The sequence below is a fragment of the Clostridium lundense DSM 17049 genome, assembly GCF_000619945.1.
Classification (GTDB): Bacteria; Bacillota; Clostridia; order Clostridiales; family Clostridiaceae; genus Clostridium_AO; species Clostridium_AO lundense.
On record NZ_JHVC01000006.1, the window covers coordinates 1 to 57671 of the forward strand.

Genomic DNA, 57671 nt, shown 5'->3' on the forward strand with positions numbered 1-57671 from the left:
ATGTTACAAAAATTTCATTTACACTTCCTAGTTGTTCTGCAATTTTAAGTGAAGTTTCATATCTTGTAGCTCCATACAAACGTGTTATATTAGTTATATTTATACTTTTTAATTGCTTATCAACTTTTTCTGAAACTACCTTTGGTCCACCTATTATATATACATTCTTCACCTTTAATCTTTTAATTTCATTTACTGTATTATCACTTAATCCTGATTGTGAAGTAAGTATTATTGGTGCATTATGCTTTTTAGCTAAAGGTGCTGAACATAATGCATCTGCATAATTATAGCCTTGAGCTATTACAACAGTTTGTGAGCCATTTTTCCATCCTGCTCTACTTATTTCAATAGACGTTTCTATTCTATCTTTTCCATAAATTCTACTTTTAGCATTTTTAGCATATATCATTGACGAATTTGTAGCTAAAACTGACGTCATAGTAAATAATGATATAGCTATTTTACTCATTAACCTTTTATTCATATTGTCCTCCATTTTATAATCTGTTTTTTATAAATTTAATACTCATTTCTTTAATTTCTTTTATTATAGTACCTCCTTCCCCATTACAACTCAGAGATATATAATATATACGGACAAATAAAAAAGAACCCAAAAGGGTTCTTAAACAACCTAAACTTACATTTCTACTGAAAATACAATAAAAATACTCCTATAAGCCGTGTATATATCTCCCCCTCCGAAAGAATCCACAATTATTAGGCAGGTTTCCTGGCTTAGCTTCTATTTACTCCCTTACCTTCCCAGAATCAACATTCCAGTGGTATAATTTAAGGTTTCATCAGCATCACAGTAACGGTGGGCTGCAGTGGATTTTCACCACTTTCCCTTTTAACTACCGATTAAAGATAGCACCTGATAACACAAATATACAATTTTACTAATTACAATTATATTATATAATTTTTAACACTTCAACATTTTTTGTTCAAATTATGCAATTTTATATCTTTTACACGAATATATACCTTTTATTAATAACAATTAAATATATTTTACTTATTGATAAAAAACTATTGTTAATTCTTTATTTCACTGGTATTTCTATTACATTTGAAAGAGGATTCATATTATCTAATCCACTCCATATAAAAGATTTTACTGTATAACCACTTTCCTTTGGTAATTTCAAACTTACTCTTAAATTAACAGCTTTGCCTCCTTCTATGCTCTGTTCTGCTGCTGCATAGTTTACAAGCTTATCATCTTTATCAAATAATCCTACTATTAAAGCTGCATTTCTAGTTTCTTTAGTATTGTTTATAGCTTTTATAGTTATCTTGGCATCACTATCTAATTTAAATTCCTTATTTGTAGTTAAATTTTCAATTTTTATATCTTTTTTCTCGGGAGAATTGTTTTTTACTCTAACTTTTGAAAACATAGATTCTCCTTTATATAAATCTGCTATGGCCATAAATGCTTCACTATTTAAGATATCACTTCCAAAATTCCCACCCTTTTTATTTTGTAGTAAAGCATCTAACATGGTATTTTTATTTTTACACCATTCATCAGATAATGGATCTACTCCATTGGCAATTAAAGCTTGAATTACCTTAGATATAGTTCTAGGATCATTTTTAATTTTCTTATTTAAATCATATCCTCCCTGTGAATTTTGTTCATCTTTAATATATTTTAAGGATGTGTTTAATATATTTTTCACCTCTGGTAATTCTTTATAAGGAGCTAATGCAGTTATTACCATTGCAGTAGTATAAACATCTTTGTAAATTCCATTAGAACTCATATTGCATAAAGCTTTTATAGCTTCTTGTTTATCATATTTTGCCTCTGCCATATCTAATGCTAATATTACCCAAGCTTGTATTTGAGGCCAGTTTTCTTCACCTTCTACCATTACAAACTTTCCTCTATCTTTTCCTTCTTTTACTTGATATTTTAAAATTTCTTCTACATAGTTTATTGAATTATAATTTCTTGGATCTTCTCCAATAGAAATAATCTCTATTATATTTTCTGAATAATCATTAACATATTTGCATTTGCATTTTGGTATCAATTTAAATTTTTCTTTTATAATTTTTATATCTTCTGAAATATTATCACTAGAAAAATTAAAACTTAATGCTTCATTGTATTCAAATTCAGATTTCGTACTATAATAATCTTTTAAATCTTTTAAACTTTTTTCAATTTTTTCTTCAACTTTAGGTTCTTCGGGTTTTGTTGGATTTTCTTCTTCTGTTAAATTATGAAATTTAACTCCTTTTAAAACATAATCACCATATCCTTTTTCTTTAAGTATAGCTAAAGAGTATAAAACATTTTTAGGAGAAACACTATCTTTTTCTTCCTTATCTTTAGCAAAATACTTACCATTCCATAAATTAAATAATGCACTTATAATGTCCTTTTCTTTAACCCAACATTTATCTTTTAAATCTATTCCTGCTTCAACAAGTTGAGTAATTATTTCTGTATGAATTAATGTCATATAATTACGATTATATATACCACCATCATTATTTAAATTTCCTTGTAAATATTTCAATGCTTTATCTATAGCTTCCTGTACACCTTCAATATTTTTATGTCTTGATAATGCATTAATTGAATAAACTGTTCCTTTAATTGAATGTAATATACACCCTGTATCTTTTTTTTGCTTACTTACTAAAGTATCTACTAACTTTTTCTCATTATAATTAACTTTTTTATCTTTAAATTTTTCATTATATCTATCTACTGCAATCATTCCTTGAACTACAGATATACTCATACCTGATGTTTTACTTAATTCATCAGCTATATCTTGTACTAAATCAACATTATTATAATTCCTAGGATCTTTACCTAAATCCATTAGTACTCTGGTTTGTTCTGCTTTCTTGTCAATTTTATCACTATAATAATCTATTTTTTCAGTAATATCCCAACCTTTTTTGCTTAAATCTGCATTAGCTTTCACCATAGCAGCATATTCTAGTCCTGTTAACTTTCCTTCATTTTCTTTATATTCATATTCATTAAAATATTGTATTAATGCTTTTATTGCATTATTTACTGTTACAGAATCACTAGTACCTTCATCGGGTTTTTCTTCATCACCTGTCCTATTAATTATATTAACTATTTCTTCATAAGAAGGACCTTTTTCATCCATTCCATTCTTACTGTAATACCAAACAATTTTATCTCCATCTTTAACTTCAGTTTCATTTGCATAAGTACTTGGTACTTGTCCATTTAGTGAATACATCCATCCATTCATACCTTCATTTTTTATTCCAAAAATAGATGTAATCATAATGCCTCTTGCTTCATATTGATCTGTTGCTGCTTGCAATGCTCCAAACACTGTAATCCCTGACTGTTTTCTATTACTTATAGCAACTTCACTAGGTTTAAATTTTATATCATATTTTTTATCTGACTGTGGATAAACTATAGTTATATTGACTTTACAAGTTTTTTCAGGTTCATCTTTAATTATATTATCAAATTTTATACCTTTTAATTGATAATCTCCATAACCTGCTTCCTTAAGAGAAATTAATGCAAATAAAACTTTATCATAGGCTCTTTCATCCATTGAACCATCTTTTTTACAAATTTTTTTACCATCCCAATATTTAAATAATCCTTCGATAGGGGTTTTTCCATCTTTTATCCATTTAATATCAGTTAAATTTTCACCTGCTCCAATTAAACCTACTACACTCTCACACTGAAGATGAGTAAAGAAGTATTTTTTATATAATCCTCCATCTTCCTTTTGAACTTCATGTAAAAATTTAAGTTCATCTTCTATTATTTTGTTTACTCCATCTATATCTTTATGTTTTACTAAAAAGTTTAAGGCTGCTGCTGTATTTTGTGGTGTTCCATCAAAAGATCCATCACTCTTTTGATTTTTTTTAATTAATTCTACAATATTTTCTACTTTATAAATTACTTTCTTATTAACAAATTTCTTATTAAACTTATCAATTGCCATGGCTGCATTTACTTCGTTTATTGGATATCTAGTTTTAGCATCCATTGATTCAATTTGTTCTGCCATAGCCTTTATTAAGTCTAACGGTTCTTCTCCCATTTCTATAAGAATATTAGCTTGTCTTGCCTTAGTTCCAATTGCTTTATTATCTTCAACTTTTTTATCTTTTTTCCAGTTTCCTGTACTAAGATCTACTCCAGCTTTTTTTAATACCATATATGTATTAGCATCAACCGTTCCACCATACCTGGTATAATAAGTTTTTTCAAAATAATCTACTAAAATTTTTACAGTATCATTTATAGTTACATCTTGTTTAATATTTTCAGTACTAGCTATTTCTTCAGCATATACTTTATCATTTCCTAACAATATAAAATTAAAACTTGATAAAATCATAACAAATGTTATAAAAAAAGATACTATTCTTTTTCTTTTAATATTCATAAGTTAAATCCCCCTATAGTAAAAAACATAATTTAAAAAAGTATTATACCTGTGGTTCTTTCTTTGGTTTATCCATTGTTGTACCTCCTTTCATTGCAATTCAGAGATATACAATATATACGAACAAATAAAAAAAGAACCAAAAGAGGTTCTTAAAAGGACATAAACATACATTTCTGTTATAAGTATAACAAAATGCTTTTATCCACTGTGTATATATCTCCCCCTCCGAAAGAATCCACAATTATTAGGCAGGTTTCCTGGCTTAGCTTCTACTTACTCCCTTACCTTCCCAGAATCAACATTCCAGTGGTATAACTTAAGGTTTCATCAGCATCACAGTAACGGTGGGCTGCAGTGGATTTTCACCACTTTCCCTTTTAACTACCGATTAAAGATAGCACCTAATAACACAAATATACAATTTTACTAATTACAATTATATTATATAAATATTATTTATTCAACATATTTTACCCTCTTTTCTTAATATTTACTAATTTTCTATTCCTCTCCTTACTTTAACTCCTTTATAATAATAGTGTTTAATTTCCGCCATTTCTGTAACTAAATCTGCTCTATCTATTATTTCCTGTGGAGCATATCTTCCTGTTAATATTATTTCAGTACTTTCTGGCTTCTTATCCAATATATCTATAACTTCTTTTGATGTAAATAAATGATAAAATAAAGCTATATTTATTTCATCTAAAATCACTATATTATATTCTCCAGAAGTTATTACTTCTTCTACTCTTTTAAGTCCCCTTACAGCCCTATCTATATCATCTTGTGTAGGTTCATTATATATAAAACAATTTTTGCCAAACTGCTCTATTTTAAAATTTGGTAAATATTCTACTGCTTTTAACTCACTATATTTCATTCCTTTTACAAATTGTCCCATAAAAACTTTTTTACCTGCACATACAGCCCTCAAAGTTAGTCCTAAAGCTGCTGTAGTTTTTCCCTTACCATTTCCTGTATAAACTTGAATATAACCTTTGTTGCAATCCATGTTAAATTCCCCCTTCTTTATTTTTTTAAAATATAACTTTTTTAATGAAGCTTAAATAATTAATAATAAAAATTCAAGAATATATTTTCTTTATTTATTACTAAAAAAATTCTTCTCAATTTTCTATAAAGTAAAAACATCTATTTCAATAATAGTAATAGATGTTTTTAATAAAATTATAACTTATATTTTAAATAATTAGTTTTCAATACCTACTCTACAAGGTACTCCTTGAGTATAATAATGTTTTATTTCTTTCATTTCTGTAACTAAATCTGCTCTATCTATAATTTCTTGTTTTGCATATCTTCCAGTTAATATTAATTCTGTTTTTTCTGGTTTTTTATCAATAAGAGCTAAGATTTCTTCTACAGTAAACAACTCATAGAAAAGAGCAATATTCATTTCGTCAAATACAACTACATCATATTCTCCAGAAGTAAGTACCTCTTCTGCTCTTTTTAATCCCTTTTTAGCTTCTGCTATATCAGCCTTTGTTGGGTTTCCAAATATAAATGTATCTCTTCCAAACTGTTCCATAGTAAAGTTTGGAAGTAACTCTGCTGCTTTAAGTTCACTATACTTCATTCCCTTTGTAAATTGTCCAAAAAATACCTTTTTGCCTGCACATACAGCTCTAAGTGAAAGTCCTAAAGCTGCTGTAGTTTTTCCCTTACCGTTTCCTGTATAAACCTGCACGTATCCTTTATTTTCCATAATAATTCCCTTCTTTCAAAAAAATTTCAAGTTAGAACTACACTTATAATAATACCATATTTTATAATAGGTATCTATTATCATAAGACTTATTCTATTAGAATATTACAAATTAGCTACAGTATTATAAATAAATCTACAAATAATTACTATAGCTATTAATATAAATAAATTTTTTACATTTGATTAAATTTTCTGGATACCTACAGAATCAATTTTATCTAACAGCTATCTTCCTTACTCTGAAAGCAACAAACAAGGATAGCTACACCTTTAGATAAATAATTTAATTATTCTTCCATTAATGGATTGCCATCTATACAATCCTGTACATGTTGAATAAATATATCCTGTATTCCTTTATTTTCACCTATACCATGTAAATAAATATTTACTTTATAATCTTCTCCTTCTAAAATACTCTTCCAAGAATCTTCTTCATCTCCTGCCATATCATTAGTTGCATGATCACCTGCTACTAGCATAAACGGCATTAAAGTAATTTCCCTTATACCATTTTTCTTTAATCTAGGAAGTATTACATCTAATTCTGGAAAACCTTCTACGTTAGCTATATACACATTTTGTAATCCACTTTCATCTATAACATACTGAAATAACGCATAGGATGAATTAGCTGGATGAGTACTACCATGTCCCATAAATACTACAGCGTGTCCTTTCTCTCTTTCTGGTATTTGAGTCCTTAATGCTTCTACTGCTTTAAAATAATCCTTTGTTCTATAAAGAAGGGGCCTGCCTAAAACTAACTTTTTAAATACTTTTTTATGCTCAAATTTATGTACTGCAAATTTTACATCATCATATTCTTCACCAGGCATTATATGCAATGATTGAACATATACTTCTTCAAATCCTTCCTGCGCCATTCTTTCCAAAGCTTCTTCAGTATTATCTATGAATATGTTATCTCTTTTTTTAAGCTTATTTATTATCATTCCTGAAGTAAATGCTCTTCTAACTTCATAATCTTTAAAGTTTTCTTGTACTTTATTTTCAATAGCTTCAATTGTAAGTTTTCTTGTATCATGATAACTTGTTCCAAAACTAACTACTAATATTCCTTTTTTTGACATAAATTCTTCTTTCCTTTCTTTATATAAAATTATATCTTTTTATCATCCTATTCTAAATATATTGTTAATTTACTCATTTGGCAAGCAATCTTAATTATTTATAATAGGTATAAATATTTTTAAGGCCTTCTTAGAAGAAACTTCTATGGATAATTATTAAATCATCTCAATTTAGAAGAACCTTTTATGTACAACTGCTCGAACTTATGCCTTTTATAACACTGTCCACAGTTGTCCTAATTTTTTGCTTTTAAATTATATTATTTTTATTATTTCAAATATATTAAGTATATATACGATCTTCAATATTTCATACTTTTTTAGGTATGCTATATTAGAATTATTGAATATTCTCTTTATAATATTATTGCTTAGATTTTAGACTTGAATATTTAAAGATTTAATAAATATATTATGGATTCATAGGAGAAGTTTATTACGTTCTTATTAAAATTATCTTTGGAGGTTATTTCAGTGGAACCTAAACCTCTCCTATGTCAGATGCAAATAAAGAAGCCCTGCTTAACTTACTAAGTTAGACAAGGCTTTCATTCACATAAAACAAAAACACCTTCCCTATTCTCCGTAGAGTTAAGCGTACTAAAAATATAGGCAGGTCTTCTGACTTCAGTATCACAACTTTTTTTACCCTTCCGGACATTTCCGTGGCAATGTAAAAAAGCTCCTCTGTTACAGCGGCGGGACCGTGCAGGACTTACACCTGCTTCCCTTTTCACTAATCTAAAAATTAGCACCTATATCTAATTATTCAATTTTATACACTGCTTTAATTATAATTATGTGAATTTCATTTGTCAAGGTAATTTTCTAAATTTTGCTTAAATTGATAATATAATTTACTAGCTCATTTTTATTATAAAAAACTTTGTTGTAGTTAATTTTTTTTCTATCTATAACAAATACATATATTCCTTCATCTAAAGCTGCTTTTATCTTTTCCTCAGTTCCACCCTCTGGCCCACTATCCTTAAGTAAAATTCCTTTAGCATTGTATTCTTTTATAAAGGCTCTATTAAGTTCATAGCTAATAGGTCCTTTTATAGCTATTAAATCATCTAATTTAACTCCCAAAGCATAGCATTCTTCCATAACCTTAAGAGACGGTAGTACTCTATGGATTATTCTATTATTTAAACCTAGAGACAATATTCTATCTAAATTTCTACTACCTGTTGTATTTAGTATAGTTCCTTGAAGATTTTTTAATTTCTCATAAAGCTCCTCATAACTACTTACTTCTATAATTCTATCTTCATTTAAGAATTTATCTATTACACTTTCTCTTTCATATCTTATGTATTCTATATTAAGCTCTTCGCAAATTTTCATAGAATTTTTGCTTACCTCAACTGCATAAGGATGAGAAGCATCTATAAGTATATTTACATTATTATCTTTAAAAAGCTTTTTCATTTCTTGTACATCTAGTGGTTTATTATTTAATAATTTATACTTATAAGTTTTAAGTAACTCCCCACCGTATTCCGTAGCAGTAGAGACTAATATATTACCTGTATACTTATTTAACAGAGAAAGTATTTCTTTTCCTTCAGAAGTTCCACTAATTAAACCAATCATAAAAAATCCTCCAGACTTTTTCAGAGTACAGATAATAAATAAAAAATTATAAAGAATAAATATGGATAAAAATTATCCATATCTACTATTTATTCTTTATTATTTATAATTTAAGCTTTTATGTAGTGTTAGCGAAATAAAAGCCTCCATAACTATCAACTATAATCTATAATCTATTCTTTATCTCTAAAGTATCCTCTTGGTGTTATAAATTTACCATCTTTAATAAAGCTCTGACTGTTTCCTATTATTACTATAGAGAACATATCTACTACTTCTTCATTAAAATTATCTAGGGTAAATAAATTTACTTCCTGCCCTTCTCTTAACGCATTTTTCACTACACCTACAGGTGTATTTCCATCCCTATGTTTTTTAATTATATCTATACATTCTCTTAAATAATGAGGTCTCCCATTACTTCTAGGATTATATAATGAAATTATAAAATCAGCCTGTGCTGCAAATTCTACTCTTTTCTTTATTAATTCATAGGGTGTCATAAGATCACTTAAGCTTATATTGCAATTATCATGCATAAGTGGTGATCCTAAAACTGAAGCTGCTGATGATGAAGCAGTAACTCCTGGTACTATTTCTACCTCTTCATCTTCCTTCATTTCTAGTATAAGTCCTGCCATACCATATATTCCTGCATCGCCAGTACTTATTATTGAAACTATCTTATCTTTAGCTAGCTCTAATGCCTTAGCACATCTATCTCTTTCAGCTTTCATTCCAGTTGATACTAATTCTTTGCCTTCTATTAAAGGCTTTACAAATTCCATATATTTTGTATATCCCACTATAATATCACTTTCTTCAATAGCTTCTTTAGCTCTTAGTGTCATATGTTCAAGTCCACCTGGACCAATTCCTACTACATATAATTTTCCCAAAATAAATCCACCTCTCTAAATCAGAGCACAAATTACAGAGTACAGATCACAGATATAACTAAATTTTGCTGTGCAAAAATCATTTTAACATTTTATTCTTTTTAGTTCACAATTAAATCTATATCTGCAAATTCTCCTCTGTTCCCTTTACTCTATGCTCTATTATCTATAATCTGTCAATTGTACTCTGTTATCTGTACTCTATGCTCTGTCCTCTGTTATCTGTCCTAAGCACAGTGTCATTCCATTTAATTTCAACTTTCCAGTGATAAGCTTTGCTCCTTGTAGCTCCACACAGGGTTCACATACAGTTCTTACACCTATAGTTTTTTCCACAAAATCGCTGCCTTCAAATTTATATTGGATAGTTCTTATATCCTCTATACTAAATATATTAAGTTCACAGTTTAAAGCTTTACTTAAATCTATTATAGCCTTTTCATCTTTTTTAACCTCTACAGTCCCTATAGATTTAACAGCTCTGTAATCTATATTATATTCCTCTAGTACTTTTAGAACGGTTTCTTTCATGACCTGCCTAGAAAAATCTTTTCTACAACCTATTCCTAGGACTATGTTCCTTCTTATAAGCTTCAATCTTTTAAAATCTTCATCAGCACTATCATTATCCTTTAAAAATTTCAGCTTATTTGTTATATATACTCCTCCGAAAGAATTCTTCAAGTCTTTTGAGTATCCTTTAGGTAAAGATATAATTTCATCCTCATCATGAAAATACACCTTTTTTCTTTGTACTAAAAGCGAAGCAATATCCTTAGCATCCTTTAAGTCATCTATAATAAGGTTATTTTCTTTTGCTACCATATCTGGAGCTTCAACTCCTATATTATCTGTAGCTGTTGTGATCACTGGAGTAGCATTTATAATTTCACTTATTTTTAAAGTCAATTCATTTGCTCCTCCAAGATGTCCACTTAAAAGACTTATTACAAACTTTCCAGAATTATCTATAGTTATAACTGCTGGATCTTTATCCTTAGATTTTATATAGGGTGCGATACCTCTTACAGCTATTCCAGTAGAGGTAATAAATACTATGGCAGAGTAATTTTCCATAACAAATTTCACTGATTCTTTAAAGCTAAAATTTTTATCTAGCATTTTTGAAAAAACTTTAACATTAAAATGGCTTGAAAGAATATCTGCTATTTCGTCACCCCTATGAGTAACGGTTATGACACCTATCTCCATTTTATTATTCTTCTGCCTTTCTAAACATATGAGTGAAAGTTTTATCATATAAAAGACTCTTATTGTATTCTGTGTCTATAAAATCTCCTACTAATATTTGAGCACATTTAGTTATATTAGCTTCTTTAACCTTTTCTGCTATGTCATCTAAAGTTCCTATTATAACTCTTTCATCTTCCCAAGTAGCTCTTTCAACTATAGCTATAGGAACATTTTTACCATAACCTTTTCTTAGCTTTGCTACTACTTTTTCTATCATGCTTATAGATAAGAATATGGCCATTGAAGCTCCTGAACTAGCTAAAACCTCTAAATCCTCTCCTGCTGGTACTGGAGTTCTTCCTTCTACTCTTGTAAGTATTAAAGTTTGAGTTACTCCTGGTAAGGTAAATTCTCTTTTTATAGCTGCTGCTGCTGCAAAACAAGAACTTACTCCTGGCACAACTTCATATTCTATATTGAATTTATCTAATTCATCCATCTGTTCTTTTATAGCTCCGTACATAGATGGATCTCCAGTATGAAGTCTAACTACTGATTTACCAGCTGGTACATTATTTTTCATAACCTCAATAACCTGCTCTAAAGTCATAGAAGCTGAATTCTGTATTTCTACTCCTTCTTTACAGTAATCCATATGTTCTTTACTAACTAAAGAACCTGCATATATAACCACATCTGCTTGAGAAAGAATATCTCTTCCCTTTACAGTTATTAAATCCACATCTCCTGGACCTGCACCTATAAAATATACTTTTGGAGTTACTTTAACTTTACTCATATTAATCAATCCCTCTACTTTCTATGTGCAATTATTAATGACATATAATCTTTTTTAGCTATTATCTCTTCTCTATTTCTTAAAATTTCTTGTCCTTCTCTATACGCTCTTCTTACACAAATGTATTCAAAACCTCTTTCTTCTAAGAAATTAACCACTTTTTCTTCATTATTATAAAGTTTCATTATAACCACATATTTTTCATCCTTTATAGCATCCAATCTAGTGGAAGGTAATATAAGTAATGGCTCATCTCCAATTACTAACGCTTCTCCAGCAAGACTTGCTGATGCACAAAATGAAGTTATTCCTGGTACAGTTTCAGTCTCATATCCCTGCTCATTTATGTATTTTAAAAGATAAATATATGTACTATATACAAAAGGATCTCCTATAGTTAAAAAAACTATGTCCTTACCTTCATGAAGTTTTTCTTCTATTGATTTAAAAGCTTCATAGATTTTTCCTTCTTGTTCTGGTCCACCCATTGGAAAATGCTTAATTAAAACTTCTGCATCTTTATTTATAAAATTTGCAGCTGTATCTAATGCAATACTTTTTCCACCTTCCTTTGAAGATGGTGCAATAATTACTTGAGCTTTTTCTATAGTTCTAATAGCTTTTAATGTTAATAATTCTTCACATCCTGGTCCCACACCTATTCCATATAACTTAGCCATCCTACTTTTCTCCTTCTATTATGAATATTGGATTATATCCCATAAGCATAAAGGTTTCTCCCCTAGTCTTGCTTATAGTAACTTCAGTACATTTAACCTTATAACCTAATTCCTTTAGAGTACTCATAGCTTTATAAAGATTATTAAGTGTAATAAAGTTTAAAACTATTTTTCCCTTTTCATTAAGCTTCTCGCCATATAATTTAATTATATCCTCTATATTTCCACCACTTCCGCCTATGAAAATACTATCAAAACTTCCCTCTATTTTTGAAAGTGAAGCCAGCGCTTCTCCTTCTACTACCTTTAAATTATCTATGTTAAACTTTTCTATATTCTTATAAATTACTTCCAAGGCTTCTTCATCTTTTTCTATTCCTATAACTTCTCCTGAGGTGCAAATCTTAGCTACTTGTATACTTACAGATCCAGTTCCTGCTCCTATGTCTAGCACCCTTGAATCTTTTTTTAAGTTTAACTTAGCAGCACTTAAAATTCTTATTTCTTCCTTAGTCATAGGACAGTTTCCTCTTATAAATTCCTCATCTTTTATAAAATGAATGCCTTCTTCTATTTCATTATGTAAATTTTCTACCACCAAAACACAAAGTCCTGAAAAGCTTTTATGTTGAATTTCCTCTGCACAACCTTCAGTAATGATTTCTTCATCATAGGATAAATCTTCTCCTATATACATTTTAGGATTTAACCCTTTTAAAAGTAATTCCTTAGCAAGCTCACTAGGGCTATTCTTTTTATCTGTAAGCCATATAGATATTTCATTTTCCTTAACTTTATTTATAAAGCTATCTTCTCTTCCATGAAGGCTTCCTAAATATGCTCCCTGCCAACTCTTATTTAGTTTTCCCATAAGATATTGAAAAGAACTTATTCCTGAAATTATCTCTATTTCCCCAGCATAATTTTTCTTTATGTACTCAGTTATACCATAAAAAAGAGGATCTCCTGAAGCAACCACAGCTATATTTTTATCCTTATTTTTATTTAGTTCATCTATAACTTCACTTATTTTATGGACTTTTACCTTTGCTGTGTTAACAAAGTCCACAGATTCCATTGCACGACCAAAGCCTAATATTATATCCGCGCTCTCCATAATTTTTACAGCTTTAGGCATTATATAATCTCTATGTCCTGGCCCTATTCCTACTATATAAACCACCATTACACTCCTTTCTATCAATGAAGAATTAATAATTAAGGATGATATTTTTAACGCAGTTAAAAATATCTAAAAATAATTTAATCTTCGTTATTTCTTAACTTAGTTTAAGAAATAGCCTCCTTTACTCTTCACTATCTATTCTTCACTCTTTATTAGTTAAGTTTTCATCTATAAATAGATTTTTCTCCATAGAAAACATAACAAGTTTTGGTTCTATATCATCATAGGTATATATCTTTACTCTTTTTCTAATCTTCTCTGCTATCCTTCTGTAGAGTTCTTCATAATCGTCCCCTAGAAGTTTTACTGCACCTTCTGTGGTTTTTTCATTATAAACCTTTTCCACTAGTTCTCTGTCATATCCCATAAGTGCAAGTTCTAATGCTATAACTTCTAGTCTAACATCACATACTCTACTGTGAGTATTAAAACATCCCGCTGCTATTTTGCAAAGTTTTCCTATATGTCCTATTAAAGTTATATTCTTTATACCTTTTTCCTTACAGCAATCTAGTGCAAAGCCTACATAGTTAGATATAACCACCATTTTGTTTACATCTAATCCTAGCTCCTTACCTCTTTTTTCTCCTATATTTCCAAAAACTAATATTAAATCCTTATGTCCTTTAGCTACCTTTTGAGTTATTTCTATTTTTATAGATTCCTTTAAAGCATCTTCAGACATAGGCATTACAATACCTGAAGTACCAAGTATAGAAATTCCTCCAACAATATTTAATCTAGGATTAAAAGTTTTTGGTGCTATTTCTTCCCCTCTTGGAACAAAAATAGTAATTTCTACTCCCTTTTCTTTTGGCAATACCCCCATTACCTCATTTTGTATCATGGTTCTTGGTACAGGATTTATAGCTGGATCTCCTATAGGTACATAAAGACCTTCCCCTTTAACAACCCCTACTCCTTTGCCTCCTTTTAAGTTATAGCCTGAAGCTCTCTTTTCAGCTCTAGCCCATATTTCAAGACCATGAGTAGCATCTGGATCATCTCCACCATCTTTTATAACACAGCATTCTACAAAATCCTCACCAAAGTTTATTTTTTCAATACCTATGGTGAGTTTTATTCCTTTAGGCGTATCTATGCTTATTTCCTTTAGCTTTTTCTCATTATATAACATTATAGTTGCCGCTTTTGCCGCTGCTGTTGCACAGGAACCTGTAGTATATCCACATCTTAATCTTTTACCATCTACAGTTACATACATATCAAGCATTTATTATCACCTGCTTAGTCTCTTTCTACTATCATATACATTAAAGCATTTACAATTGCTGCTGCTACATTACTTCCGCCTTTTCTTCCTCTTACAGTTATCATTGGAACATCTAGCTGCTTTTCTGCTTCTGCTTTAGATTCAGCTGCTCCAACAAATCCTACTGGTGATCCAACTATAAACTTAGGATTTGCTTTTCCTTCCTTAGTAAGTTCCATAAGTTTAAATAATGCAGTTGGTGCATTACCAAACACAAAAAATTCTACTCCATCTTCAACTGCTTTTTCCACTCCTGCCATAGAACGAGTTATTCCCTTTTCCTTTGCTATCTTTGCTACATCTTCGTTAGAAACATAACACTCTACATTACAATTTAATTTTTTTAAGGCAGCTTTATTCATTCCTGACTTAGCCATATTAGTATCTGTATAAATAGTTACTCCCTTTTTTAAAAGTTCTTTTGCTGCTTCTATAGCACCTTCCCTAATATAAACAATGTTTTGATAATCAAAATCTCCTGTGGTATGTATTGTCCTCTTTACTATCTTTAATTCTTCTTCTGTAAAATTGTGTGGAGCCATTTCTTCTCCTATAATTTCAAAGCTTTTTTCTTCTATAGCCATTGGCTTTTTAACATAATCTATCACTTTAACAACACCCTTCTTAATCAGTTGACAGTTGACAATTGACAAAGAACAGTTAAGGACGGAATTTTTTATGGAGTAAAAAATTCCAATAAAATATATAATTTTGTTTTTTAAGCTTAGATTAGAAAAACATCCTTAACTGTCAACTATGCTATATAATCTGTGCTCTGTTATCTGTTATCTGCTGTAAATCATTTGCTTTAAAAAATCAATATTTCCTAGGAAATGTATATGAGCATATCCAGCCAAAGTATTATTTTTTATATACCCACATTTCCACTCTTTTGTTTTTCCATCATACATAGTTTTTTTAAGTTTATATATCTTATTATCCTCTGTAGTTACACATGACTTATGAAACTCATGACATTTTATCTTTGTTCCTTTAGATATAATTTTATTATCTTCATCTATCTCTATTTCTGCATAACCAAAGTTTTGAAGTCTTTTTGTCATAGTAGCTTTTCCACTAAAGAATCCTACTGTGTTACACTGAATCTCTCCATTATCTATGGCTTCTGTAAGATACATAAGCCCTCCACATTCTGCATAACATTTTTGTCCGTTATCTAAGGCATCCTTTATACTTTTAAGCATAGTTTTATTATTGCTTAATTCCTTTAAAAACACCTCTGGGTAACCTCCGCCTATATAAAGAAAATCTAATCCTTCTGGTAAAGTTTTATCCTTTAATGGACTAAAATAAATTAACTCACCTACTTCACTTAAAAGCTCTAAATTTTCTTTGTAGTAAAAACTAAATGCTTTATCATAGGCTACACCTATTTTAAGTCCTTTATTTTCTAAATGAAAATTATCTTCATATTTTGGCGTTTCTTTAAAATGTTTTATAATATCTTCTATATCTACATGCTTTAAAATAAGTTCACTACATGCATCTACTCTTTCTTCTAAATCATCTATTTCACTACTTTGAATAAGCCCTAAATGTCTACTACCTAAAATTAGTCTTTCATCCTTAGGAACATATCCAAATACTTTAATTTTACAATTATATTCTATAGCTGCTTTTAATAAGTTATAATAACTCTCACTTATATTATTAAGTATTACTCCTAATATATTTACATTCTCTTCAAAATTTACAAGACCATTTATTTCTGCACATAAAGTAGCAACTTGTGCTTTAGGAGATATCACTAGTATTACTGGAAGTCCTAGAGTTTTAGCTACATGTGCTGTAGAACATTCTGAATCTATTCCTCTACCATCATAGAGCCCCATAACACCTTCTACTACACCTAAATCCCCCTGGCCTCTAGAATAAGATGACTTCACACCATTTTCTCCCATAAGGTAAAGATCTAAATTTCTTGATGATTTTCCTGTTATTCTAGAATGAAAAGCTGAATCTATATAATCTGGCCCAACTTTATATCCCTGCACATCAAAACCTTTTTTCATTAAAGCTTTTATAATTCCTAAAGTAATAGTTGTTTTTCCGCCACCACTACTATTTGAAGATATCACTATACTTTTCATAGTTTCACCTTTTCCTTAGAATTTTTTCATAGCTTCTAAAAATTTCTCAATTTCTGATTCCGTATGTTTAACTCCTATGAACATAGCTTCAAATTGTGATGGAGCTGTATATATTCCTTCACCTAACATATGCTCAAAGAATTTTCCGAATAATTTAGTATCACAATTCTTAGCATCTTCATAATTTCTTACTCTTTCTTTTTCTGTAAAGAAAGGAGTAAACATAGCTCCACACCTATTTATAGTAAGTGGAATGCCCTTTTCTTTAGCTATTTCCTTCATTCCTTCTGCAAGTTTGTGGCCTACATTTTCCATGTGTTCATAATAATTTTGATTTTCATAAAGTTTCTTTAAAGTAGCATATCCTGCTGCCATAACCACTGGGTTTCCAGACATAGTTCCTGCTTGATATACTGGTCCTATTGGAGATAATTTTTCCATTATCTCTCTCTTACCACCATATGCACCAGTTGGAAGTCCGCCTCCCATGATCTTTGCATAAGTTGTAATATCAGGTGCTATACCACAAAGACTCTGCGCTCCTTTATAAGCTACTCTAAATCCTGACATAACTTCATCAAATATAAGTATTGCTCCGTATTTAGTACAGACATCTCTAAGTCCCTGTAAGAACTCTTTTTCTCCCGGGATAACACCCATATTCCCAGCTACAGGTTCAACTATAACTCCAGCTATATCTTCACCATATTTCTCAAATAATGCTTTTACACTTTCTATATCATTGTATTGAGCAATTAAAGTGTTCTGTATACTTCCTTCTGGCACTCCAGGAGAACCTGGTATTCTTTCTGTAAGCACACCCGAACCTGCTTCTACTAAGAATCCATCAAAATGCCCATGATAGCAACCAGCAAATTTTATTATTTTATCTCTTTTTGTATATCCTCTTGCAAGTTTTACAGCACTCATAGTAGCCTCTGTACCTGAGTTAACCATTCTAATCATATCAACATTATCTAGTGTATTAACCATATGTCTTGCAAGTATTAATTCTGATTCTGTTGGTGCACCGAAACTTATTGCATTTTCTAAAGCTTCTTTTATAGCCTTTACTACATCCTCATCGTTATGTCCAAGTATCATAGGTCCCCAAGAAGCTACAAAATCTATGTATTCTTTTCCATCTTCATCCCATATATGTGAACCTAATCCCTTTTTAATAACTGGTGGATTAACAGTAACGTTTCTAAAAGCCCTAACTGGACTATTAACTCCACCTGGCATATATTTTTTTGATTCCTCAAATATCTCTAAATTTCTCAAAAATATCAACTCCCTTACTTAATCCACTTTGCTGCATCAAGTGCATAATAAGTTATAATCATATCTGCACCAGCCCTTTTTATAGATAATAACATTTCTAACGCAATTCTCTTTTCATCTATAAGTCCCATCTTTGCTGCTGCTTTAACCATGGCATATTCTCCACTTACACTATAAGCCGCAACTGGCATATCACATCTATCTTTAGCCCATCTTATAACATCTAAGTATGATAGAGCAGGTTTAACCATTATTATATCTGCTCCTTCTTCTATATCACTTTGTATTTCAAGCATAGCTTCTCTTATATTACCTGGATCCATTTGATAAGTTTTTCTATCTCCAAACTGTGGAGCAGAATCTGCTGCTTCTCTAAATGGTCCATAGAAGGCTGAACAATATTTTGCACTGTAAGACATTATTGGAATATCTTTAAATTCATTTTCATCTAATCCTTCTCTTATAGCATCAATTCTTCCATCCATCATATCCGATGGTGCTATCATATCAGCTCCTGCTTTAGCATGAGATACAGCAATTTTAGCTAAATATTCTAAAGTTTTATCATTATCAACATCATGGCCACAAATAATTCCACAATGTCCATGACTTGTGTATTCACACATACAAACATCTGTAATAACATAAAGTTCTGGAGCTAACTCTTTTATCTTTCTTATTGCTTTTTGAATTATTCCATTATCATCATAAGCGTCACTTCCTACTTCATCCTTATGTTCTGGAATTCCAAATAATATTATTCCTTTAACCTTACAATCTACAACTTCTTTAATGATTTCATCTAATCTATCTATTGAAAAATGATAATTATTAGGTAAAGAGCTTATTTCCTTTTTAATATTTTCTCCTTCTACCACAAATATTGGATATATAAAATCATCTGGAGTTAAAATAGTCTCCCTAACCATACTTCTTATAGCTTGATTTTTTCTAAGTCTTCTATGTCTGTCAAACATAATTAACACCCCTATTATTTCATATTTAATAATTTGTGAATCATTCCATCAGTAGTATATTCATCGCAAACTAAGTGTTCAATTCCGTTCTTTTCTAGTTCTTCTGCTGTGATTGGTCCTATAGCTAAACACTGCTTCTTCTGAAGATTTTCTAATCCTACCATATCTATCATATTTCTGACGATACTTGGACTAGTAAATAACACTATATCCACATCTTCAAAAGCTTCTGGGTTTGGTAAATCTCCTTTAACTATTTCATAAGTAGTTACTTCATCTACTATACAACCTATTCCATTTAATGCTCCAACTAAATATTCCCTAGCCTGCTTTGAACGAGGAAGTAGTATTTTGTCTCCTTCCTTTAAATGAGGTTTCATTTGCACAAATAAGTCTTCTGCTACAAATTCCTTTGCTATAATTTCAGCCTTAATTCCTCTAGATAAAAGAGCTTTTTCTGTGGCAGGTCCAATGGCTGCAAATTTAGCTTTCATATTTCTTATATCGTATTCCTTTTGAATTAAGTAATCAAAGAATACATTTACACCATTTACACTAGTTAAAACTATGTAACCATAATCTTTTAATTTATCCATATAACCTTCTAAATTATTCTTAGTTTGCTTAACCTTTATGGCATTAATTTCGGTAACTTGTGCTCCTAAATCACTTAATTTTTCTCTTAATTCTTTTGCTTGTTCTCTTGAGCGAGTAACGCATATATTTTTACCAAATAGAGGTTTTCTCTCAAACCAATTAAACTTATCATTAAATTGAACTACTTCACCTACTAGAATAATACAAGGAGAACTTATCTTAGTAGCCTCTGCTTTTTCTTTTATGTCTTTAAGTGTTCCTATAGCTTTTTTCTGTTTTGATGTAGTTCCTCTCATTATAATGGCACAAGGAGTACTTTCACTCATACCATTTTCCATAAGTCTATTTCTGATTATGTCTAAATTTTTAAAACCCATTAAAAATATTAATGTACCACCAACATTAGCTACAGCTTTCCAGTCTATATTAAGCTTATCTGCAGTCATACCTGTAAACACATGAAATCCTTGTGCTATGGCTCTATGTGTTACAGGAATACCTGCATAATTTGGTACAGATATAGCTGAAGTTATGCCTGGAATAACTTCAAATTCTATATTTTCCTCTATAAGTCTTAATATTTCTTCTCCTCCACGTCCAAATACAAAAGGATCTCCACCTTTTATTCTTCCAACTACATGACCCCTTTTAGCAAGTTGAACTAACATTTCATTTATTTCTTCCTGAGTTTTATAATGACATCCTGGTTCTTTTCCACAGTAGTATATTTCACACTCTTCATTTAAGTACTTTAGTATTCCTGGTCCTGCCAATCTATCATACATAACAGCTGTGCATTTTTTTAACATTCTTACAGCCTTTAAAGTTATAAGTTCTTCATCTCCTGGTCCTGCTCCTATAAGATATACTTTTTCCATAGTAACCTCCTACGCATTGATAATTTTTTTAGCTAAATTTTTTCCTAGTTCTTCAAATGCTTCTGTATTTCCTTCTATATCTTTTTTTATTATTCTTCCGCCTATTTCATATATTCCAACTACATACATTAAATCTTTTTCTAGAGTTGCATAAGCTCCTATAGTGGAATGACAATCTCCTTTAAGTTCTCTCATAAAACTTCTTTCAGCTTCTACACAAATTCTTGTTTTTCTATGTTCTATATCTTTAACAATTTCAATAGCTTCGCTTTCAACTTTAGTCTCTAGTCCTAAAGCTCCCTGTCCTATAGCAGGAACTATATCCATAGCTTCAAAGTAATTTGTAATTACATTTTCCATATTAAGTCTTTTAAGTCCTGCTGCTGCAAGTATTGTCCCATGTAAGTTTAACTCTTGAATTTTTCTAATTCTTGTTTGAACATTACCTCTTATAGGAACTATTTCTACATCTGGTCTCAAAAGTTTTAGCTGAGCTGCTCTTCTTCTGCTACTTGTGCCTACCTTTGCTCCTTTAGGTAATTCCATAAAAGGAGTTTCGTCTCTTGATACAAATACATCTCTAACATCTTCTCTTTCTGGTATAGCAGCCATTGTAAACATTGGTGGTATTTCATAAGGTACATCCTTCATGCTATGTACTGCTATATGAGCTCTGTCCTCTAATAAGGCCATTTCTATTTCCTTTACAAAAAGACCCTTTCCACCTATTTTGTCTAAAGTTTTATCTAGTATTTTATCTCCTAAAGTATCCATTAAAAGTTTTTCACATTCTACATTATGTTTTTCTTTTATCATATTTATAACTAAATCTGTCTGAGTCTGAGCCAAACTACTTTTTCTAGTAGCAACTATTAATTTCAAAATTATTACCTCCATCATAAAACATTTTTAAAATATTTTCATGCTGATTCTTTTTATAAAAGAAATAGAAGTCCTCCGAAGCCACAAACTCCATAATTTCATCTTTATTATGAAAGTCCTTAATTCTATTTCTTAATGAATAACTATATTCCACAAAGGAATCATACTCATATAAAACTTTACTTAATTTATTTGCTAAATATCTTGAAGTCTTAGGACTTCCACCTTTAGTATTTATTCCAAAGGAAGTTACATTTGTGCTTCTTTGACAAGGAACCACAAATAATCCTTTCTTAAAATCTGTGCAATCTAAATAAAGTTTACTGAGTTCATTGCAGTGTTTTTTTATAAGTGAATTTATTTCTTCATTATTTACTGCTATTACAATAAGGTGGTTATTTAAAATATATTCTCTATTATATTCCGATTTTATAAGCCTGACATTACTAAAACTTTCTATGCTATTAAAATCTTCACAGAACTCTTTAGAAACTACTGTTAAATTACAGCCCTTTTTACTAAAAGTTTTTGCCTTTATAAATCCCGCTCTTCCTCCACCTATTATAAGAACATTCGTCTTATCTGATATAAGAGAAATAAATGTATAATCTATTCCCCTACATAAAATATTCTCTGTATTATGTTCAGGCATTCATCTAACCTGCCTTTCAACTGTTCTTCCTTTAAAACCTCTATAGCTCTATTAACATAAACATTAGAAGTACTTTTCAAAAGAACTTCAGCTAATTTATCAGTGTCTTTTGTGTATTTTTTATTTTTAAAGGTCTTATACCTTTTTCTATATACATCTTCACCGCACTTTTTAAGTTTCCTTATTTCAGGAGATATATCCCTTATCTTTTGCCAATCTAAAAACTCTTGCATATATTTATCTAATATATATTTATTGCTATTCATTATTTCTTCTCTTTTATGACAGTTTTCATCATTCATTAAACTAATTCTATCTATATCATAAAGTTGTATATTTTTCATGCAGCCAATACTTTCCTCAACATCTCTTGGTACAGCCAAATCATATATAACCATTTTCTTTTCTGGAAGCTCCGCAGAATGTACTACTATATGTGGAGCAGAAGTACAACTTATTATACAATCTACATCCTTATAAAAATTTTGCCTTTCATTAAAATGTATAATCTCTACTCTTTTATCATCTATATTAACAACAGATGTATTTCTCACAGCTATATATAACTTATCAAAACTTCCTGAAAGTATATACTTACATGCTAAGCTTCCTACTTCCCCATATCCTAAAACCATAAAACTTCTTGCTCCCATTCTTCTTCCTTCATTTACAGCTATTGAAGCAGAAGATACAGGTATAGTATATAATTTTGATTCAAATCTAAATTCTTTTCCACAAGTAATGGCCATTTGAAAAAGTTTTTGTATATCTTTCTTTACACTCTTAGACTGTAGGGCTATTTCATAAGCATCTTTTATCTGTGCTAATATCTGATCTTCTCCTAATATCAAAGAATCAAATCCACATATTACTCTCATAAGATGATCTACCATTTTTTCATTTTCATAATGAAAAGTATACTTTATATAATTTTTATCCCAATGTAATCTATCAAATATTTCAAGAATTATTTCTTCATAATCCTTAGATGTATTAAAATACACCTCTGTTCTGTTACAGGTGCTTAATATAAGCACCTCATCACATACTTCTTTAAGACTTTCTAAGCAACTATCATAATGTTTTTGTATTATAGAAAGCTTTTCTCTTATTTCCAATTTAACGTTGCTCTTTACTCCTAAAACTCCTATCATCAAACTATCATCTCCATTAATTGCTTAGATTTATTAAAACGATGCTTTATTAAAAAAAACCGTAGAAGAGATCAACAAAATATCATATAAGCATATTAATGCAAATCTTCTTCTAGAAAAATCAAATTTTTCGTCTAAATATGGCATATATCCCTTATAACATCTACTGTTAATTCCGTCACTTATACTTTTCCATCTTTCCATGGTGTTTACAAATAAAAGAGCTGCCATTTTTCCTGTGTCCTTTATTTTAGATGAAAAACTACTAAATCCTCCACGTGATTTCATTGCGCAATACATAATATTATACTCTTCATTGATAAGAATTAAAAATCTTTCCATAGATTTTGCTATATCGCATATGTCTCTTAATCCTTTATTTTTAGCAAACAAATATAAAACCTGATCTATGGGAGTAGATAAGGAAAAAAATGACAGACACAACCCTGCAGATAAACTTTTAAGTACTATTATTACAGCATAACTCCATCCATAATCAAACAATAAAGTAATAGAAGAAAAGGCTGCAAAACCTGCTATCTCTAAGCTAAATTTTGCTACTATTGCTTTATTATTCCTGATTTTTATATGTAATAGCACAAAAAACAGTATATTACCAATGATGATAATGGGATTTTTTACAAATCCCATTATTATTATTGGCATTACTGCTAGTAAAATCTTTTCTACAGGATGTACATCTGTTAATTTATTTGTTCTGGACAGAGCCATTATTAGCTTTAACATTGCTTTTCTTTCCTATATAAAATCCTATAAATCCTGCTCCTATAGCTGCCTGTACTGCAAAAAGAAGACTTTCTATTTCTCCAGATGGTGGTTCCCATATACTACTAAACCATGGTTCGTAATCTGCATTAGTAGCTTTTATTGTATCTTCAATTTGGTCATCAGCTCCTCCAAATTCTCCACCTTTTCTAGTTCCAATTGCTAATGATCCTATTATGACTAAAAAACATACTAATAATAAAGATATAGTTCTCTTTTTCAATTATTTCACCTCACTAAGTATTTCTAGTTCTTTACCTGAATGGCTTTCTATAAATTCAAATATAACAACTGTTAATATTCCTTCTACTATTGCAAGAGGAATTTGTGTTATTGAGAATATAGAGAAAAATTTAATAAATGCTGCTCCAAATCCGCCACCTGGGAAAGCTAATGCAAGCTGCACTGAAGTTACAAAATAAGTAACTAAATCTCCAATACATGCTGCTAAAAATACTGCTACTCTTTTGTTCTTGTTCTTTAATGCTCTATAAAGAATGTAAGAAACTATAGGTCCTGCTATACCCATAGATACTGTATTAGCTCCAAGAGTAGTTAATCCACCATGAGCAAGTAAAATTGCTTGGAATAATAATACTATAACTCCTACCACTGAAGATACAAATGGTCCAAATAATATAGCTGAAAGACCTGTACCTGTTGGATGAGAACAACTTCCTGTAACTGAAGGTATTTTCATTGCTGAAAGAATAAATGCATAAGCTGCTACTAATCCTAAAAGCATTTTTATATCTTTGTTTGAACTACTTTTGCTTCTAACCTGCTTAAGTCCAATAATTACAAATGGTGCTGCTATAACAAAATATACTCCAGCCCAAGTAGGTGGTAAAAATCCTTCCGCTATATGCATAGCATAAACATTTGGCGTAATTGTAAGTACAAATGCCATCATCATTAAGAGTGTAAATTTTTTTGTCATTTAAAGTCCCTCCATATTAATATTTTATAATTAATAATATTAATTAAATAATTATCAAGTTTAGTTTTTTAATTAACAATTCATTTTTTTCTCTATCTTTAATAGCGAATCTCACAAAACTTTTATCAAGTCTTATGAAATTATCACACTTTCTTATAACTATTCCCTCTTTTATGCATAATTCATATAACCTATCACAATCTATTCCTTTAAGCTTGCATAATACAAAATTACTATAGGTTTTATAAACTTTTTCTATATATGATATTTTCTCTAATTCTTTAGGCAAATAATTTTTTTCTTCATTAATCCATGTAATAGATTTTTTTATGTACTCTTTGTCCTTCAAAACATATTTGGCTGCAAGTTCTGCAAAACAATTTATATTCCAAGGATTTTGCTTTTTTCTTATTTTATTTAATATCTCTTCATTTTTGCTTATTCCAAACCCAAGCCTTATAGCTGGCATAGCATAGAATTTTGTTAAAGCCCTTATTACAAAAATACATTTAAAGTTTTCTAATTCTTCTACAAAGCTGTTCTCTATATTTCCTGTAAATTCAATAAAAGCTTCATCTATAATTACAGTTTTTCCTTTTTCTTCACAGTATTTTAATATAGGAAGAAATTTATTTTTATCTATTATTCCCCCATTAGGATTATTAGGATTTCCTATTATTAAAGCTTGAACTTTATCTATACTATTTTGTATTCCTTTGTAATCATATTCCATATTCTCATTCATAGATAAATGAAAAATATTTAGCCCCCACTTCTCAGCATCTTCTTGATATTCACCAAAAGATGGAGGCATTATTAAAATACTCTCAAAACAAGAAATAACTAAATCTATAATTTCTGCTGCTCCATTCCCTAAAACCAAGTTACTTTCTTCTATTAAACACTTATTTTTACTTGCGTTAGAATGAAACAATTCATAACCACTATTTATATATCTTGTTAAGTTTTCCTTCAGCTCCCTATATTTTGCATCAGGGTATCTATTTAATGACTGAATTCCCTCTTCTATATGTTTTTTAAAGCTTTCTGGAATTCCTAAAGGGTTAATATTTGAACTAAAATCTATTAATTCTCTTCCTTTTAATATACCTTCTGTATATATATCTCCACCATGCTGCAATACTTTACACCTTCTTTATATTAAAGATTAATTAAAGCTAAAACAACTAATCCGTAAAATAACATTAACAAAATTTCTGAAGCATACATTAATTTTATGCTGTAAAATATATGAATAAAATTTAATTCTTTATTTTTATCTCCAATGGTAGGCTTGTAAACAACTTCTCCAAAGTATACATTAGTCCCTCCAATTTGTATTCCCATAGCTCCTGCTGTTGCCGCCTCAGGATATGCACAATTGGGGCTTTTATGATTCTTTCTATCTCTTATCATTATTTTAAAACTCTCCAAAATATTCCCTTTTACTACTGGTGCTGTAAGACACATAAGTATACCTGAAAGTCTTGCTGGTATAAGATTAAACACATCATCTACCTTTGCTGGAAAGAATCCTATATGGAGATATTTTTCATTCATATATCCAAGCATAGAATCCATAGTGTTTATACCTTTATACATCATAGCTAAAGGAGCACCACCAATTATTCCATAAAAAAGCGGAGCTATTACACCATCAGAAGCATTTTCTGCTACAGTTTCTACATCTGCTCTTATTATCTCTTTTTCTGTTAGCTCACTAGTATCTCTTCCTACTATATATGAAAGCTTTACTCTTGCATCCTCTATATCTCTGTTTTTTAGTGCATTATATACCTTTATAGCTTCATTTTTAAGACACTTAGCTGCTAAAGTTGTCCATAGAATAACTATATTGAAAATGTGATAAATCCATAAGTTATTCTTTGCTAAAAACAATATTAAAAAAGGAATTATAAAAGAAATACTAGCTACAATTACTACTATAAGTCCTCCAAAAGCTTTTAATGCCTTATTACTTTTACAAAACTTTCTTCCTCTTTTATCCAAAAAACTTATAAGCTTTCCTATATATATTACAGGATGGGGAAACCAATAAGGATCTCCCACTATCCAATCTATAATCACTGCTAATAATATGTCTATAAAATTCATTAACATATAAAAAGAAATGTTAATCACCTCTATCTTTTAATGCCCATAACTTGATAAATATAGTCTATGTCCATATTTTGTCTTACTAAGTCTGCAAGTATATCTAAATTCTTTTCTCTCAAGTTTTCATAAACCTTTGATTTCTTTAACTCCAAACCTTTTTCTTTTCTTAATCTATTTATAATATTTTCTCTGAAATTCACTCCGTCAAATACTCCATGAATATAGCTTCCCATTACATTTCCATTTTCGTTTACTGCTCCATCTTTTCTTTCAACATTCTTTCCATTTTCGTCATATATGGTGAAAAGTGGTTTAGCATTTTCTCCATATGAACATATACCCATATGTATTTCATATCCATATACTTCAACATCCTTAGATGTGGCTTTTACTCTTGTAGTAACTTTTTCTTTTTCAAATACTGTTTCCACATCTAAAAGACCAATTCCTACTGTTTCTTTATTATCTGTTTCTACTCCATAAGGGTCTTTTAAAGTTTTACCAAGCATTTGATATCCACCACATACTCCTACTACTAATCCATCCTTGGCATATTCCTTTATTAAATCTTCTAAACCTGATTCTCTTAAAGATAGTAAGTCATCTATAGTATTTTTAGTTCCTGGTAAAATCAACAAATCTGGATTCCCAAAATTATCTTTTGAAGTTATATATCTTGTAGATACATCTTCCTCAATTTTTAAAGCATCAAAATCTGTAAAATTAGATATGTGAGGAAGCTTTACTATTGCAATATCTATTGGAGCCTTTGCACTTTTATTAAATTCTACTGCTCCATCCTCGTCTTCTAAATCCAAGCTAAAATGCGGTACAACTCCAATTGTAGGTACTTTAATAATGTCTTCTAACATCTTTAAGCCCGGTTTTAGTATTTCTACATCTCCTCTGAACTTATTTATAATAGTTCCCTTTACTCTTTTTCTTTCTTCTTCATTAAATAGAACCATAGTACCTGCAAGAGAAGCAAACACTCCTCCCTTATCTATATCACCAGCTAAAAGTACCGGAGCATCTACCATTTCAGCTAATCCCATATTTACTATATCTCTGTCTCTTAGATTTATTTCTGCAGGACTTCCAGCTCCTTCAATTACTATTATGTCAAACTGCTTTTCCATTTCTTCAAATTGACTTTTTAGTTTATCTGCAAAATCCAATTTCATATTATGATATTCCATAGCAGTACTATTTCCAAAAACTCTACCATTAAAAATTATTTGACATTTCTTGTCACTAGTAGGTTTTAATAGTATAGGATTCATATATGCTTCTGGTTCTAATCCACAAGCATATGCTTGAAGCACTTGCGCTCTTCCCATTTCTTTACCATCATGAGTTATGTATGAATTCAAAGACATATTTTGAGATTTATATGGACAAACAGTATATCCATCTTGTTTAAATATTCTACATAATGCTGTTACTAATATACTTTTTCCAACTGAAGACCCTGTTCCTTGTATCATTATTTTTGCCAAATTAAACACCCCGCTTATATGATTAACGATTAATAATTAACATTTCGCCAATTAATAATTATATCATTCTAAATAATTATTAACAATTATGAACTAAAAAAAGAATCTAGCTGTGTCCCTAAATTTAATAAAAGGTATTTATTTTTAACTAGGAGGTTAAAAAATAAATTAGAATAAAGATGGACATTATTTATTCTAAGAACACAGCCCAAACAAAAACAGCAGACTTTCAAACCTGCTGAATCTAGACACAATAAAAAAACCGGCCAAAGCCGGAATTTTGCATATTGAGATTCTTTCCCGCCGAAAGTTCGTTCTTAAATACTTAGGCAGGTCTCCTGGCTTATGAATCACACTCCCCTTTTCCTTCCCCTTTTTTTCAAAAGAGTGGTTATAAAAGGTTCGTCATCAATTACAGTAGCGGGGGCTGCCGCGGAATTAAACCGCATTCCCTTTTCACCTAAAATCTAGGCACCTAAATATCATGTATTCATTTTTCGACTATAATTTTACTATACATTCAATAATTTGTCAATGTAAAAATATGAAAACTAACTATTTAAAATAGCTGTAAACAAAATAAGTACAGTCATTTCTACAAACTCATTATTTGCACCTAAGCAATCCCCAGTAATACCTCCAATTTTGCTATTGCAAAGTTGTAAAAATAATAAAGTTACTACAAAACCCAATGGAATTGCTATTATAGTATTATGTACACCAATTAGCCATACACTTAATCCAATAGTTATTAATAAACTTACTATAAAGTGCCCTGATGATGTGTTTTGTATAAACAGATTTCCAGTACCTGTTTTTTTAGCATTCTTTCCTATTAGTGATAGTAATATTGTACTACATCTACTTATTACAGGTGCTACAATTATAACTAAAGACATATTCTTTGATATTATAAAAGATAATGCTGCATACTTTGTTAATATATCAAAAATTAGCGCTACTGCTGCATAAGTTCCAATTCTACTGTCTTTCATTATTTCTATTATTTTATCCTTATCTCCTTTAAAGGAAAAAAATCCATCAAATATATCTCCAAAACCATCTTGATGAAGGCACCCTATTAAAAGTATTCCCACTAACAACACAAATATAGCAGTTATATTAGATGGAAAAACCTTTATACATACATAATAAGTGAGCCATTGTATTCCTCCTACTATGAAACCTATTATAGGAAACATAGCGGTTCCATCTCTAAAATTCTTCATATCACATGGAAGACTTTTTTTTACTGGTAATCTTGTTAAAAACTGAACCATAAGTAAAAGATCATAAAAATACTCTTTCATCTTCTGTCACTCCTATTTAATTTTTAATGGCTGTCCACAGCATACTAAATATATTTCATCAGAAAGACTTCCTATATATTGATTAACAAAACCTGCTATATCCCTAAATATTCTTCCCATTCTATAAGCAGGTACTAATCCCAATCCAACTTCATTAGTAACCATAACTATATCTTTATCTAATTCTCTTCCCTTTGAAATAAACTTAGTAATTTCTTCTTTTATTTTAAGAGTTATTTTATCTACTTCATCCATAGAGATAGTATCAAAATCTCTTTCTTCGCTAAACATTATATTTGTAGTCATAATAGTAACACAATCCAAAAGCACATATTTACTATTGCTATTCTCTAAAGCTTTATCCAAATCCACATACCCTTCATAAGTTTCCCATTTAGAATTTCTTCTTTCTCTATGCTTTTTCACTCTATCTTCCATTTCCTCATCTGTTACTATAGATGTAGCAATATATAAAACATCATCTTTATCCTTTAAAATATTTTCTGCAAAGGAGCTTTTGCCACTTCTAGCCCCTCCTGTAACTAATATAATTTTTCCTAAGCTCATTTTTACTCCTCCAAACTTGATTAAATAATAAATGATAAATATATAGATAATAATCTTTGTGTATAACAATTATTTCACTTTTTATTCTTTAATATTTATTGTCTATTATTAATCTTTTATCATTCGCAGTGAACTATAGAATCAATATAAAAATTTCCATATTCATATTTTATTAATGTCAAATCACCATTCTTTGTGCCAAATTTCCAAAACAAATCTGGATTTTCTCCTAATATGTATGCATAAATACTTTTTATAACCCCTCCATGGGTCACTATTAATATGTTTTCATGCTCAAGCTTTATTATATCTTCAATAAAGTTTTTTACCCTATTGTAAAATTCTATATAGCTTTCTCCTTTAGGTGGTGCATATCCCTTCCAATCTTCTGTCCACTTTTTCCACTCTTCTGGATATTGGCTTTCATTTTCTTCATAATTCTTTCCCTCAAAGTCTCCTAAATTCATTTCATTTATTCTTTCATCTTTTATTAATTCTACCTTTTTACCATAAAGAGCAATTTCAGCAGTTTGTATGGCTCTTTTCATCCCACTAGTATACACTTTATTAAATGATATGTTTTTTAATCTCTTACCAGCAGCTTCACATTGAGTCTTTCCCTCATCATTTAGTTCTACATCTAATTTACCATAATATACCCTTTTACTATTACTTTCAGTTTGCCCATGTCTTAACAAATAAATATTCATTATAAATATTCACCTCCAAAGAAGTTTCTTAGTATGTGAAATTATATTATTTCTTAAAAGGTATTATAAATCAATCCAAACTATTAAAAATATATCACTTAATAATTATAATTGCAAATATTGAGCTTAACATTTAATGCTTTTTAAAGGACTTCTACTACATTTATAGAATAATATACTTTAATATAATTCAAAACTTTAATCAATATTTATTTTGTTTAATTTTAATTTCTATTTGGAGGTTACCATGCAACATTGGTCTATTTTTCATTTTTCATTTTATTATTTATTTTATTGTTTTTGTATATATTCTTTTTTAGGTTGGACACTAGAAACAATTTATGCAACTGTTAAGAAAGGACATTTTGTAAATAGAGGTTTTTTAAAAGGAACCTTTTGTCCTATATATGGTTTTGGTGCTCTATCACTAATAGTTTTTTTATATCCAGTTTACAACAATTTAATTTTGCTATTTATGTGTTCTGTTATACTAACTACACTAATTGAATATTTTACAGGTTATATACTTGAAAAATGCTTTAACAGTGTATGGTGGGATTATAGTGACGTACCTTTTAATTTAAAAGGTAGAATTTGTTTAAGCTTTTCTTTGTTTTGGGGAATTATATCAATTTTTATTATAAAAATTATTCACCCTATAGTAGCTAAATTAATATCAATTATTCCTTTAAACGCCGGCATACCACTACTTTATTGTTTAACTTTTTATTTTATTACAGATTTTGCTACAACTATAATTGAAATAGTACAAATTAAATATATATTAAAGGAATTAGATATACTATCTAAACAAATAAAAGATAAGGTAGCATATATAAAAGAAAATGCCGCTGAAAAAACTCTCCAAAGAACCGAAAACATTGAAGAGAAAATAGAAGATCTAAAAAGCAAATATGAAGCTTTAACAAATAGAATAATGAATGAATACTCCAGACTTATCAAAGCTTTCCCTAATATTACTTCTAAAAAATTCAATCATATTTTAAATGAAATAAAAGAAAAGATTTCATTTAAAAAGAATTAATGTTTTGCATTTAAGGAGGAATATAATGGCAAAAAATTTACACTTTTTTAAAGTATGCACTTACATGTATGCACTTCACAAAAGAAACTTAAAAGCTTATTTTAAAAAAGCTACATCACCTTTAAACAACAGTTTAGAGAAAAATTCTCTTCAATGGATTGGTCATGCTACCGTTGTTATAAATATAGATAATAAAATTATAGTAACAGACCCTGTACTAAGTAATTATTTAGGTCATATTAAAAGACTTATAAAACCTTCTTTAGATTTATCTAAAATACACATAGATTACATACTATTATCCCATGGTCATATGGATCACTTAGATTTAAATACTCTAAGAAAATTAAATAAGGACGCTATAGTAATAGTTCCTAAAAGATTTTATTATTTAATTAAGGGATTAGGTTTTAAAAAAGTTATTCCAATATGCCCCAATAAAAAAATTAAATTTAATAATTTAGCAATATCTGTACTAGAAAGTCTTCATGATGGGAGAAGATATTATTTAGGAAAAAGATATAATAGTAATGCTTATCTTATTGATGATGGACATAAAAAAATATTTTTCCCTGGTGATACAGCTTACACAACAAACTTTAAAAATCTAAATACAGATATTGCCTTAATGCCTGTTGGATGCTATGTTCCTGATGAATTTAGAAAAATGCATTGTTCCCCTTATGAAAGTTTTAAAATGTTTAAAGAAATGAATGGAAAAATAATGATTCCTATTCATTACAGAACTTATATATTGGCTCAAGATGAAGATGACCATACATTAAACATACTTAAAAAAATAAATGATGGTTCTATAAAAATTTTAGAAATAGGAGAAACTTTTAAATTTTAATATATAAAACTCAATATTAAAAGCTGTAGATAAATTTACACTAAGGCAAATTTATCTACAGCTTTGCTTATACCATATTTACACTTTTAGATTAGTTATTTTAAATTTCAGCTTACATTCTATATTTATTTTAAAGAAGCTCTATGTAACCTAAGAATTATTTGATATTCTAAACTTCTTTGCTAAATCTTCTAATCGTACTGCTATATCTTTTAATTCTTCTGTCATCTTTAATACATTATTTACAGTTTCAGCTTGTTCACTCATTGATGCTGATACTTCCTCTGTAGAAGCAGCAGATTCTTCAGAAATTGCTGAAATTCCTTGAATTTTTCCAAGCACTTCTTCCTTATCATTGTCCACTTCTACTATGTTGCTAGCCAATGTATCTATATGCTGAAGTGTTATTTTTATCATTTTATCTACTTTCTCAAATCCTTCATTAGCATCTCCTACAGCTACATCAGCTTCTTTTACTGCCTCCTTACCCGAATCCATACTTATCTTAGCATTTGATATTTCTTCTTGTATTTCATTTACTATTTTTTCTATTTCTTTAGTAGACTCTGAAGTTTGTTCAGATAGTTTTCTTATCTCTTCTGCAACAACAGCAAATCCTTTACCTGCTTCTCCTGCTCTTGCAGCCTCTATAGCTGCATTTAAAGCTAAAAGATTTGTCTGTTCAGCTATAGATTGAATTGCATTTATTATATCACCTATAGATCCAGATTTCTCATCCAATATATTTATATTATCTCCTACTTGTTCTACAGCTTTTTTATTTAAATTGAATTTGTCTAGTAACTTGTCCATAGAAGACATTCCCTTAGTATTCATTTCTTTTACATCACTAGAATATTTTTTTACTTGTTCTGAACTATTAACTACAATATTTATTTTATTAGCAAGTGTGTCCAATTTTTCCACACCATTTTGTGCTTCTTTAGCTTGTTCTTGTGCTCCCTTTGCTATTTCATCTACAGTTAGAGTAACAGCCTCTATGGAAGCTGTAGTTCCATCTGTTGCCGCCGCCAAGTTTTGAGCACTACTTGAAATCTGTACTATACTATTATTTAATTGTTCTACTATTAACTTCAATGCTTCTCTCATTTTTATAACAGCTGTATTTATATCTCCAATTTCATCTTTATCATTAGTTAATTTGTCATCCTGAGTTTCAGAACTCAAATCTAGCTCTGAGGTAGCATTAATTAAATCTTTAACACTATTTATTCTTTTTATTATATTTTTTATTATAAACCAACCAATTGCCATAGATAATAGTACTGCAGCCACATCTATTAATCCTAATATTAGCAATACATTTCTTTTACTATCCTTACTCTCACTTATATTCTCTTCAGCATATTTCTGTACTGCCTCTCCAATATGCTCTATATTACGTCTTGCTAAATTAAACTTTGGCTCTTTTGACCTTTCTTGTACCATTTCTGTTGTACGATTATTTAGCTCTTTTACCGCTAAAACATTAGTAATTTTCACACATTCTTTTTCCCACTCATTAAAATTTCCTTCAAATTCTTCAAATTCACTCATAATATCTTTATTATCGTTTTCATTTTTGTATATAATGGAAATCTTTTTATTTCCCTCTATCATTTTTTTGCTCTCAGCCATTTGTTCTTTTACATTATTAATATTGTTATCCCTGTCTTTTATAAACTCCTTAAAATTTGGATCAGATCCATCAGTTAAAAATAAATTTTTTTGTGCATCCATTGCTTTATACATACTTGTATCAGCATTTAAGATTAAATTAGATACTTTATAACTCTGCTCATAAAGGGCATTAGTTAAATTTTGTTGTAAATAATTTAATGCAGTGATAGCTATAGCCATAGTTATGATTAAAGCTGTTATTGGAACAATTAATACTACCATTAGTTTCTTCTTCAGTTTAGCATTTTTAAGCATGAAAATCTCCCCTTTATAACCATATAAATTATTACTAAATATAAATTACCTAAATAAATCATATTTTTAGCAATTATACTTTATATTACAATTATATCATAAAAAATATATAATTTCCAATTTTTCAACTAAAAAATACAAAATCAAAATGAAATATATTAAAATAACAATTTTCCTTATTCGTCATATAATATATTAACCTACACTTTCTTCTATATAGTCATAATTTAAAACATGGCTTTGTACTTAGTAGGAGGTGATATTTATGTGTTGTTGTATATTCTTTTTCATATTATGGATAATATTTATATTATTTTTATTCTGGATTTTAAGATGGATATTTAATTGCTTCTGTTTTTGCCCCTGCTAAATTATAGTAACACTGCGGGAAAACCTACTTTAGGCTTTCCCTTTTTAGGACAAATAAAAAAATCCCTAGCTAAGGTTTAAAAAACTAAAGCTAGAGATTTTATTTGTCTAATTGTATAGACGAATTTGATTCTTTCATAAATATAAACATTAGGAGTGTGTACTCCAATGCTATCTCTCATCTCCTATCTATAAATTATTTAATAAATAGCTTAAATTTAAGCAATCTTCTTGTTTAAATTCTTGCTATTATTTTCTGGCTTTTCAATACTTTCTTCTAAGCACTCTTCTATAACATCTTCAGTTAATTTGAATTTTTTATCATCTTTCATATTTACACCTTCTTTCCAAATTATGTAAAAATAATTTTATCATATATTCTATTTTATCACTTTTATATACAAATGCAAGCTTTTTTTATAAGCTTGCATAAATGAAAACATTTAAAATTATTAATAAATTGTTAACTATCATATATTATGTGGTTAATAAATCTGAAAACTCTACTCCTATCATTTCCTTATCTACTTCATCTATATTTTCAATATTACCTTGTTCATTTATTATTCTACAAGGTAATTCTATTATAAATTCACTTCCACTTCCACATTCGCTTTTTACCTTAATTGTACCATGTTGCATTTCAATTAATGATTTTACAAGTGATAATCCTATCCCACTACCTTCATAATTTGCATTTGTATCCTTACTTGCCTGACCAAACCTTTCAAATATTATCTGTTGCTTATCCTTTGGTATACCTATACCAGTATCCTTTACAGAAATAATGATACTATTCTTTTTATCTAATAAATTCACATCCACCCTTCCTCCACTTGGAGTAAACTTAGTAGCATTAGATAATAAATTCAACATAATTCTTTCCATTTTCTCTGGATCGCAAGCTATAACTCTTTCTTCCACATCCGTATCAAATACTAGGTCTATTCCATTACTCTCCATATACTCTGCTACAGATAAAGTTGTCTCCTCAACTAAATTAACTATATTACAATTTTTTAAGTAAGCTTCATAAAATCCCGAATCTATTTTAGTAATATCTATTATATTATTTATAAGCTTCAAAAGTCTTAAAGAATTTTTCTTAAGCACTTTAATTCTTGTTTTTAGATCTACCCCATTATCTACTATAGATCCATTATCAATATATAATTCAATTAATTGAAAACTACTTAGCATAATATTTAAAGGAGTTCTTAGCTCATGAGATACATTAGCAAAAAATTCTGTTTTAAGTTTATCCGATTCTTTAGCCTTCTCTAATAATCTTACATTCTCATCTGCTTCCTTCTTTAATTCTTCATTTATCTTTCTTTCAGTAATATCTCTCCCAATCACGCCCATAGCCTTTCTACTTCCATCTTCATTATAGATAGGCACCTTTATTACATCAAAAACTTTACAAATTCCATCTCTATCAATAAACTTTTCCTCTCCCCTCCATACACCTTTTTTTCCCCAAGCCTTTTTATCTGTCTCAATAAATCGATATATGTCCTCTTTAAAATTAGATTTTATTTTTAATAATTCTTCATCGCTTTTTCCTATATAATCTACATTCTCAAGATTTAAAAACTTTCTATGTGCTTCATTAGCTTTTATATACTTTCCATTTTTATCTTTAAAGCATATTATATCTGGAGTAGCATTAATTATATTCTTTATTTGATCTTCATTCTCTCTTAGTAGTTTCTCTGTAGTTTTTCTTTTTTCTATATTATTTAATAACATAAGTATTATTATTATTAACATGCTAACTACAAATATGGCAAGATTCAAAATATGCTTTTTAGGTATTAAAAATAGATTTCTTTCCTTTCTATAAGTATTTTTTAACATTTTGCAAATTGCTTGATTATTAGCCCCATTAGAAAGTATTAATGGAGCCTTCCCCAAAAATTCCAAACCATATTTATTTATAAAATTAAAACTGTTACTATCATGTGCTACAATTAAATACAAATTATCTTCATTATATTTCTTCTTATAATCTTCAATAACTTGCTCTGCATATTTATTGTCATTTATTTTGTTGCTATCTAAATATTCCGTAACCAGATAACAATTGTGATTTTTTTCTATCTGAGATTTTATTTCTTGAAAGTTTTCCTTCTTAGCTTCATTAATTGATGAATAAGAGCCTATAAGTAAAACTTGTCTTTTTTCTTCATCAGCCGAGAAACAAATATCGTTATAAAAGAATATCCCAAGCAGTAATATAATTAATGTAAATATTTTTTTACATAAATCTCTTTTATCACCCATCTTTATCCTGCCCCCTATTTTATAAATTTTTAAATTATAGTTAAAAATTTATATATTAATATATAATATTGTCAAATGTTATCGCATAATTACTATTATAGTATAATATTAACATTACATATCTTATATTTCAACAAATTATAACAATACATTGACAATAATAAAGAAAAGACTGCATACTCATTAATAAATGTATGCAGCCTTTTACACATATATAACTATTATTTTATAAGTTTGTATTATTCTATAAATTTGTACCTAATTCAACTATATTTAATATTACTTCTACAGCCTTTTCCATAGCAAAAGTAGGAATATATTCATATTTACCATGAAAATTATGTCCCCCAGTAAATATATTAGGAGTTGGAATTCCCATAAAAGAAAGTCTTGCTCCATCTGTACCTCCTCTTATTGGAGTTACCTTAGGAGTAACTTCTGCCTTTTCCATAGCCTTATAAGCAATATCAACAATATATTTTACAGGCTCTACCTTTTCTCTCATGTTATTGTATTGATCTTTCAATTCCAAAATAATGGTATTTTTTCCGTACTTGTCATTTAAATTTTGAACTATATTCTTTAAATATTCTTTTCTTTTTTCAAAATTATCTTTATCAAAATCCCTTATTATGTAGCTTAATTTTGTTTCTTCTATTTCACCATTTATAGATGTTAAATGATAAAACCCTTCATAACCTTCAGTTTTTTCTGGGACTTCATTTTCTGGAAGGCTTCTCATTAACTCACTAGCTATAGTAATTGAATTTATCATTTTATCCTTAGCATAACCTGGATGAACATTTCTTCCAGTTATTAATATTTTGGCTCCAGCAGCATTAAAATTTTCAAATTCTAGCTCTCCAATAGCTCCTCCATCTATAGTATAAGCAAAATCAGCTCCAAATTTTTTCACATCAAAATGATCTGCTCCAGCTCCAATTTCTTCATCTGGAGTAAATGCCACACATATTTTTCCATGTTTAATTTGAGGATTATGAATTAAATAATTCATAGAAGCTATAATTTCCGCTATACCAGCTTTATCATCTGCTCCTAAAAGTGTAGTTCCATCTGTGGTTATTAAAGTTTTTCCTATATAATCTTTAAGTTCTAGAAAATCCTTAGGTGATAAAACTATATTTTTATTTTCATTTAACACTATATCTTCGCCATTATAATCTTCTACAAATCTAGGCTTTACATTTTCGCCACTCATATCTGGACTTGTATCCATATGTGCAATAAAACCTATTGTTGGAACCTTTTTATCTATATTGGAAGGGATTTCCCCCATAACATACCCATTTTCATCTACTAAAACATTTGATAATCCAATATCTTTTAGTTCTTTTCCAAGTTCTTTAGCAAAAACCATTTGTCCAGGTGTACTTGGTGTTACATTTGTAAATTCATCTGATTTCGTATTATAGGTAACATACTTTAGAAATCTTTCTATAACATCTGACATCTAATCACTCCTCACTAAAAAATTAACTTTTTTACGTTTATTATACTCTTTTTATTTTTTTTAATCCACAATTTATCCAGTAACACAGCCAAAACATTCATTGAATACACTATATTAAGCATATAAAATAATAGTTTAAATTTAATAAGAAAATTTTGTGCAATACTTTGTTAAGGAGGTTTTTAATTGAACGCAAATGCAATTTTTGAAGGTGGCGGTATGAGAGGAATTGGTATAATAGGAGCCCTTTCTTATTTTGAGCAAAAAGGTTACACTTGGAACAAAGTTGCTGGCACTTCTGCTGGCGCTTTGATAGCTTCTCTGATTTCTGCAGGATATTCATCTAAGAATCTTAAAGACATGATAATAAATTTAAACTTTTTAAAATTTTTAGATGCCAACAAACTTCAAAGATTTCCACTAGTGGGGAAAGCTATCGGTTTTGTTAAAGAAAAAGGACTTTATTCAGGAGACTATTTAGAGGATTGGGTAAATAATCTATTAACAGTTAAAAAAATATATAGTTTTGGTGATCTAAAATCTAATGGAAAAGGAGATCTTAAAATAATAGCTTCAGATATAACTAAAAGAAGAATATTAACATTACCAGATGATTTACCATCCTATGGAATAGATCCAGACAGTTTCTCCATTTCTAAAGCTGTTAGAATGAGTGTAAGTATTCCTTTTTACTTTAAACCTGTAGAACTTAAAGGCAAAGATGGAATTAGCTATATTGTTGATGGTGGAATTTGTTGCAACTTCCCAATAGATATATTTGATGAAGATACTCCTCCTACTATCCCTACTTTTGGGTTTAAATTTAATAATATCAATTTAGGTTATACAGCATCCGGGAAAACAGATCCACTATCTTTCCTTTTTGATATAGCAGACACAATGAAAAGTCAGCAAGATGCACCCTGGACGCAAGAGGAAAATATTAAAAGAACTGTATTTATTCCAACCCTTGGAGTAGATCCTATTGAATTTAATATTTCAAAAGAAAAAAATATAGCTCTCTTTAAATCAGGCTACAGAAGTGCTAGAGACTTTCTGCAAAAATGGAACTTTGAAACATATATCCAAAAATATTATGCTAATTTTAATACTAATTAGATAATGTTGTAATTAAATTATTGATTTTATACAGCAAATAATATATACTAAATAATAGCAATTATTATTTAGGAGCTGATTATTTGAATAAAATTATAAATTTTGATGAACTTATAAATAAATTAAGTAACTGCTGCTTTGGCACTAATGCCTGTGGCTATTGTAAAAATGAAAAATGCTTAATAGGTTACTGCAAGACAAGTATTACTTCTTGTATAAAAACTGATAATGAATTTGTTGAAAATGGAATAGGAAAAATTCCTTTTTCAGATGGAAAACTTTATGATGATTTATCTCTAGCTGACTGTTTAGCTAGTGTATTGAACCAATGTAGTAATTGCAGCTTATACCACGATGACGACTGTATTGTAAATGTAATAAGAAGTGTTATAGAAGTAGCCTTAATAGGAGAACCCATTAAATATACTGGTAGTGTTTTAGTTTATTTAGAAGACCTAAAACAAAAAGATAGGAATTTATATGAAAGAATATTTTCTATGTATAAAGAAAAAAGAAAAGTTAATTATAAAAAAACAGAAGAAAAACTCTCCTTTAAAGAAACTGAAGATACTGATTTAGAGAAATATGTAACACAAAATTTTAACGGTGAAACTAAGGAAGCAGGCATATACCTTGCCATGTCAATGCAAGCAGAAAAACTTGGCTATGATAACATTGCAGAAAAATTAAAAGAAATAGCCTTTGAAGAAGTTTATCATGCTGCAAATTTTGCTACTTTAAACGGTATGTTAAAAGAAGATTTATTTGCCAATATTAAACTCATGTTAGAAGGCGAATTATTTGCTGTATCTGATAAAAACAACATTAGTAAAAAAGCAAAAATTAAAGGTTTAATGGAAGCTAGTAATTACTTTAAAAAAGCCTCAAAGGATGAAGAACGTCATGCTTCCATACTAAAAGAACTATTAAATGAAAATAATGTTTTTTAAATTAAATTCCTTCATAGACATGTATTCTTAAAGCTAATTGGCAAAATTATAAAGCTCAGATGGATTTTTTATGTTTTCCATCTGAGCTTTATTTAATGTAAATATTATTTTTAAAATTGAATTTTCTCTAAGTTTTCCTTAAGTACCTGAGCTGATTCTTTTAATTCCTTTTCTTCCTCAGGATTTAACTTTACTTCTAATATTCTCTTTATTCCGCCTTCACCTATCACTGAAGGTACTCCCATATATATTCCCTCTATTCCAAATTGCCCCTTAAGCAATGAAGATACAGTAAGTATTGAATTTTCATCTCTAATTATGGCCTCTACAATTCTTTTCACTGCTAAAGCTACAGCATAAGCTGTGTATCCCTTTCTATTCAGCACCTCATAAGCAGCATTTTTAACTTCTTCTGGTATTCTTTTCTTAAAATCTCCACTACAAGTTTTACAAATATTATTGCAGTAATCTTCAACAGAAATACCAGCTATATTTGTAAGGCTCCATGCAGCTATTTCAGAATCTCCATGTTCTCCTAAGATATAAGTATGGACATTTCTTACATCTATTTTAAAATGATCACTTAAAAGATATCTAAATCTAGAAGTATCTAGAACTGTTCCTGAACCAATAACTCTTTCTGCTGGAAATCCAGATAATTTATATGTCACATAAGTTAATATATCTACAGGATTTGATACCACTAATAATATAGAGTTGGGGCTATATTTAACCACCTCTGGCACTATACCTTTAAATATATTAAAGTTTTTATTTATCAAGTCCAGTCTTGTCTCCCCTGGCTTTGGTCCTGCCCCTGCTGTTAATATGACTATATCTGAATCTTTAGTATCCTTATAATCTCCAGATATTATATTTACAGGCTTAACAAAAGAAACTCCATGAGCTAAATCCATTGCCTCTCCTTCTGCCTTTTCTTTATTTATATCAACTATAACAATTTCTGAGGCTAACCCTTCCATCATAAGAGCATAAGCCGTAGTAGAGCCAACAAAACCTGCACCAACTATGGATATCTTAATTCCTTTTCTATTCATATCTATTACCACCTTATCTACTAATTTCCTTGTTGTTAATATTATATATTAGTTAATAATAATTATCAAGTAATTTTTATTTAATTATGTCCTGAATTATTATTCCCTAGGAAATCATAAATATTATAACTTAGGTACATTTAAAAAATAAATAAGTCAGTATGCTAGGCTATTTTGCATCATACTGCGTCATCAGAACCCACTGATAGCTCTACTAGCAGTAGAACCTGCTTCATTGTCTGATACAAAATATCCGTCGCATCTTTGACTTCTTATTTATTTTAATGTACCTTAAGAAAATCATCAATATGAAAAAGATATAAATAGTTTTCCTTAACCTTTTTTCCGGTTATTCTTTCTAAAGCTTCACTATAATATTTTAATTGTAGTGAATACTTTTTCTTTATCTTATCAATATCATCAACATAATCTGTTTTGTAATCTACTATAACCAAACCATCATCTTCTTCAAAATAAAGATCTATTACTCCTTGAATAAGTACTTTTTCCTCACCATATATTTCTTCCGGCAGCTCTTTAAATATATCTGTACTCTTTATTTCTATATAAAAGGGAGTTTCTCTTTTTACTAGAGATGATTTTTTTACCCTTTCCCCTAATGAATTTTTGAAAAACTTAAGTATTTTTTCTGCTTTTATTACTTTTGCCTGATCCTCTGTTAAAAATTCATTCACTATCATTAAATTTATTTGATTATTTATATCCTCTACAGTAGCTATTTTATCTATATCCATATGTTGCATTACAAGATGCATTAAAGTTCCCTTTTCAGCTGATGAAAACTTCTTTACCTTTTCTAAAAATAAAGGTTTTTTAAGAAAAGACGCTTTAACAATTGGTTCTGAGTTTTCATTATCTATTATAGAAAATCTTCTTTTAAGTTCAGATACAGAAAACTTTGCAGGTATAGTACAAGATTGTATATACTTGTAATTCCAAGTAAGCCTTTTTTCCAATTCATCTTTGTATTTACTGCTTTCAGCTGAAAACTGTAATGTTTCTAATTCTTTCAATATATCTCTTTCTTCTATTTCTAATTTATCTGACTCTATAAGTTCATCTCTACTCCATATTTTCACCTTCCATTTTGATTCATCTAATATTATTTTTTCTCCTGAACTACTTACTCCAACTTTTTCCCTCAAACATATCCCGTCTTTGTGCCTTGAAATAGCTGGAACTATCCAATCTAAATAATTTTTTCCTTCTATTAAAGCATATTCAGGTATTTTATCATCTTCCTCCATACCTATATGACACCATTTATCTATATTATTATCTAGATTATTTACCATTCCTGTAATAATAAGTTTTTCCTTTGCTCTAGTAAATGCTACATAAAGTATTCTCATTTCCTCAGAAAGAGTTTCTATTTTTATTTTGTTTTTTATAATTTGCTTTATAATTGTAGGATAACTTATTCTTTTTTCTAAATCCACATACTCTGGCCCTAATCCTAACTGTTGATGATATAGTACATTTTTTCTAATATCCTGAAGATTAAAGTTTTTACCTGTACCAGCTAAAATAACTACCGGAAACTCTAATCCTTTGCTCTTGTGTATACTCATAATTCTTACCACATCTTCATTTTCTCCAAGTATTTTAGCACTTCCCATATCACCACTACTGTTTTTTAATTTATTTATAAAGTTTATAAAATTAAATAGCCCTCTATAACTTGTATTTTCATACTGTTTTGCTCTTTCAAATAATATTCTCAAATTAGCCTGCCTTTGCAAACCTCCAGGAAGAGCTCCTACAAATCCATAATAACCAGTATCAGTATAAATGTGCCATATAAACTGATCTATACTCATATTAAGCGATTTTTCTCTCCATTCACCTAGTTTAATTAGAAAACCTTTAACCTTTTTTATAAAGCTTTCCTGTAGACCTTTGACATAATTAATTTCTTCATCAGTACATGCTTCTATGTTACTAATTTTCTTTAACCCTTCATATATGCTTATTTCACTATTCACAAGTCTTATATCTATAACATCTTCCGCAGTAAAAGAAAATATAGGGGATCTTAATGCTGCAAGAAGAGGTATATCTTGTCTTGGATTATCTATTATTTGAAGCAATGCTAAAACTGTTTTAATCTCCATAGTTTCAAAATATCCAGAAGAAGTATCTGCAAACACTGGAATTCCCCTATTATTAAGCTCCTCCATAAATATAGGAGCCATTTGAGATGTGGCTCTCATAAGTATTACAATATCTCTATATTGAATATCTCTATAATTTTGGGTATTCTTATCTAATACCTTAAAAGGTCCATTTTCTCCTGCTATAAGGTTATTAATTATTTTAGCTACCATATCTCCTTCTAATTGTATGTTATCTGGCTGTTCCTGTTCTTCAGTAAATATCCCATTATCATACTCATCATAAGAACTTATATCCTGAGTGTCAGCACCACCCTTTTCCATAATGTGCATTTCTATAGGGCCTGCATAATTTATATTTTCTTCTGGAATAACAAATTCCGCTCCCGGATTTAATTTTTCACCCTCATCATAATTCAACTCCCCAACACTTTTACACATTATTTGTTCAAAAATAAAATTAACACCATCTATTATTTCTCTTCTACTTCTAAAGTTCTTAAACAACTTTATCTTTCTATTAATGCTTTTTTCTTTCTCCGAATAACTGTTATATTTATCCAAGAACAATTCTGGCTTTGCCTGTCTAAATCTATAAATACTTTGCTTTACATCTCCTACCATGAACATATTAGGCTCATTAAGTTTTTCCTCTTCTAAAATTATATTTGGTTGCCTTGATACTGCATTCAATATAACTTCTTGTACAAAGTTACTATCTTGATATTCATCTATCATGATTTCTTCAAATTTCTTTCTGTACTCTATAGCTATTGAAGATGGAATTATTTCTTCTTTCTCATTAAAATCTGTTAATATTTCTAGTGCTAAATGTTCTATATCATTAAAATCTATAATATTTTTTTCTCTTTTCTTATCTTTATATATGTCATTAAACTCCATAACCAGTTTTGATAAACACTTTATCCTAGGATACATCTTTTGTAACGTTTCCCCTACATTATCACTACCAACAAATAAATCTTCCTTAATTTTTTCTATTTTTTCTTTAACCTTTTTTCTTATATCTAGTGCCTTATCTTTTATTTCCTTAATAGATTCATCTACTCTTTTTCTTGGAAGAGTTCCAAAACTAAAGTTCATAATTTTCATATTAACTTCATTCCAACAACTACTATTAGCAATAGCTGATACTACTCTTAGATCTTCTTTAAAAACCTCAATGTATTGTGCTAGTCCTTCCGTTTCTTCCAAAATTCTTAAGGCCCTTTCCATTTTGTTTTTTAACCCTGACATTTCTATCTTAACATCTTCTAATATTATGGTTGCCCATATAGAATCTTCAAATTTAAAATCCTCACCTACATTAAATCCTTCCGACACTTCAAAAAGCCATTTTTCTGGCCAAGGAAGACTTTGAGAAAAAGAATAAAGACTTTCTACCATTTCTAAAACCTTTATGTCATCTCTTCCTCCATATGAGTCCACCAATTGTAAAAATTCCTCTGTACAATTTTCTTCTTCATATTTTTCTTCAAATAATTCCTCCAAAGCCTCCTGTTTTAATAACACTGTTTCTGTTCCATCTCCCACTCTAAATGATGGATCTATATCTATTATATGAAAGTTATTACGTATAGCTTGAAGACAGAAAGAATGTATTGTAGTAATGTTAGCTTTATTAAGTAAGGTAAGCTGTCTTTGCAATCCTTTTGAATCTGGATTTTTATCTAATTCTTTAGATATGGCTTCTCCTACTCTTTCTTTCATTTCAGAAGCTGCTGCATTAGTAAAAGTTACTACTAAAATTTTATCTATATCTATAGGATTATCTTTATCCATTATTTTCTCTATAATTCTTTGAACCAATACAGCAGTTTTCCCTGCACCTGCTGCTGCTGCTACAAGCAAATTGCATCCTTTTGTATGTATAGCACTTTCCTGTTCTTTGGTCCACTTCATATCCGCCATGACTTTTCCTCCAATTCCTGAAAAAAGGACTTTCTTTTTAGAAAATCCTTTTAGATAGTAATAGTATATGTAATCATTTTATCATATTTAGTTTTTGATATTCATTATATTTATTTATTTTTCCTATATATTAACTAAAATTATAATGTAACTCCATTTTTTAAAATAGCTATTTCTCTAAAATTATTTCTTTCATTATTAACAAATTCACCACTAGCAACCTTTATTACATAGTTAATAAGTGTATCTAATATGTCATTTTGTAATTTATCTTCAATAAGTATACCTGCATTAAAATCTATCCAATGAGGTTTTCTATTAAATATTTCTGTATTAGTGGAGATTTTTATGGTAGGTACACAAGTACCAAATGGAGTTCCTCTTCCAGTAGTAAATAATACCATATGACAACCGCTAGCAGCTATAGCTGTTGAGGCCACTAAATCATTTCCAGGGGCACTTAAAAGATTTAATCCTTTTTTATTTTTATCCAATCTTTCACCGTATTTTAATACATTAACCACCCTTGCTTTCCCACCCTTTTGGACACAACCTAAAGATTTTTCCTCCAAAGTTGTTATACCTCCTGCTTTATTTCCCGGAGAAGGATTTTCACAAACAGGTTCACCATAACTCATAAAATATTTTTTAAAATCATTTACAAGATCCACAGTCTTATTGAATATAGCTAAATCCTCTGCTCTTTCCATAAGAATTGTTTCCGCACCAAACATCTCTGGAACTTCTGTAAGAATTGTAGTTCCCCCTTGTGATATTAGAAAATCCGAAAATATTCCTACTAATGGATTAACAGTTATACCAGATAATCCATCAGAACCTCCGCACTTAAGTCCAACTTTTAATTCACTTAATGGAATGTCTTTTCTTTTGTCATTTTTCATATTTTCATATAGAACTTTTAATATTTTTACCCCTTCTTCTATTTCATTCTCTACATCTTGGCATACTAAAAATTTAACCCTTTTTTCATTAAATTCACCTAAAGTATCTTTAAAAGTTTCTATTTGATTGTTTTCACAACCAAGTCCTAACACCAATACTCCTCCGCTATTAGGGTGATTTACTAAACCTTGCAATATATTTCTTGTATTTATATGGTCATCTCCTAATTGAGAACATCCATAGCTATGCTTAAAGGCTACTATACTATCTATATTTTCAACTTTCTCTTCCATTTTAAATCTTTCTATTATAGAATCTGCTACCCCATTTACACATCCTACCGTTGGAACTATCCATAATTCATTTCTTATACCAATTTCCCCATTTTCTCTTCTATAACCTTTAAAAGTTAAATTCCTGTTCTTCTCCTGGTTAAAAGGAATACTACTTTGATTAAACTCGTAATTTAAAACACTGCTTAAATTTGTTTTTATATTATGAGAATGAATAAATTCTCCTTTATATATATGCTTTATTGCATGTCCTATTGGAAAACCATACTTTATTATATCTTCATTCTTAACTATATCTTTTATAGCAATCTTATGTCCCTTTTTTATATCTTCTTTTAGTTCTACTTCTTCTCCCTGTATCTGTATGATTTGTCCCTTTCGTAAATCTGTTAAAGCTACAACTACATTATCATGCTTATTTATTTTTATAAATTCTTTCATGACTATCACCTACACCTTTAAAAAATTTACATAACTCTTTTTATTGCTTCTGTAATTCCTTCATTTTCAATATAGAATAAGTACTCTGTTACTTTATCCGTAAGTCCCTTAACTTTATTTAAATTCATCTTCCAGTTTTTTTCATAGCCTAATATAGTTTGGACTAAATTTCTTAAACTTTCTTTAGAACCATCATAGTTTGCCCAAGCTTCCTTATATAAAACTAAAATATCCTTGTTATCAACTAAATTAATATTTTCTCCATTTCTATTTCCTTTATAAAATTCCATTAATGCAGCTAAAGAAAATACCAGTTTGCTCGGAAGTTCATTGTTTATATTTACATACTGCAATAGAGAAGGTAAATCTCTTGTTTCAAATTTTGACATAGAGTTTAAAGCTATACTCATTAAATAATGTTTTACATAGGGGTTTTTAAATCTTTCTATTACTGATTCTGCAAATTCTTCTAATTCTTCTTTTGATAAATTTAAGGTTGGAATTATTTCTTTATAAACTAAATCTGTTACATATTTACCTATAACCTGATGATTCATAACTTCTTCTACAGTATTTAAACCGTACAGATATGCAACAAAAACCATAGCAGTATGAGCACCATTTAAGATTCGTACCTTCCTTGTTCTATATGGAGCCATACTATTAACAAACTTTACATTTAGTCCTGCCTTGTCCACAGGGAATTCATTCTTAATCCATTCTGGTCCTTCTATTACCCATAGATGGAACTGTTCTCCTACATCTACTAATTGATCTTCATAACCTAATTCTTTTCTTACTTCTTCTATTCTATCCTTTGGATATCCTGGAACTATCCTATCTACTAATGAACAACAAAAAACATTTGCTTCATTGATCCAATCTATAAACTTCTTTTCTAAATTCCAGATTTCTGCATACCTCAAAACTAAATTCTTTAATTTTTCTCCATTTCTGTCTATAAGCTCACAAGGTATAATTATAAACCCTTTGTTTTTATCTCCTTTAAATGTTTTGAATCTGTGATATAAAAAAGCAGTTAATTTTGCTGGATAGCAGCTTTGAGGTAAATCTTCTAACTTGTCATTTTCATTAAAAGAAATACCTGCTTCTGTTGTATTTGAAACTATAAATCTAAGTTCCGGGTTTTCTGCTAACTTTAAATATTCATTATAATTTTCATAAGGATTAATTCCTCTACTTATACTATTTACAATTTTATGTTCTCTTACAGCTATACCATTCTTTAAACCTTGAAGATATAAAGTATATAATCCATCCTGTTCATTTAATTTATTTACCAATCCATTATTGATTGGTTGAACTACCACAACACTTCCATTAAAAAGTGCCTTTGTATTCATATCATCAATTATCCAATCTACAAATGCCCTTAAAAAATTTCCTTCTCCAAACTGAAGTACTTTTTCAGGATATTTTTTATACTCTTTAAAAAATTCCTTATTCAATATTTCCATTTTTCATCCCCCAATACAAAATTATTGTTAACGTGTGCAAAAACACTTAAAAATTTTTCTTATAACTTAACTATCCTAGTCATTAATATTTTGCACACAATTATTACATAAGTTTAATTTTGAAAAATGTTACATTGTTTACTGAAACATATAATACTTCTAATAATTATATCACAAAAATATATCCTTACCTGTATAAAATATTAAAAGTTAACTTTAAACCAAAAGGCCTATCTCAAAATAAGTTTTATAACCAACATATTGATTATTTTTCTGTTTTGAGACAGACCTTTTTTATACAAATTACCTATTTAAAAAATCTAAAGCCACTTGCGCATAACTACTTGCTCCTATAGGCAAAGCATCTTCATCTACGTTAAAGAAATTAGAATGATGAGAATAGCAACATTTCTTTTTTTCATTACGCCCTCCAAGAAACATCAATGCTCCCGGAACATGATTTAAATATTCGGAAAAGTCTTCAGACCCCATAACCTTTTCTATATTAATAACATTTTCTTTTCCAATTAATTTTTCTACTGCTTCTTTAGCTAAATTGGCTGAAACTTCTTCATTAATAGTAGGATCACATATGCAATCATATTTAAAATCATATTCGCAACCATAAGCTTCACAAGTATTTTTTATTACTTTTTCCATCCACTTTGGCATAGAGCTATGAGAATACTCTTCAAAGGCCCTATTCATTCCTGTAATTTCTGCTTTTGCAGGAACTACATTAAATCTTTCTCCTGCATTAATAGTTCCTACATTAATTACTATAGGATTTCTAACATCATTTACCCTAGTAGCTAACGTATGAAATCCCTGTAATACTGCTGTGGCACAAGTAATTGCATCTACCCCTTGCCAAGGAGAAGACCCATGACATGATTTACCTTTAATTGTAAGCTTCCATACATCTCCTGAGGCCATAATTGGTCCTGGTTGTAAGCTTACTTGTCCTACTGGAACATCTGACCAAATATGCATGCCAAATATCATGTCTACCTTAGGATTTTCTAGTACTCCTTCCTTTACCATTTTTTTAGCACCACTACCCATTTCTTCTGCTGGTTGAAAAATAAACTTTACAGTTCCATTTAGTTCACTTTTCATTTCTGAAAGTACTTTAGCTGCCCCTAATAACATAGCTGCATGGCAGTCATGTCCACATGCATGCATCATTCCTGGTACTTCTGAACTAAATTCCAGTCCAGTTTCCTCATTAACAGACAAAGCATCTATATCAGCACGAAGTGCTACCACCTTGCCTTCCTTATCTCCTTTAAGAAGTGCTACTACTCCAGTTTCTCCTATTGTAGTTGCCTGAAGCCCCATCTTTTCAAGCTCTTCTTTTATCCTTTTAGAAGTTCTATACTCCTTAAAAGATGGTTCTGGGTGCCTGTGAAAATCCCTTCTTAACTCTACCATCCAATTATAATACTTATTTGCTAATTCTAAAGTTTTCATCTATAAATCCCCCTTTATTATTATATATATTTATTTATATATTAGCTAAATCATGATATTAATAAAAACTAAAGCATCTTAACCATAACACCAGCCAATACAACAGATGCAATTGTAACTGTTACAAAACCTGCCACCAACATTTTAGGCAATATTTCATTTAGTATAAACTGCTTTTCTTCTGCGTTTTCACCTTCTGCATTAGCAACCTCTTGTGAAATTATAAATGTCCCAGGAAAACCAAAGAGTGCTGTTATACCTATAGCAAAAGACATTTGCCAACTATATCCTAACATTTTACCTACAGGAATACTTGCTAATCCTATTCCTATAACTCCTAATATTAAACTCATTACTAATGGCCATAGTAATGACACTACCATTTCAGGAGTAGCGTTTATCAAATTTGCAAATATTACTGTTAATAAACTTCCCATGGCAAGTCCAAATGTATTAGCTTTAGTCATACCATCCTTTTCAAGAAAACCTATTTCTTTCAAAATGACACCTACTATTAAGCACATAACATATTTGTTAATAACATTATTTGTTAAAGCAGCTATTTTAAAACTCAATAAAGTTGCTAAACCAAGCTTTGCTAAAATAATAGATGGTGTTTGAAATTCCTTTGGAAGCTCAGGAATAATAGCATATTTAGGTCTATTCTTTACATTTTCTGACGCTGATGCTATTTCTTCTATGGCAATATTCTTTTTTATAACTCCATTTTTTAAATTCTTTGACAGTCTCTTAGCTTCTCTGCTTAAACATAGTGAAGCAATTGGATATCCAAAGAATCCTTGCACTACCACTAGTAAAGTAGCAAAGACCATAATAGTTTGAAGTCCTTTTGCCTTAGCAGCCTCTCCCATCATAATTCCTGCAACTACTCCTCCAGCTATAGGTGGTGCTGCTGCTACAGAATAATTTCGTCCAATGATAGGTGTACCTACTAAATAAACAAAAATCGCAATTCCTATAATAGAAACCAAAGCTATTACAACAGTTTTCCATTGTTCAACAAGGTCTTTAATTCCCATTAATGTTCCCATATGTGTAATTAAAATTGCAATTAATATAGACCCCATTGGAAGTAGTGATGAATCCTTAAATATGGTTTTAGGAAGCCCCATCCAAAAACCAACAAGAAGTATAACTGAAGAAACAAATAAGGTTGAACAAATAGCCTTTGTTTTAGTAGATATAAAATCTCCAAAACCAAAAATGATAAATAGTACTGTGAATGCTAATAATCCATCCATAGTAATGCCCCCTTTTAAATTTATAAAAAAACCTCTATATATCTTAAAAAAGATATATAGAGGCGTATTAACACTGTACCACTCTACTTCATCATAAAAAATGATCTCATTATTAGGTCTAACAACCCTTTGCATTTTAACGGCTGCTCCCGTAAAGGCCTACTAAACCTTTCGGCCCTTAGATTCCAGGTTGATCATAGCTACTAGTTAGTACCAATTTTCACCATCCATTGACTCTCTTTAACTAACTACTGTAGTTTTCTACCTATCATCATCTTTAACTTGTATTTTTAGCGGTATTAAATTTGGATTTAAGCTAGATGTTATCATATGTATTTTACAATGTCAACCATATTTTGAAATTAATTTAATATTTTACATATGAAGTTTTTATGAAAGTAATCATTCATAATTTATAAAAATCTGTAGCACTAAATTTATGAATGTCTTCCATAAATTTAGTACATACTAATCATATATTGCAAATGAAAGGTGTGTTACTATGGATAAAACAACAATAATGGGTGTAAGCATTGATCCAAGAAATATTCATGCGGTAGATGTTCAAAATATTCTTACAAGACATGGATGTATAATAAAAACTAGATTAGGACTTCATGAAACTTCAAATGATTCTTGCTCTCATAAAGGAACAATTTTACTTCAACTTTGTGGAAGCAATGAAGAGATCCAAACATTGGAAAAAGATTTATTAGAAATAAAGGATGTAAATGTAAATAAAATGGAGATATAATCAAAAGGTGAATTGCCAGTTTAAAGCAATTCACCTTTTGAAAACTTATTCAATTCCTGATTTTAATTCTTTTATAAAAGCTTCCAATTCCTTAAAATCGTGCTGTTTCTTAAGTATTGCACTTCCTACAAAAACTCCATCTGCTCCTGCCTTTGATGCCATATTAACATCTTCTTTAGTTGAAATTCCAACTCCAGCATAAATAGGAGTTTTTATTCCTACATTTTTCAAATACTTTATACACTTATCTAAAGTATCATATCCTTCTTTGACTTTGCCATCTGGCTTTGCTTGTAAATACACAAAACCATTGGAATTTTTAGCTTCTTCTACCTCATTGTCTGGCATACCAAATGTCACATAGCAAGATATCTTTAAATTATTTTTCATTAATTCATTTGTAATAGTATCATCCTTTGTTCCTACAAGAATAATATCTTCTATAGAATTATCTTTGCAGTACTTAATAAACTTATTAAGACCTAACTCAATTATACTATGTTCATATATTAATAATAATAATTCTACATTAGGATTTTCTTCTCTTATTTTTGAAATACCATTAAAATATGCATCTGCATCATTACATTTTTCTATTGCCAACCTCATTCTTGAACTTATATATTCACTATCTATATATGCATTGTCTGTAGGGTAACTTATTTCAATAACATCACAACCAGATTTTGCATATACATCAGCTATTTTTATACTCTCTTCAATAGATGGATAACCATAAGATAAATATCCAATTAATTTAGTTTTCAAATTTTCCACCTACTTTCCATAATAAGCTTTTTTAAACAATTCTTTAAAGCCTTCTACATCTGGTATTACTGGATTTGTCTTTGTACAACCATCATTTTTTGCAATAGTTGCTAAATACTCTAAATTCTTTTCAAAATCCTCATCATTATTTATAACTTCTTTTAAATTAGCAGGTATATTAAGTTCTTTATTTAAATTTCTAACCATTTCCGCAAAGTCTTTTCCACCTAATATCTTCGCTAAATTATCATATTTTTTCTTAGCTTCTTCACTTTGCATATTGTACTCTACAATGTATGGAAGAATTATTCCATCAGCTAATCCATGAGCTACTCCATACTTACCACCTACAGTATGAGCCATACTATGTACAATTCCTAGAGATACATTAGTAAATGCAATACCAGCTATCATAGAAAAGTTCTGCATTTTTTCTCTGTATAATAACTCTTCTCCATGTCTACATGCTAGTGGTAAATACTTAAATATTTCTATTGCAGCTTTTTCTGCTAAAGTATCACTTAAATCATTAGCTCTGTTAGAAACATAAGCTTCTAACGCATGAGTTAATGCATCTATTCCTGTATCTGCCGTAATGTGTTCAGGCATTGAAGCTGTTATTCCTGGCTCAAGTAAAGCTATATCGGGCATCATTTCCATGTTTCCAATTCCAACTTTAATGTGCTTTTCTGGATCTGAAATAACTATAGATCTACTTACTTCACTAGCAGATCCACTAGTTGTAGGAATACATATCATTTTAGCTTTATTTCTTAAAGGTGGTATTACATTTGGTGCAGCTATATCTTCTAAAGTCTTAAACTGTGGGTGTTCATAAAATATCCACATAGCCTTTGCAGCATCCATTGCTGAACCTCCACCAAGTCCTATAATCCAATCTGGTTCAAATTTTTTCATTTCTTCTGCACCCTTTAATACAGTTTGGATGCTTGGATCTGGTTCTACTCCCCTAAATACTTTTGATTCTATTCCTGCTTCATTTAAATAATCTTGTATAATTTTTAAATATCCGCTTCTTTCAATGGATCCTCCACTTATAACTATTAAAGCTTTTTTACCATTTATCCCTTTTAAATATTCTAAGGCACCATTGCCAAACAAAACATAATCTCCTGCAAGTTTCATAGGTCTCATCATATTAGATCACTCCCTAAAATCAATTAATTTTATTTATTAATACTTTGAGTAAGTTCTTTAACTTTATTTATATCTACCTTATTCGTAACAACATTATCATATTTAAGACTTGAGCCTACAATAGCTCCATCTGCAATATTCATTTGTTCTTTTATATTTTTAGCACTAACACCACTTCCTATAATAACAGGACAATTTACATTTTCCTTAACTCTTTTTACTGTTTCAATTGGTGTTTCCATGCCTGTTGCTAATCCTGTTACTATTACAGCATCAGCACCACAGCTTACTGCTACATTTGCAGATTCAATTATATCAACATTTGGAATTAACATATGAGTATGTTTTACTTGAATATCTGCAAAAATCATAACTTCTTCTGCATTTATTTGCTTTCTATATCTTAAAGCTTCAGCACAACATGGTTCTAAAATACCTGCAAAACATTCCACAGTATCTACAAACACTGCAAGTCTTACAAAATCTGCGCCAGATGCTTTTGCACATGCTAATGCAGCTTTATAATCACAAAATGCTGCATCTATTCCTATTGAAAGATTGGTATTTTTCTTTATCACCGCTGCTGCTGCTGCTAATGCTGTAGATTGTTCTAAACTTAATTCCTTACCATATGGCATGTCCCCAAAGTTCTCTACCATAATAGCAGCTACTCCACCTTCTTCTAAGGCTTTTGTATCAAATAATGCTTGTTCATAGATTTTATCCATATCACCATCAAACATTGCTGTTCCTGGAAGTGGAAGTAAATGTACCATTCCAATTATAGCTTTTTTGCCTTTGAATATTTCATTAAATCTACTCAACTTTATTCCATCTCCTTTGAAGCATAAACTTTTATTCCATCAAGAACTATCTTTATTAAATCTTCTTCTGCCTTTATTCTATCTTCATCTTTCAAATAATCCTTTAGATTTTCAAGAACAGTAGTCATAGTAACTACACAACCCTTTATATTCATAAGGTTTGCAAGAGTTAAAACAACTCCTGATTCCATATCTATTCCACCGATATTATATCTCTTTAAATCTTCTATCTTTGCCTTTACATCTATGCCCATTTTCTTAGATAATCTTAATTCTTTCATTTCACTGTAGTATCCATCCATACTGCATATTATTGGATTTTCATATACTAAACCATTTTTCTTTGAACTTTCATTCATACAATTTATTAAATCATAATCTGCTACTGCTGGATAAGATGCATCTACATAAGTTTTGCTTGTAGATTCAAGTTTCATACATCCTCTTGGGATTACAACATGTCCTAAATTATCTGTAAGTCCCATGATTGTTCCAAGCCTCACTGCTACTTCCATTCCGCATTCATACATCTCTTCCATAGCTATCGCAGCAGAAGGACCTCCTATACCTGTTGATGTTACTGTAATTTTTACTCCTTCATAATAGCCTGTATAAGTATTAAATTCTCTATTGTATGCTATTTCTTTAACATTATCCATGTGTGCTACAATTTTTCTTACTCTTCCTGGATCACCTGAAAATATTACATATTTGCTTATCGTTTCTTTTGATACTCCCAAATATAATGAACCCATTAAAATTCCTCCTTATAGTTATCTTTATATCTTTTCATTAGTTCTTCTTCACTTGGTACATTTGTTAAACATCCCATTTTTTCAATTATAAATGATGATAAAACCGCACCTAATCTTCCACATTGCTCAATATCTTTACCATTTATATATGCAACCATAAAACCTGATAAATATGCATCACCTACTCCAGCTGTATCAACTACTGCTTTTGGTTTTGCAACTGGTATTATATATTTTTTAACTTCTCCATTTTTATATTGATATATTTCACTTCCACTTGCTCCCTTTGTCACAATAATTATCTTTGTAACATTGTTTTTAAAAGCTTCAGTTATATCCTTCATATTTAATGCTTTTTCTAATTCTAATTTTTCACTTTCATTCATTACTAAAATTTCGCAACCCTTTATTATTTGATCAATTATCTCTACTGTAAAGGATTTAAAATCACATTTCATACCAAGAACCATAGGTACATTATGCTTCTTACATAAATTTGCAAATTCAATATTATGCTTAGGATTTCCAACAGTAATTATTCCATATTTAGATCTTTTTATTGTATCTTCATTTAAATTCACCTGGTATTTTGTATCCATAGCTCCTTGATAAAATAATGTTATGTGTTCTCCATCTGGATTAGTAATAAGATAAGTACAAGACGTAACATCTTCCTTTATTTCATTTACACAATCCAATACTACCTCTTCGTCTTCCAAAAAACTTTTAAATCCTGAGCTTTCAAAGTCTTTTCCAACATTCATAGCTAAAGCGGTTTTTAAATTAAATGCGCTTCCTAAATATGCTACATTTACATTACATCCTCCAAAATAAGGAGTGTTATTATCTGCATTCGTTATAATTGAAGTTTTACAAAAGCATGGACAAGTCGCTGTTTTTATAATTCTATCAATACTAGGATACCCTACTGCTGTAAAATCAATATCCTTCATTTACAGTTCACCACCATCTAATTTATTGAATAGCTCTTCTTCTGTAAGAACAGTTCCATAATATTTATTTATATCTGTTAAATGAACTTCATT

At 29.5% G+C, this 57671-nt stretch carries 49 protein-coding genes, 1 pseudogene, 4 riboswitches and 1 other annotated feature (1 of these 55 running past the window's edge); of the genes and pseudogenes, 5 read left to right on the forward strand and 45 right to left on the reverse strand.

Going from position 1 to position 57671, the window contains the following annotated elements:
- The 30 genes and pseudogenes from T514_RS0107460 to cobC all read right to left on the reverse strand — a co-directional run.
- Positions 1-487, reverse strand: a 487-nt coding sequence (locus T514_RS0107460; protein WP_027624210.1) for a cell wall-binding repeat-containing protein, incomplete at its 3' end; no start/stop codon positions are given.
- 222 nt (positions 488-709) lie between these two features.
- Positions 710-899: riboswitch (cobalamin riboswitch) on the reverse strand.
- Between the two features lie 153 nt (positions 900-1052).
- Entirely contained in the window at positions 1053-4436 is a 3384-nt protein-coding gene (locus T514_RS0107465) for a DUF4430 domain-containing protein (protein ID WP_027624211.1), read from the reverse strand.
- Positions 4437-4669: 233 nt separating this feature from the next.
- Positions 4670-4859: riboswitch (cobalamin riboswitch) on the reverse strand.
- A 73-nt stretch (positions 4860-4932) separates the two neighbouring features.
- Positions 4933-5454 (reverse strand): cob(I)yrinic acid a,c-diamide adenosyltransferase, encoded by a 522-nt coding sequence (cobO, locus tag T514_RS0107470; RefSeq protein WP_027624212.1) that lies wholly within the window; start codon positions 5452-5454, stop codon positions 4933-4935.
- A gap of 198 nt (positions 5455-5652) precedes the next feature.
- The gene (locus T514_RS0107475) at positions 5653-6174 is read right to left on the reverse strand and encodes a cob(I)yrinic acid a,c-diamide adenosyltransferase (protein ID WP_027624213.1); all 522 of its coding nucleotides are present in this window, start codon (positions 6172-6174) and stop codon (positions 5653-5655) included.
- Between the two features lie 287 nt (positions 6175-6461).
- Positions 6462-7268 (reverse strand): sirohydrochlorin cobaltochelatase, encoded by an 807-nt coding sequence (locus T514_RS0107480; protein ID WP_027624214.1) that lies wholly within the window; start codon positions 7266-7268, stop codon positions 6462-6464.
- 594 nt (positions 7269-7862) lie between these two features.
- Positions 7863-8042, reverse strand: a riboswitch (cobalamin riboswitch).
- A gap of 54 nt (positions 8043-8096) precedes the next feature.
- Positions 8097-8867, reverse strand: coding sequence for a cobalt-precorrin-6A reductase (locus T514_RS0107485; protein ID WP_027624215.1), 771 nt, complete (start codon positions 8865-8867; stop codon positions 8097-8099).
- Between the two features lie 173 nt (positions 8868-9040).
- On the reverse strand, positions 9041-9766 hold the full coding sequence (gene cobJ / locus T514_RS0107490) for a precorrin-3B C(17)-methyltransferase (protein ID WP_027624216.1): 726 nt from the start codon (positions 9764-9766) through the stop codon (positions 9041-9043).
- 201 nt (positions 9767-9967) lie between these two features.
- The gene (cbiG, locus tag T514_RS0107495; RefSeq protein ID WP_027624217.1) at positions 9968-10978 is read right to left on the reverse strand and encodes a cobalt-precorrin 5A hydrolase; all 1011 of its coding nucleotides are present in this window, start codon (positions 10976-10978) and stop codon (positions 9968-9970) included.
- 4 nt (positions 10979-10982) lie between these two features.
- Positions 10983-11759, reverse strand: coding sequence for a precorrin-4 C(11)-methyltransferase (gene cobM / locus T514_RS0107500; protein ID WP_034868517.1), 777 nt, complete (start codon positions 11757-11759; stop codon positions 10983-10985).
- A 14-nt stretch (positions 11760-11773) separates the two neighbouring features.
- On the reverse strand, positions 11774-12439 hold the full coding sequence (locus T514_RS0107505) for a cobalt-factor II C(20)-methyltransferase (RefSeq protein ID WP_027624219.1): 666 nt from the start codon (positions 12437-12439) through the stop codon (positions 11774-11776).
- Position 12440: 1 nt separating this feature from the next.
- Positions 12441-13001, reverse strand: coding sequence for a precorrin-6Y C5,15-methyltransferase (decarboxylating) subunit CbiT (cbiT, locus tag T514_RS27140; RefSeq protein ID WP_027624439.1), 561 nt, complete (start codon positions 12999-13001; stop codon positions 12441-12443).
- 45 nt (positions 13002-13046) lie between these two features.
- Positions 13047-13625: pseudogene (gene cbiE, locus T514_RS27145) on the reverse strand (precorrin-6y C5,15-methyltransferase (decarboxylating) subunit CbiE); the annotation flags it as partial.
- Between the two features lie 142 nt (positions 13626-13767).
- The gene (gene cbiD, locus T514_RS0107520) at positions 13768-14859 is read right to left on the reverse strand and encodes a cobalt-precorrin-5B (C(1))-methyltransferase CbiD (RefSeq protein WP_027624220.1); all 1092 of its coding nucleotides are present in this window, start codon (positions 14857-14859) and stop codon (positions 13768-13770) included.
- Between the two features lie 14 nt (positions 14860-14873).
- Positions 14874-15506 carry a precorrin-8X methylmutase gene (locus T514_RS0107525; RefSeq protein WP_027624221.1) on the reverse strand — a complete coding sequence of 211 codons (633 nt, stop codon included), beginning with the start codon at positions 15504-15506 and terminating at the stop codon, positions 14874-14876.
- Between the two features lie 177 nt (positions 15507-15683).
- On the reverse strand, positions 15684-17009 hold the full coding sequence (locus tag T514_RS0107530) for a cobyrinic acid a,c-diamide synthase CobB (protein WP_027624222.1): 1326 nt from the start codon (positions 17007-17009) through the stop codon (positions 15684-15686).
- Between the two features lie 15 nt (positions 17010-17024).
- The gene (gene hemL / locus T514_RS0107535; RefSeq protein WP_027624223.1) at positions 17025-18293 is read right to left on the reverse strand and encodes a glutamate-1-semialdehyde 2,1-aminomutase; all 1269 of its coding nucleotides are present in this window, start codon (positions 18291-18293) and stop codon (positions 17025-17027) included.
- A gap of 14 nt (positions 18294-18307) precedes the next feature.
- Positions 18308-19270, reverse strand: a complete 963-nt coding sequence (gene hemB, locus T514_RS0107540) for a porphobilinogen synthase (RefSeq protein ID WP_027624224.1) — start codon at positions 19268-19270, stop codon at positions 18308-18310.
- Between the two features lie 14 nt (positions 19271-19284).
- A complete protein-coding gene (cobA, locus tag T514_RS0107545; RefSeq protein ID WP_027624225.1) occupies positions 19285-20745 on the reverse strand; it encodes a uroporphyrinogen-III C-methyltransferase in 1461 nt (486 codons plus the stop codon).
- 9 nt (positions 20746-20754) lie between these two features.
- Positions 20755-21627: a hydroxymethylbilane synthase gene (gene hemC / locus T514_RS0107550; RefSeq protein WP_027624226.1), complete on the reverse strand. Its 873-nt coding sequence runs from the start codon at positions 21625-21627 to the stop codon at positions 20755-20757.
- On the reverse strand, positions 21605-22279 hold the full coding sequence (locus T514_RS0107555; protein WP_051541907.1) for an NAD(P)-dependent oxidoreductase: 675 nt from the start codon (positions 22277-22279) through the stop codon (positions 21605-21607). Before T514_RS0107555 ends, hemC begins: the two co-directional genes overlap by 23 nt.
- The gene (gene hemA, locus T514_RS0107560) at positions 22237-23433 is read right to left on the reverse strand and encodes a glutamyl-tRNA reductase (protein ID WP_027624228.1); all 1197 of its coding nucleotides are present in this window, start codon (positions 23431-23433) and stop codon (positions 22237-22239) included. The genes T514_RS0107555 and hemA overlap by 43 nt, the downstream gene beginning before the upstream one ends.
- Positions 23434-23466: 33 nt before the next feature.
- On the reverse strand, positions 23467-24180 hold the full coding sequence (gene cbiQ, locus T514_RS0107565) for a cobalt ECF transporter T component CbiQ (protein WP_156939838.1): 714 nt from the start codon (positions 24178-24180) through the stop codon (positions 23467-23469).
- Positions 24143-24442: an energy-coupling factor ABC transporter substrate-binding protein gene (locus T514_RS0107570; RefSeq protein WP_027624230.1), complete on the reverse strand. Its 300-nt coding sequence runs from the start codon at positions 24440-24442 to the stop codon at positions 24143-24145. Before T514_RS0107570 ends, cbiQ begins: the two co-directional genes overlap by 38 nt.
- On the reverse strand, positions 24443-25159 hold the full coding sequence (locus tag T514_RS0107575) for an energy-coupling factor ABC transporter permease (protein WP_027624231.1): 717 nt from the start codon (positions 25157-25159) through the stop codon (positions 24443-24445). It lies immediately after the preceding gene.
- A 43-nt stretch (positions 25160-25202) separates the two neighbouring features.
- Entirely contained in the window at positions 25203-26300 is a 1098-nt protein-coding gene (locus T514_RS0107580; RefSeq protein ID WP_027624232.1) for a pyridoxal phosphate-dependent aminotransferase, read from the reverse strand.
- A 20-nt stretch (positions 26301-26320) separates the two neighbouring features.
- On the reverse strand, positions 26321-27280 hold the full coding sequence (gene cbiB, locus T514_RS0107585; RefSeq protein ID WP_027624233.1) for an adenosylcobinamide-phosphate synthase CbiB: 960 nt from the start codon (positions 27278-27280) through the stop codon (positions 26321-26323).
- Between the two features lie 23 nt (positions 27281-27303).
- Positions 27304-28776, reverse strand: a complete 1473-nt coding sequence (locus T514_RS0107590; RefSeq protein WP_027624234.1) for a cobyric acid synthase — start codon at positions 28774-28776, stop codon at positions 27304-27306.
- A gap of 311 nt (positions 28777-29087) precedes the next feature.
- A riboswitch (cobalamin riboswitch) is annotated at positions 29088-29270 on the reverse strand.
- Between the two features lie 57 nt (positions 29271-29327).
- Positions 29328-30086, reverse strand: coding sequence for an adenosylcobinamide-GDP ribazoletransferase (gene cobS, locus T514_RS0107600; RefSeq protein WP_027624235.1), 759 nt, complete (start codon positions 30084-30086; stop codon positions 29328-29330).
- Positions 30087-30098: 12 nt separating this feature from the next.
- Positions 30099-30653: a bifunctional adenosylcobinamide kinase/adenosylcobinamide-phosphate guanylyltransferase gene (cobU, locus tag T514_RS0107605; protein WP_027624236.1), complete on the reverse strand. Its 555-nt coding sequence runs from the start codon at positions 30651-30653 to the stop codon at positions 30099-30101.
- A 119-nt stretch (positions 30654-30772) separates the two neighbouring features.
- Positions 30773-31363: an alpha-ribazole phosphatase gene (cobC, locus tag T514_RS0107610; protein WP_027624237.1), complete on the reverse strand. Its 591-nt coding sequence runs from the start codon at positions 31361-31363 to the stop codon at positions 30773-30775.
- Between the two features lie 247 nt (positions 31364-31610).
- Between cobC and T514_RS0107615 the strand changes: the two genes are divergently transcribed.
- Entirely contained in the window at positions 31611-32408 is a 798-nt protein-coding gene (locus T514_RS0107615; protein ID WP_027624238.1) for a putative ABC transporter permease, read from the forward strand.
- Positions 32409-32433: 25 nt separating this feature from the next.
- Positions 32434-33261: an MBL fold metallo-hydrolase gene (locus tag T514_RS0107620; protein ID WP_051541909.1), complete on the forward strand. Its 828-nt coding sequence runs from the start codon at positions 32434-32436 to the stop codon at positions 33259-33261.
- Between the two features lie 150 nt (positions 33262-33411).
- Here T514_RS0107620 and T514_RS24125 read toward each other — a convergent pair whose 3' ends face one another.
- The 3 genes from T514_RS24125 to pepT all read right to left on the reverse strand — a co-directional run bounded on the left by T514_RS24125 (position 33412) and on the right by pepT (position 39322).
- The gene (locus T514_RS24125) at positions 33412-35196 is read right to left on the reverse strand and encodes a methyl-accepting chemotaxis protein (protein WP_051541913.1); all 1785 of its coding nucleotides are present in this window, start codon (positions 35194-35196) and stop codon (positions 33412-33414) included.
- 846 nt (positions 35197-36042) lie between these two features.
- On the reverse strand, positions 36043-37851 hold the full coding sequence (locus T514_RS24130) for a PAS domain-containing sensor histidine kinase (RefSeq protein WP_051541915.1): 1809 nt from the start codon (positions 37849-37851) through the stop codon (positions 36043-36045).
- Between the two features lie 244 nt (positions 37852-38095).
- Positions 38096-39322 (reverse strand): peptidase T, encoded by a 1227-nt coding sequence (gene pepT, locus T514_RS0107640; RefSeq protein ID WP_027624240.1) that lies wholly within the window; start codon positions 39320-39322, stop codon positions 38096-38098.
- Between the two features lie 186 nt (positions 39323-39508).
- Here pepT and T514_RS0107645 point away from each other — a divergent pair, with 186 nt between their 5' ends.
- Positions 39509-40441: a patatin-like phospholipase family protein gene (locus tag T514_RS0107645; RefSeq protein WP_027624241.1), complete on the forward strand. Its 933-nt coding sequence runs from the start codon at positions 39509-39511 to the stop codon at positions 40439-40441.
- A gap of 83 nt (positions 40442-40524) precedes the next feature.
- Complete coding sequence (locus T514_RS27270) at positions 40525-41391, forward strand: ferritin-like domain-containing protein (RefSeq protein ID WP_242850570.1); 867 nt, start codon at positions 40525-40527, stop codon at positions 41389-41391.
- 110 nt (positions 41392-41501) lie between these two features.
- Here the strand turns inward: T514_RS27270 and T514_RS0107660 are convergent, their stop codons facing one another.
- From T514_RS0107660 to T514_RS0107685, 6 genes are all read right to left on the reverse strand, one after another.
- The gene (locus T514_RS0107660; RefSeq protein ID WP_027624242.1) at positions 41502-42449 is read right to left on the reverse strand and encodes an L-lactate dehydrogenase; all 948 of its coding nucleotides are present in this window, start codon (positions 42447-42449) and stop codon (positions 41502-41504) included.
- 281 nt (positions 42450-42730) lie between these two features.
- Positions 42731-46516: a helicase-exonuclease AddAB subunit AddA gene (gene addA, locus T514_RS0107665; RefSeq protein WP_027624243.1), complete on the reverse strand. Its 3786-nt coding sequence runs from the start codon at positions 46514-46516 to the stop codon at positions 42731-42733.
- Between the two features lie 140 nt (positions 46517-46656).
- Complete coding sequence (locus tag T514_RS0107670; RefSeq protein WP_027624244.1) at positions 46657-48153, reverse strand: UxaA family hydrolase; 1497 nt, start codon at positions 48151-48153, stop codon at positions 46657-46659.
- Between the two features lie 26 nt (positions 48154-48179).
- Positions 48180-49631: a tagaturonate reductase gene (locus tag T514_RS0107675; protein ID WP_027624245.1), complete on the reverse strand. Its 1452-nt coding sequence runs from the start codon at positions 49629-49631 to the stop codon at positions 48180-48182.
- Between the two features lie 303 nt (positions 49632-49934).
- Positions 49935-51104 (reverse strand): M20 metallopeptidase family protein, encoded by a 1170-nt coding sequence (locus tag T514_RS0107680; RefSeq protein WP_027624246.1) that lies wholly within the window; start codon positions 51102-51104, stop codon positions 49935-49937.
- A gap of 68 nt (positions 51105-51172) precedes the next feature.
- On the reverse strand, positions 51173-52366 hold the full coding sequence (locus tag T514_RS0107685; RefSeq protein WP_027624247.1) for a hypothetical protein: 1194 nt from the start codon (positions 52364-52366) through the stop codon (positions 51173-51175).
- 55 nt (positions 52367-52421) lie between these two features.
- Positions 52422-52647 (reverse strand) — a binding site (T-box leader).
- A gap of 221 nt (positions 52648-52868) precedes the next feature.
- On the opposite strand from T514_RS0107685, the gene T514_RS0107690 reads away from it, so the two are divergent.
- Complete coding sequence (locus T514_RS0107690; RefSeq protein ID WP_027624248.1) at positions 52869-53120, forward strand: CPF_0552 family protein; 252 nt, start codon at positions 52869-52871, stop codon at positions 53118-53120.
- A 45-nt stretch (positions 53121-53165) separates the two neighbouring features.
- Here T514_RS0107690 and trpA read toward each other — a convergent pair whose 3' ends face one another.
- The 6 genes in view from trpA to T514_RS0107720 are tightly spaced (at most 29 nt apart) and all read right to left on the reverse strand, a layout consistent with a single transcriptional unit that may run on beyond the window.
- Positions 53166-53888 carry a tryptophan synthase subunit alpha gene (gene trpA, locus T514_RS0107695; RefSeq protein ID WP_034868527.1) on the reverse strand — a complete coding sequence of 241 codons (723 nt, stop codon included), beginning with the start codon at positions 53886-53888 and terminating at the stop codon, positions 53166-53168.
- Positions 53889-53897: 9 nt separating this feature from the next.
- Positions 53898-55046 carry an iron-containing alcohol dehydrogenase gene (locus T514_RS0107700; protein ID WP_027624250.1) on the reverse strand — a complete coding sequence of 383 codons (1149 nt, stop codon included), beginning with the start codon at positions 55044-55046 and terminating at the stop codon, positions 53898-53900.
- Between the two features lie 29 nt (positions 55047-55075).
- Positions 55076-55870 (reverse strand): BtpA/SgcQ family protein, encoded by a 795-nt coding sequence (locus T514_RS0107705; RefSeq protein ID WP_027624251.1) that lies wholly within the window; start codon positions 55868-55870, stop codon positions 55076-55078.
- A 2-nt stretch (positions 55871-55872) separates the two neighbouring features.
- Positions 55873-56625, reverse strand: coding sequence for a nucleoside phosphorylase (locus T514_RS0107710; RefSeq protein WP_027624252.1), 753 nt, complete (start codon positions 56623-56625; stop codon positions 55873-55875).
- Positions 56625-57578 (reverse strand): PfkB family carbohydrate kinase, encoded by a 954-nt coding sequence (locus tag T514_RS0107715; protein WP_027624253.1) that lies wholly within the window; start codon positions 57576-57578, stop codon positions 56625-56627. Before T514_RS0107715 ends, T514_RS0107710 begins: the two co-directional genes overlap by 1 nt.
- Positions 57579-57671, reverse strand: the final stretch of a protein-coding gene (locus T514_RS0107720; RefSeq protein WP_027624254.1) for a cysteine hydrolase family protein. Its footprint extends 474 nt past the window's final position; 93 of the gene's 567 nt are visible here — the last part of the coding sequence; its start codon lies off the right edge, out of view — the gene reads right to left on this strand; the stop codon is at positions 57579-57581.

Bases quoted from the DNA above. Each gene is read 5' to 3' on its own strand.
- T514_RS0107465 (WP_027624211.1), bottom strand. From the start codon at position 4,436: ATGAATATTAAAAGAAAAAGAATAGTATCTTTTTTTATAACATTTGTT.
- cobO (WP_027624212.1), bottom strand. From the start codon at position 5,454: ATGGATTGCAACAAAGGTTATATTCAAGTTTATACAGGAAATGGTAAG.
- T514_RS0107480 (WP_027624214.1), bottom strand. From the start codon at position 7,268: ATGTCAAAAAAAGGAATATTAGTAGTTAGTTTTGGAACAAGTTATCAT.
- T514_RS0107485 (WP_027624215.1), bottom strand. From the start codon at position 8,867: ATGATTGGTTTAATTAGTGGAACTTCTGAAGGAAAAGAAATACTTTCT.
- cbiG (WP_027624217.1), bottom strand. From the start codon at position 10,978: ATGGAGATAGGTGTCATAACCGTTACTCATAGGGGTGACGAAATAGCA.
- cobM (WP_034868517.1), bottom strand. From the start codon at position 11,759: ATGAGTAAAGTTAAAGTAACTCCAAAAGTATATTTTATAGGTGCAGGT.
- T514_RS0107505 (WP_027624219.1), bottom strand. From the start codon at position 12,439: ATGGCTAAGTTATATGGAATAGGTGTGGGACCAGGATGTGAAGAATTA.
- cbiD (WP_027624220.1), bottom strand. From the start codon at position 14,859: ATGCTTGATATGTATGTAACTGTAGATGGTAAAAGATTAAGATGTGGA.
- T514_RS0107530 (WP_027624222.1), bottom strand. From the start codon at position 17,009: ATGAAAAGTATAGTGATATCTTCAAATAGTAGTGGTGGCGGAAAAACA.
- hemB (WP_027624224.1), bottom strand. From the start codon at position 19,270: ATGTTTGACAGACATAGAAGACTTAGAAAAAATCAAGCTATAAGAAGT.
- cobA (WP_027624225.1), bottom strand. From the start codon at position 20,745: ATGGAAAAAGTATATCTTATAGGAGCAGGACCAGGAGATGAAGAACTT.
- T514_RS0107555 (WP_051541907.1), bottom strand. From the start codon at position 22,279: ATGCCTGAACATAATACAGAGAATATTTTATGTAGGGGAATAGATTAT.
- hemA (WP_027624228.1), bottom strand. From the start codon at position 23,433: ATGATAGGAGTTTTAGGAGTAAAGAGCAACGTTAAATTGGAAATAAGA.
- cbiQ (WP_156939838.1), bottom strand. From the start codon at position 24,180: ATGTTAAAGCTAATAATGGCTCTGTCCAGAACAAATAAATTAACAGAT.
- T514_RS0107575 (WP_027624231.1), bottom strand. From the start codon at position 25,159: ATGACAAAAAAATTTACACTCTTAATGATGATGGCATTTGTACTTACA.
- cbiB (WP_027624233.1), bottom strand. From the start codon at position 27,280: ATGTTAATGAATTTTATAGACATATTATTAGCAGTGATTATAGATTGG.
- cobS (WP_027624235.1), bottom strand. From the start codon at position 30,086: ATGAAAGAGTATTTTTATGATCTTTTACTTATGGTTCAGTTTTTAACA.
- cobU (WP_027624236.1), bottom strand. From the start codon at position 30,653: ATGAGCTTAGGAAAAATTATATTAGTTACAGGAGGGGCTAGAAGTGGC.
- cobC (WP_027624237.1), bottom strand. From the start codon at position 31,363: ATGAATATTTATTTGTTAAGACATGGGCAAACTGAAAGTAATAGTAAA.
- T514_RS0107615 (WP_027624238.1), top strand. From the start codon at position 31,611: ATGCAACATTGGTCTATTTTTCATTTTTCATTTTATTATTTATTTTAT.
- T514_RS0107620 (WP_051541909.1), top strand. From the start codon at position 32,434: ATGGCAAAAAATTTACACTTTTTTAAAGTATGCACTTACATGTATGCA.
- T514_RS24125 (WP_051541913.1), bottom strand. From the start codon at position 35,196: ATGCTTAAAAATGCTAAACTGAAGAAGAAACTAATGGTAGTATTAATT.
- T514_RS24130 (WP_051541915.1), bottom strand. From the start codon at position 37,851: ATGGGTGATAAAAGAGATTTATGTAAAAAAATATTTACATTAATTATA.
- pepT (WP_027624240.1), bottom strand. From the start codon at position 39,322: ATGTCAGATGTTATAGAAAGATTTCTAAAGTATGTTACCTATAATACG.
- T514_RS0107660 (WP_027624242.1), bottom strand. From the start codon at position 42,449: ATGAATAGAAAAGGAATTAAGATATCCATAGTTGGTGCAGGTTTTGTT.
- addA (WP_027624243.1), bottom strand. From the start codon at position 46,516: ATGGCGGATATGAAGTGGACCAAAGAACAGGAAAGTGCTATACATACA.
- T514_RS0107670 (WP_027624244.1), bottom strand. From the start codon at position 48,153: ATGAAAGAATTTATAAAAATAAATAAGCATGATAATGTAGTTGTAGCT.
- T514_RS0107675 (WP_027624245.1), bottom strand. From the start codon at position 49,631: ATGGAAATATTGAATAAGGAATTTTTTAAAGAGTATAAAAAATATCCT.
- T514_RS0107680 (WP_027624246.1), bottom strand. From the start codon at position 51,104: ATGAAAACTTTAGAATTAGCAAATAAGTATTATAATTGGATGGTAGAG.
- T514_RS0107685 (WP_027624247.1), bottom strand. From the start codon at position 52,366: ATGGATGGATTATTAGCATTCACAGTACTATTTATCATTTTTGGTTTT.
- T514_RS0107690 (WP_027624248.1), top strand. From the start codon at position 52,869: ATGGATAAAACAACAATAATGGGTGTAAGCATTGATCCAAGAAATATT.
- T514_RS0107700 (WP_027624250.1), bottom strand. From the start codon at position 55,046: ATGATGAGACCTATGAAACTTGCAGGAGATTATGTTTTGTTTGGCAAT.
- T514_RS0107710 (WP_027624252.1), bottom strand. From the start codon at position 56,625: ATGGGTTCATTATATTTGGGAGTATCAAAAGAAACGATAAGCAAATAT.
- T514_RS0107715 (WP_027624253.1), bottom strand. From the start codon at position 57,578: ATGAAGGATATTGATTTTACAGCAGTAGGGTATCCTAGTATTGATAGA.